Source organism: Streptomyces sp. CA-142005 (assembly GCF_050942335.1).
Classification (GTDB): Bacteria; Actinomycetota; Actinomycetes; order Streptomycetales; family Streptomycetaceae; genus Streptomyces.
Window position 1 is genome coordinate 9956280 of sequence record NZ_CP192078.1, and the last position, 52817, is coordinate 10009096.

The 52817-nt window shown below is 69.4% G+C and carries 55 protein-coding genes and 9 pseudogenes (1 of these 64 only partly in view); 32 read left to right on the top strand and 32 right to left on the bottom strand.

The window, feature by feature from the left end; genetic code table 11:
* The 6 genes and pseudogenes from ACQPXS_RS46215 to ACQPXS_RS46240 form a co-directional block, all read left to right on the top strand.
* Window positions 1–518: the 3' portion of a P-loop NTPase fold protein gene (locus ACQPXS_RS46215; protein WP_433455540.1), read on the top strand. Its footprint begins 2212 nt before the window's first position; only the last 518 of its 2730 coding nucleotides appear in the window; its start codon lies off the left edge, out of view; its stop codon occupies window positions 516–518.
* A 246-nt stretch (window positions 519–764) separates the two neighbouring features.
* Window positions 765–1223 (top strand): annotated as a pseudogene (locus ACQPXS_RS46220) (transposase); the annotation flags it as partial.
* Window positions 1224–1409: 186 nt separating this feature from the next.
* Window positions 1410–1706 (top strand): annotated as a pseudogene (locus tag ACQPXS_RS46225) (group II intron maturase-specific domain-containing protein); the annotation flags it as partial.
* 134 nt (window positions 1707–1840) lie between these two features.
* Window positions 1841–2236 (top strand): annotated as a pseudogene (locus ACQPXS_RS46230) (transposase); the annotation flags it as partial.
* Between the two features lie 147 nt (window positions 2237–2383).
* A pseudogene (locus ACQPXS_RS46235) lies at window positions 2384–2729 on the top strand (dihydrofolate reductase family protein).
* Window positions 2726–3139 carry a VOC family protein gene (locus ACQPXS_RS46240; protein ID WP_433455542.1) on the top strand — a complete coding sequence of 138 codons (414 nt, stop codon included), beginning with the start codon at window positions 2726–2728 and terminating at the stop codon, window positions 3137–3139. The pseudogene ACQPXS_RS46235 and the gene ACQPXS_RS46240 overlap by 4 nt, the downstream one beginning before the upstream one ends.
* Before the next feature lie 92 nt (window positions 3140–3231).
* Here the strand turns inward: ACQPXS_RS46240 and ACQPXS_RS46245 are convergent, their stop codons facing one another.
* From ACQPXS_RS46245 to ACQPXS_RS46290, 10 genes are read right to left on the bottom strand one after another with little or no spacing between them, the layout of a single operon-like run.
* Entirely contained in the window at window positions 3232–3660 is a 429-nt protein-coding gene (locus tag ACQPXS_RS46245; protein ID WP_433455544.1) for a replication-relaxation family protein, read from the bottom strand.
* 21 nt (window positions 3661–3681) lie between these two features.
* Window positions 3682–6309 (bottom strand): ATP/GTP-binding protein, encoded by a 2628-nt coding sequence (locus tag ACQPXS_RS46250; protein ID WP_433455546.1) that lies wholly within the window; start codon window positions 6307–6309, stop codon window positions 3682–3684.
* Window positions 6285–6929 (bottom strand): hypothetical protein, encoded by a 645-nt coding sequence (locus tag ACQPXS_RS46255; RefSeq protein WP_433456253.1) that lies wholly within the window; start codon window positions 6927–6929, stop codon window positions 6285–6287. Before ACQPXS_RS46255 ends, ACQPXS_RS46250 begins: the two co-directional genes overlap by 25 nt.
* Window positions 6926–8038, bottom strand: coding sequence for a C40 family peptidase (locus ACQPXS_RS46260; protein WP_433455548.1), 1113 nt, complete (start codon window positions 8036–8038; stop codon window positions 6926–6928). Before ACQPXS_RS46260 ends, ACQPXS_RS46255 begins: the two co-directional genes overlap by 4 nt.
* A gap of 35 nt (window positions 8039–8073) precedes the next feature.
* Complete coding sequence (locus ACQPXS_RS46265) at window positions 8074–10860, bottom strand: hypothetical protein (protein ID WP_433455550.1); 2787 nt, start codon at window positions 10858–10860, stop codon at window positions 8074–8076.
* Window position 10861: 1 nt separating this feature from the next.
* Window positions 10862–11218 carry a hypothetical protein gene (locus tag ACQPXS_RS46270; protein ID WP_433455552.1) on the bottom strand — a complete coding sequence of 119 codons (357 nt, stop codon included), beginning with the start codon at window positions 11216–11218 and terminating at the stop codon, window positions 10862–10864.
* Window positions 11215–13878, bottom strand: a complete 2664-nt coding sequence (locus tag ACQPXS_RS46275; RefSeq protein WP_433455554.1) for an ATP-binding protein — start codon at window positions 13876–13878, stop codon at window positions 11215–11217. The genes ACQPXS_RS46270 and ACQPXS_RS46275 overlap by 4 nt, the downstream gene beginning before the upstream one ends.
* Complete coding sequence (locus ACQPXS_RS46280; RefSeq protein WP_433455556.1) at window positions 13875–14453, bottom strand: hypothetical protein; 579 nt, start codon at window positions 14451–14453, stop codon at window positions 13875–13877. Before ACQPXS_RS46280 ends, ACQPXS_RS46275 begins: the two co-directional genes overlap by 4 nt.
* Complete coding sequence (locus ACQPXS_RS46285) at window positions 14450–14791, bottom strand: hypothetical protein (RefSeq protein WP_433446128.1); 342 nt, start codon at window positions 14789–14791, stop codon at window positions 14450–14452. Before ACQPXS_RS46285 ends, ACQPXS_RS46280 begins: the two co-directional genes overlap by 4 nt.
* A complete protein-coding gene (locus ACQPXS_RS46290) occupies window positions 14788–15717 on the bottom strand; it encodes a conjugal transfer protein (RefSeq protein ID WP_433455558.1) in 930 nt (309 codons plus the stop codon). Before ACQPXS_RS46290 ends, ACQPXS_RS46285 begins: the two co-directional genes overlap by 4 nt.
* 718 nt (window positions 15718–16435) lie before the next feature.
* On the opposite strand from ACQPXS_RS46290, the gene ACQPXS_RS46295 reads away from it, so the two are divergent.
* From ACQPXS_RS46295 to ACQPXS_RS46305, 3 genes are all read left to right on the top strand, one after another.
* A complete protein-coding gene (locus tag ACQPXS_RS46295) occupies window positions 16436–17896 on the top strand; it encodes a hypothetical protein (protein WP_433456255.1) in 1461 nt (486 codons plus the stop codon).
* Window positions 17893–18474 carry a hypothetical protein gene (locus ACQPXS_RS46300; RefSeq protein ID WP_433455560.1) on the top strand — a complete coding sequence of 194 codons (582 nt, stop codon included), beginning with the start codon at window positions 17893–17895 and terminating at the stop codon, window positions 18472–18474. Before ACQPXS_RS46295 ends, ACQPXS_RS46300 begins: the two co-directional genes overlap by 4 nt.
* Window positions 18475–19202: 728 nt before the next feature.
* Window positions 19203–19850, top strand: a complete 648-nt coding sequence (locus tag ACQPXS_RS46305; protein WP_433455562.1) for a restriction endonuclease — start codon at window positions 19203–19205, stop codon at window positions 19848–19850.
* A gap of 247 nt (window positions 19851–20097) precedes the next feature.
* Here ACQPXS_RS46305 and ACQPXS_RS46310 read toward each other — a convergent pair whose 3' ends face one another.
* The 4 genes and pseudogenes from ACQPXS_RS46310 to ACQPXS_RS46325 form a co-directional block, all read right to left on the bottom strand.
* Complete coding sequence (locus ACQPXS_RS46310; protein ID WP_433456257.1) at window positions 20098–20421, bottom strand: DUF6193 family natural product biosynthesis protein; 324 nt, start codon at window positions 20419–20421, stop codon at window positions 20098–20100.
* Between the two features lie 10 nt (window positions 20422–20431).
* Window positions 20432–20605 (bottom strand): annotated as a pseudogene (locus ACQPXS_RS46315) (transposase); the annotation flags it as partial.
* Window positions 20606–20693: 88 nt separating this feature from the next.
* Window positions 20694–21697 (bottom strand): annotated as a pseudogene (locus tag ACQPXS_RS46320) (IS5 family transposase).
* Between the two features lie 235 nt (window positions 21698–21932).
* Window positions 21933–22853 carry an alpha/beta hydrolase gene (locus ACQPXS_RS46325; protein ID WP_433455564.1) on the bottom strand — a complete coding sequence of 307 codons (921 nt, stop codon included), beginning with the start codon at window positions 22851–22853 and terminating at the stop codon, window positions 21933–21935.
* 176 nt (window positions 22854–23029) lie between these two features.
* Here ACQPXS_RS46325 and ACQPXS_RS46330 point away from each other — a divergent pair, with 176 nt between their 5' ends.
* Window positions 23030–23896: a helix-turn-helix domain-containing protein gene (locus tag ACQPXS_RS46330; protein WP_433455566.1), complete on the top strand. Its 867-nt coding sequence runs from the start codon at window positions 23030–23032 to the stop codon at window positions 23894–23896.
* Complete coding sequence (locus ACQPXS_RS46335; protein WP_433455568.1) at window positions 23893–24285, top strand: DUF2255 family protein; 393 nt, start codon at window positions 23893–23895, stop codon at window positions 24283–24285. The genes ACQPXS_RS46330 and ACQPXS_RS46335 overlap by 4 nt, the downstream gene beginning before the upstream one ends.
* A gap of 270 nt (window positions 24286–24555) precedes the next feature.
* On the opposite strand, the gene ACQPXS_RS46340 is transcribed toward ACQPXS_RS46335, so the two are convergent.
* Both ACQPXS_RS46340 and ACQPXS_RS46345 read right to left on the bottom strand, forming a co-directional pair.
* Complete coding sequence (locus ACQPXS_RS46340; RefSeq protein WP_433455570.1) at window positions 24556–24828, bottom strand: hypothetical protein; 273 nt, start codon at window positions 24826–24828, stop codon at window positions 24556–24558.
* 91 nt (window positions 24829–24919) lie between these two features.
* Window positions 24920–25852: an aldo/keto reductase gene (locus tag ACQPXS_RS46345; RefSeq protein ID WP_433455572.1), complete on the bottom strand. Its 933-nt coding sequence runs from the start codon at window positions 25850–25852 to the stop codon at window positions 24920–24922.
* A gap of 150 nt (window positions 25853–26002) precedes the next feature.
* Between ACQPXS_RS46345 and ACQPXS_RS46350 the strand changes: the two genes are divergently transcribed.
* On the top strand, window positions 26003–26212 hold the full coding sequence (locus ACQPXS_RS46350) for a hypothetical protein (protein WP_433455574.1): 210 nt from the start codon (window positions 26003–26005) through the stop codon (window positions 26210–26212).
* A 15-nt stretch (window positions 26213–26227) separates the two neighbouring features.
* Here ACQPXS_RS46350 and ACQPXS_RS46355 read toward each other — a convergent pair whose 3' ends face one another.
* From ACQPXS_RS46355 to ACQPXS_RS46365, 3 genes and pseudogenes are all read right to left on the bottom strand, one after another.
* The gene (locus ACQPXS_RS46355) at window positions 26228–26395 is read right to left on the bottom strand and encodes a hypothetical protein (RefSeq protein ID WP_433455576.1); all 168 of its coding nucleotides are present in this window, start codon (window positions 26393–26395) and stop codon (window positions 26228–26230) included.
* A gap of 652 nt (window positions 26396–27047) precedes the next feature.
* A complete protein-coding gene (locus ACQPXS_RS46360; RefSeq protein ID WP_433456299.1) occupies window positions 27048–27212 on the bottom strand; it encodes a hypothetical protein in 165 nt (54 codons plus the stop codon).
* Between the two features lie 8 nt (window positions 27213–27220).
* Window positions 27221–27459, bottom strand: a pseudogene (locus tag ACQPXS_RS46365) (transposase); the annotation flags it as partial.
* A gap of 510 nt (window positions 27460–27969) precedes the next feature.
* On the opposite strand from ACQPXS_RS46365, the gene ACQPXS_RS46370 reads away from it, so the two are divergent.
* The 5 genes from ACQPXS_RS46370 (at window position 27970) to ACQPXS_RS46390 (ending at window position 31792) form a co-directional block, all read left to right on the top strand.
* Window positions 27970–28182, top strand: coding sequence for a hypothetical protein (locus ACQPXS_RS46370; RefSeq protein WP_433455578.1), 213 nt, complete (start codon window positions 27970–27972; stop codon window positions 28180–28182).
* Complete coding sequence (locus ACQPXS_RS46375; RefSeq protein WP_433455580.1) at window positions 28179–28565, top strand: hypothetical protein; 387 nt, start codon at window positions 28179–28181, stop codon at window positions 28563–28565. The genes ACQPXS_RS46370 and ACQPXS_RS46375 overlap by 4 nt, the downstream gene beginning before the upstream one ends.
* 547 nt (window positions 28566–29112) lie before the next feature.
* The gene (locus ACQPXS_RS46380; RefSeq protein ID WP_433455582.1) at window positions 29113–30183 is read left to right on the top strand and encodes a hypothetical protein; all 1071 of its coding nucleotides are present in this window, start codon (window positions 29113–29115) and stop codon (window positions 30181–30183) included.
* An 89-nt stretch (window positions 30184–30272) separates the two neighbouring features.
* Window positions 30273–31487 (top strand): hypothetical protein, encoded by a 1215-nt coding sequence (locus tag ACQPXS_RS46385; protein WP_433455584.1) that lies wholly within the window; start codon window positions 30273–30275, stop codon window positions 31485–31487.
* Entirely contained in the window at window positions 31484–31792 is a 309-nt protein-coding gene (locus tag ACQPXS_RS46390; RefSeq protein WP_433455586.1) for a calcium-binding protein, read from the top strand. The genes ACQPXS_RS46385 and ACQPXS_RS46390 overlap by 4 nt, the downstream gene beginning before the upstream one ends.
* Window positions 31793–32189: 397 nt before the next feature.
* Here the strand turns inward: ACQPXS_RS46390 and ACQPXS_RS46395 are convergent, their stop codons facing one another.
* Window positions 32190–32753 carry a hypothetical protein gene (locus ACQPXS_RS46395; protein WP_433455588.1) on the bottom strand — a complete coding sequence of 188 codons (564 nt, stop codon included), beginning with the start codon at window positions 32751–32753 and terminating at the stop codon, window positions 32190–32192.
* A gap of 389 nt (window positions 32754–33142) precedes the next feature.
* On the opposite strand from ACQPXS_RS46395, the gene ACQPXS_RS46400 reads away from it, so the two are divergent.
* Complete coding sequence (locus ACQPXS_RS46400; RefSeq protein ID WP_433455590.1) at window positions 33143–33625, top strand: carboxymuconolactone decarboxylase family protein; 483 nt, start codon at window positions 33143–33145, stop codon at window positions 33623–33625.
* A 257-nt stretch (window positions 33626–33882) separates the two neighbouring features.
* On the opposite strand, the gene ACQPXS_RS46405 is transcribed toward ACQPXS_RS46400, so the two are convergent.
* From ACQPXS_RS46405 to ACQPXS_RS46415, 3 genes and pseudogenes are all read right to left on the bottom strand, one after another.
* Window positions 33883–33975, bottom strand: coding sequence for a DUF6233 domain-containing protein (locus ACQPXS_RS46405; RefSeq protein WP_433455592.1), 93 nt, complete (start codon window positions 33973–33975; stop codon window positions 33883–33885).
* Window positions 33972–34205: a hypothetical protein gene (locus ACQPXS_RS46410; RefSeq protein WP_433455594.1), complete on the bottom strand. Its 234-nt coding sequence runs from the start codon at window positions 34203–34205 to the stop codon at window positions 33972–33974. The genes ACQPXS_RS46405 and ACQPXS_RS46410 overlap by 4 nt, the downstream gene beginning before the upstream one ends.
* Window positions 34177–34484 (bottom strand): annotated as a pseudogene (locus tag ACQPXS_RS46415) (DUF6420 family protein). Before ACQPXS_RS46415 ends, ACQPXS_RS46410 begins: the two are co-directional and overlap by 29 nt.
* Window positions 34485–34906: 422 nt before the next feature.
* On the opposite strand from ACQPXS_RS46415, the gene ACQPXS_RS46420 reads away from it, so the two are divergent.
* The 3 genes from ACQPXS_RS46420 to ACQPXS_RS46430 all read left to right on the top strand — a co-directional run bounded on the left by ACQPXS_RS46420 (window position 34907) and on the right by ACQPXS_RS46430 (window position 35958).
* On the top strand, window positions 34907–35155 hold the full coding sequence (locus ACQPXS_RS46420) for an antitoxin MazE7 (protein ID WP_433455596.1): 249 nt from the start codon (window positions 34907–34909) through the stop codon (window positions 35153–35155).
* Between the two features lie 3 nt (window positions 35156–35158).
* Window positions 35159–35542 carry a toxin Doc gene (locus tag ACQPXS_RS46425; RefSeq protein WP_433455598.1) on the top strand — a complete coding sequence of 128 codons (384 nt, stop codon included), beginning with the start codon at window positions 35159–35161 and terminating at the stop codon, window positions 35540–35542.
* Between the two features lie 239 nt (window positions 35543–35781).
* Window positions 35782–35958, top strand: a complete 177-nt coding sequence (locus ACQPXS_RS46430; RefSeq protein ID WP_433455600.1) for a hypothetical protein — start codon at window positions 35782–35784, stop codon at window positions 35956–35958.
* Between the two features lie 139 nt (window positions 35959–36097).
* On the opposite strand, the gene ACQPXS_RS46435 is transcribed toward ACQPXS_RS46430, so the two are convergent.
* From ACQPXS_RS46435 to ACQPXS_RS46470, 8 genes are all read right to left on the bottom strand, one after another.
* A complete protein-coding gene (locus ACQPXS_RS46435; RefSeq protein ID WP_310770174.1) occupies window positions 36098–36748 on the bottom strand; it encodes a CoA transferase subunit B in 651 nt (216 codons plus the stop codon).
* A complete protein-coding gene (locus ACQPXS_RS46440) occupies window positions 36748–37503 on the bottom strand; it encodes a CoA transferase subunit A (protein WP_310770172.1) in 756 nt (251 codons plus the stop codon). The genes ACQPXS_RS46435 and ACQPXS_RS46440 overlap by 1 nt, the downstream gene beginning before the upstream one ends.
* Window positions 37504–37550: 47 nt before the next feature.
* Window positions 37551–38534 (bottom strand): fumarylacetoacetate hydrolase family protein, encoded by a 984-nt coding sequence (locus ACQPXS_RS46445; protein WP_433455603.1) that lies wholly within the window; start codon window positions 38532–38534, stop codon window positions 37551–37553.
* Window positions 38535–38557: 23 nt separating this feature from the next.
* Window positions 38558–39535, bottom strand: a complete 978-nt coding sequence (locus ACQPXS_RS46450; RefSeq protein ID WP_433455605.1) for a cyclase family protein — start codon at window positions 39533–39535, stop codon at window positions 38558–38560.
* Window positions 39532–40551 (bottom strand): dihydrodipicolinate synthase family protein, encoded by a 1020-nt coding sequence (locus ACQPXS_RS46455; RefSeq protein WP_433455607.1) that lies wholly within the window; start codon window positions 40549–40551, stop codon window positions 39532–39534. Before ACQPXS_RS46455 ends, ACQPXS_RS46450 begins: the two co-directional genes overlap by 4 nt.
* 107 nt (window positions 40552–40658) lie before the next feature.
* Entirely contained in the window at window positions 40659–42137 is a 1479-nt protein-coding gene (locus ACQPXS_RS46460) for an NAD-dependent succinate-semialdehyde dehydrogenase (RefSeq protein ID WP_433456259.1), read from the bottom strand.
* 16 nt (window positions 42138–42153) lie between these two features.
* Window positions 42154–43128 carry an ornithine cyclodeaminase family protein gene (locus ACQPXS_RS46465; protein WP_433455609.1) on the bottom strand — a complete coding sequence of 325 codons (975 nt, stop codon included), beginning with the start codon at window positions 43126–43128 and terminating at the stop codon, window positions 42154–42156.
* 31 nt (window positions 43129–43159) lie between these two features.
* Window positions 43160–44092, bottom strand: coding sequence for a VOC family protein (locus ACQPXS_RS46470; RefSeq protein WP_433455611.1), 933 nt, complete (start codon window positions 44090–44092; stop codon window positions 43160–43162).
* On the opposite strand from ACQPXS_RS46470, the gene ACQPXS_RS46475 reads away from it, so the two are divergent.
* The 8 genes from ACQPXS_RS46475 to ACQPXS_RS46510 all read left to right on the top strand — a co-directional run bounded on the left by ACQPXS_RS46475 (window position 44054) and on the right by ACQPXS_RS46510 (window position 50807).
* Entirely contained in the window at window positions 44054–45256 is a 1203-nt protein-coding gene (locus ACQPXS_RS46475) for a LysR family transcriptional regulator (protein WP_433455613.1), read from the top strand. The two genes, ACQPXS_RS46470 and ACQPXS_RS46475, sit on opposite strands and share 39 nt — an antisense overlap.
* 179 nt (window positions 45257–45435) lie before the next feature.
* The gene (locus tag ACQPXS_RS46480; RefSeq protein ID WP_310770158.1) at window positions 45436–46812 is read left to right on the top strand and encodes an aromatic ring-hydroxylating oxygenase subunit alpha; all 1377 of its coding nucleotides are present in this window, start codon (window positions 45436–45438) and stop codon (window positions 46810–46812) included.
* 2 nt (window positions 46813–46814) lie between these two features.
* Window positions 46815–47354, top strand: a complete 540-nt coding sequence (locus tag ACQPXS_RS46485; RefSeq protein WP_310770156.1) for an aromatic-ring-hydroxylating dioxygenase subunit beta — start codon at window positions 46815–46817, stop codon at window positions 47352–47354.
* Window positions 47351–47569 (top strand): ferredoxin, encoded by a 219-nt coding sequence (locus ACQPXS_RS46490; RefSeq protein ID WP_433455616.1) that lies wholly within the window; start codon window positions 47351–47353, stop codon window positions 47567–47569. Before ACQPXS_RS46485 ends, ACQPXS_RS46490 begins: the two co-directional genes overlap by 4 nt.
* On the top strand, window positions 47566–48837 hold the full coding sequence (locus tag ACQPXS_RS46495) for an NAD(P)/FAD-dependent oxidoreductase (RefSeq protein ID WP_433455618.1): 1272 nt from the start codon (window positions 47566–47568) through the stop codon (window positions 48835–48837). Before ACQPXS_RS46490 ends, ACQPXS_RS46495 begins: the two co-directional genes overlap by 4 nt.
* Window positions 48824–49657 carry an SDR family oxidoreductase gene (locus tag ACQPXS_RS46500; RefSeq protein WP_433455620.1) on the top strand — a complete coding sequence of 278 codons (834 nt, stop codon included), beginning with the start codon at window positions 48824–48826 and terminating at the stop codon, window positions 49655–49657. Before ACQPXS_RS46495 ends, ACQPXS_RS46500 begins: the two co-directional genes overlap by 14 nt.
* Window positions 49658–49986: 329 nt before the next feature.
* Window positions 49987–50283 carry a helix-turn-helix domain-containing protein gene (locus ACQPXS_RS46505; RefSeq protein ID WP_386275963.1) on the top strand — a complete coding sequence of 99 codons (297 nt, stop codon included), beginning with the start codon at window positions 49987–49989 and terminating at the stop codon, window positions 50281–50283.
* 260 nt (window positions 50284–50543) lie between these two features.
* Window positions 50544–50807 (top strand): hypothetical protein, encoded by a 264-nt coding sequence (locus ACQPXS_RS46510; protein ID WP_433455622.1) that lies wholly within the window; start codon window positions 50544–50546, stop codon window positions 50805–50807.
* A gap of 117 nt (window positions 50808–50924) precedes the next feature.
* On the opposite strand, the gene ACQPXS_RS46515 is transcribed toward ACQPXS_RS46510, so the two are convergent.
* Window positions 50925–51329 carry a hypothetical protein gene (locus tag ACQPXS_RS46515; protein WP_433455624.1) on the bottom strand — a complete coding sequence of 135 codons (405 nt, stop codon included), beginning with the start codon at window positions 51327–51329 and terminating at the stop codon, window positions 50925–50927.
* 252 nt (window positions 51330–51581) lie between these two features.
* Here ACQPXS_RS46515 and ACQPXS_RS46520 point away from each other — a divergent pair.
* The 3 genes and pseudogenes from ACQPXS_RS46520 to ACQPXS_RS46530 form a co-directional block, all read left to right on the top strand.
* Window positions 51582–51903 (top strand): annotated as a pseudogene (locus tag ACQPXS_RS46520) (ATP-binding protein); the annotation flags it as partial.
* Window positions 51904–52063: 160 nt separating this feature from the next.
* Window positions 52064–52342, top strand: a complete 279-nt coding sequence (locus tag ACQPXS_RS46525) for a hypothetical protein (RefSeq protein WP_433455626.1) — start codon at window positions 52064–52066, stop codon at window positions 52340–52342.
* The gene (locus ACQPXS_RS46530) at window positions 52318–52710 is read left to right on the top strand and encodes an aldehyde dehydrogenase family protein (RefSeq protein ID WP_433455628.1); all 393 of its coding nucleotides are present in this window, start codon (window positions 52318–52320) and stop codon (window positions 52708–52710) included. Before ACQPXS_RS46525 ends, ACQPXS_RS46530 begins: the two co-directional genes overlap by 25 nt.
* Window positions 52711–52817: the final 107 nt, after the last annotated feature.

The window sequence follows — 52817 nt, forward strand, 5'->3', positions numbered from 1 at the left end:
CTGGCTCGCTGCTGTCCGATGTGCAACGGCCTCCGGTGGCGGTTCCGGAGCTGCGGGATCTGCGTCCCGACACACTTCAACTCCACGATGCCGAGAGCGACTTCATGGCCCTCCTCGGGGCACTGCTGCCGACCCCCCGCGCTGCCAAGAAGCTGGTCAACCTGTACCGACTGATCAGGATCAGTATCCCGGCCGGGGATCTCGACACATTCGTCGCCACGGAGCACCGAGCACTCCAAATACTTCTGGCGGTGCTTGTCGGGTCACCAGCCGCGTCCCAGCAGATATTCATCGCTCTCGCGAGGGCAGCCGAAGATGCGGACATACGCGACGTATTGAGAGCCGTTGCCGAGAGCGACAACACTGGCATTACAAGTGTCACTTGCTCGAACATCGTTGCCGTACTGGATCGGATCGCGCTCAGGACGAGTATGGCGACCGCGGCCAAGAGCTTCCATCCGTGGATCCCGCTCGTGGCGCGGTTCAGCTTCCACTCCAAAGCCTGGGCGAGTAGCTAGGACGGATCAATCTCTGGTAGGAACCCTGCACCGCCCGCGGCGGCTTGTCTCTGTGTGGTGCTGCACCACGTCGATGAGCAGCGGCCGCTGTCCGACAGGGTCGCTTCCGACACCGCGCTTGCCTAGAGCAATGCTCATGACTTGTGGATCGGCCTCGGGTAGACGCGAAGCGCGTACCTTCCCGAGTGATCGACTTCTGGTCATCGAGTGGGCCGACGTTGCACCGTCGGCCGGGAAGGCACGACCGTGCTGAGCGTAGTGAATGCCGATGGATCGACCGAGGTCGGCTCCTTGATCGACGACATCGTCCGTGAGGGTGCGAGACGGATGCTGGCTGCAGCTCTGGAGGCTGAAGTCAACGCGTATATAGCCGAGTTGGTCGATCAGCGTGACGATCGCGAGCGCCGTCCGGTTGACCGCAACGGCTACCACCAGCCGCGATCGGTCACCACCGCGGCCGGGGCGGTTGAGGTGAAGGCGCCTCGGGTGAACGACAAGCGCGTCGACGAGGCGACCGGTGAGCGCAAGCGGCTCTCCTCGGCGACCCTGCCGCCGAGCAAGCGGCGGCGGCACGGGATGGCCAACTACCGCCTTGTGCGGTACGCGGACGACTTCCTCGTGCTGGTCTCCGGCACCCGGGAACACGCCGAACAGATGCGCGGCGAGGTTGCTGAGGTGCTGGCCCCGATGGGCCTACGCCTGTCGGAGGAGAAGACGCTGATCACCCACATCGACAACGGCCTCGATTTCCTCGGATGGCACATCCAGCGCCACCGGAAACGGGGAACCAACCGGCACTACGTCTACACCTATCCGTCGCGCAAAGCCGTGAAGGCTGCGATGGACAAGGTCCGCGCGAGGTGCCGGGAATGGGACACCAACCAACCGCTCGACGCCCTGTTGCTCCAGCTCAATCGGCTGCTGCGGGGCTGGTGCGCGTACTTCCGCCCCGGGGTCTCGCACGCTGCCTTCCAGTACCTGGGCCACTACACGTGGGAACGGGTCATCGGATGGCTGCGACGCAAGCACCCCAAAACCACCTGGAAGAACCTCCGCCGCCGCTACTGCGGCGGACGGTGGTGGCCACGCGGCCAAGAGCGCGAGCTGTTCGACCCGGCAAAGGTACGCACCACGCGCTACCGCTACCGCGGGACCGTCATCCCGACGCCATGGCCGACAGCAGCATGAACGGAACATCAGGCCCGGTCACGGGACTTGCGGAGAGCCCGTTGCGTTGCAAGGCGCACGGCGGGTTCGGAGAGCGGCCTGGAGAAACGGACTGGCGACAACGCCAGCACCGCGCTCCAGGCCGACTCAACCGCGAGCACGCCGTGAAGGCGATCGCGGCGTTCGAGAAGACGTACGGCGCAAAGTTCCCCAAGGCCGTCAAGAAGATCACCGACGACGTCGACGAGCTGCTGGCGTTCTACGACTTCCCCGCCGAGCACTGGATTCATCTGCGGACCACGAATCCGATTGAGTCGACCTTCGCCACCGTCCGGCTGCGGACGAAGGTCACCCGGGGCGCCGGCAGCGCGGCCGCCGCCCTGGCCATGGTGTTCAAGCTCGTCGAGTCCGCCCAGCAGCGGTGGCGGGCCGTGAACGCACCACACCTCGTCGCCCTGGCCCGTGCCGCAGCCCGCTTCGAACGCGGCCACCTCGTCGAAGCTCCGCGAGCCACGCGGCCTGAACGACCGCAGCTGATCCACGGGTCATGACTCCTGCCCTCTCAGCCCGGCAGTAGGCCGACGCGTCGGGCCGATGAGTTTGCCGGTCGCCTGAAGTCTTCCCTGGGACAAGCCAGCCCCGTCGGCAGATCAGGAAACGCCGGATCCCGGTGTCATGGAGGAGAGATGGAGGCCAGGATGACCAATCCGATTCGGCTGTACATGTCCATGTCGCTCGACGGCTATATCGCCGGCCCGGACGATCGGCCGGGGCAGGAGCGAGGACTGCGCCCGTCAGGCTCGCGCAGCCGCAGGGGACCGGCCGGTCATGGTCCATGGGGCGGGGGCAGCCCAAGCGCTCCTCCGAGCAGGGCAAGTGGACGAGATGGAGATCCACCTGGTTCCGGTCCTCCTCGGGGACGGTCGACGGCTGTTCGACCACCTGGGTGGCGATCACATCGAACTCGACCTCGTCCGACGGCTCGAGGATCGAGACGTCACGCATCTCCGCTACCGGGTGCGCCGACCCGAGGTGGCACGGTGAAGACGCTATTCGTCTCCTACCGCGTCACCGACCTGGACCGCTCGCTCGATTTCTACACTGCCTTGGGCTACGCCGAACTGGGCAGGGTCGAGGGTGGCGACGGGAGCCGTCTCGTGATCCTCAAGTTCCCCGAGGAACCAACGGCCTCGCTCGAACTGGTCCACCGCCCCGGCGACGGACCGGTCGACGTGGGCAGCGGCTTCGACCACCTCGCGATCCAGGTGGAAACGCTGGCCACCACCCTGGAGACACTGACCGAAGCTGGCCTGGAACCGGGCCCTGTCCAGTATCCGGGCGGCCCTCACGGCCCGAAGACATCGTGGCTCACGGACCCGGATGGTTACCGGATCGAGTTGGTGGAGTGGCCGTCCGGACATCCCGACGGCATCACCGCAGCAGACTTCTCCTGAGGCGGTCACGGTGAGTGGAGTGACGAAGCTCCCCCTCGGTGCGGCCGCGGCGCAACGTGGGGCAGCATCCCCCCATCCGCAGGTCTTGACGATTACTCGTGGGACACCTCGGGTGTCCAGTCCAGGTGGTCGTGTTCGTCGCCTGGCCTGCGGGCGTCAGCGACGAACGCCAGGTGGGTGCGTAGGACGGTGAGGGTGTGCGGGGTCTTCAATGAGGCGGCCGTCGCCGAGGTGATCGGATACGGGGGGCGGTCGCGGAGCGCGGGCCGGTCCCTGGTGCGTCGGGCGCCCTTGGGCGTGAGGTACCAGATGCGGGTGCGATGGGACTGGGGCCACACGACGAAGGCGACCAGGTGCTCGCCGAGCAGATGGTTCAGGCGCTGGGAGACCGACTGGCGGGAGCGGTGGGCCGCAGCAGGAGGCGCAGTTGATGGGTGGAGGCCAGGCGGTGCTGGGCGAGTGCGCCAGGAGCTGATGTGCGAGGGATTCGGTGGGGCGTGGCGTGAAGCTGGCCGCCGCATGTTCTTTGGGCTGGGCGGTGGTCATCCGAACTCTTTCTCCTTCTGCAGGTGGACGGTTGAGTCGGCGGGGGAGTGTTCGGCGAGGAAGGCGGCGACGCGGCCGAGCTGTCCGGCGGCGCGTTCGGTGAGCTTCTTCAGCGGGAGTGCCTGGGCGTTCGCGAGGGCGGCCCTGTGCAGTGCACCGGCCTGCTGGGTGCGGGCCAGGGTGGTGAAGACGTCGTCGAGATGGGGCCCGCGTAGCTGGATGGGTCCGATGCGGCGGCCGTGGACGTTCATGGAGATGTAGTGCTCGAAGCGTTCCATGGTGGCGATGCGGTCGGGGCTGGGGTCATCGCCCCATTCGGCGGTGACCGGTGCGATCGCGGACTTCGATCCGGCGGTGGTGGCGAGGGTGGAGGCGTTTTGCAGTAGGGACTGCCGCACCGGTGTGGGGAGGCGGGACAGCAGTTGGGTCATGCCGTGGATGTGGCACTTGTATTTGCGTAGGTCCTCGAACATCGCGGCGATGGTCTCCGGGGCTGCGCCGGTCAGAGTTATCAGCTCGTCGAAGTACGGGCGGAACGGGACCCGTTTTTCTGGCGGGGTGTCGCGTCTGGAGCGTGCGGCCCGTAGCAGATCCCGGGCGAGCAGCGCGGTCAGGAGGCGGTCGGTGGGTCCGTTGCCGCCCGGGCATACCCACACGACCATGCGGGAGTCCATGGCTGCGCGGATGTTGTATACGCCGGCGGGCTGGCCGAGGAAGGCGCGGGTGAGGGGGTTGGCGGCGAGTCGGGTGATCGGGTTGAGGACCACGGCGAACGCGTCGGTCGGCAGGGTGGGGAACACGGCCTGCCACCATGCGCGGGTCTCCTCATCCAGGCGGTCCGCCACCGCGGTGAGCGCTGCTGTGCGGAAGGCGGTGTCGGTGAGCAGTGCCCGGATGTGGAAGAGGGTGGCCTGGTCCTGGGGCCGGCTGGCCTGGCAGGCGGCCTCGTTGACGGCGATCAGGACGGTGAGTGCGGCGGTGAGGATGGTCAGCGCGCGCGGGGCGGTTGTGTCGTCCCAGGCCAGCGCGGAGGCGTAGGCGTCGGCGATGGCCTCGACGACCTCGTGCGCGGCCTGCCCGTGGTGCATGCCGAGCGGATTCCACGAGCTCACTTGCGGGTGGGGGCCGAGACCGCCGAGGTCGATCAGCGCGATCCGCGGCATCAGCGTCTCGTGGGCCAGGAACGGCAGCGCGCGCGGCCAGGAGTCGCGGTGGGGGTCGACGAAGACGAGCCCGCCGCCGGCGTGTGCCCAGCCGATCGCCTGGGCCAGGGCCCTCTCAGTCTTGCCGCCGCCTGCCTTGCCGACCCCGACTTCGAAGAGGGTTTCCTCGGCGTAGGTAGCGACCAGCCGCTGCCGGCCGTCCGGGCTTCGGTAGATGCCCTGCAGCAGCAGCTCGGGCTTGCCGAGGGAGAAGGTCGGCAGGTCGCTGGCGAGTACCGGGAGACGGCAGTGTGTGGTGGGCGGCTTGAGCAGGCCGGTCAGCTCCTCCAGCCTCACCCAGTTCGAGCGGGGCGGCCGGCAGTGGCCGAGGTTCCAGCGGCGTTCGAAGCCGAGCCGGGTGGGCCAGTGGTCGGCGCCGATCCGCCACGGTCCCAGCCGCCAGCCGCGCATGGCCCACCGTGAGCGGCCGCCGAAGACATCGAGGGCGGCCTGGAGTTGGGCGAGCCGTGCCTGGGCGCGGCCGGCGGTGTTGGAGGCGCACATCGCCAGCAGCTGGACGCGGATGAGGTGGTCGTCCTCGGCGAGCTTGCCTAGTGCTTCGGCCGGCTCGACGCGCCGGGGAACGGGCGGCATCACCAGGCGGCGGCCGGAGCCCGGGCTGGGGTGATCGCTGAGGAGTTGCTGCAGCTGCCAGCCCCACGAGTCTTCGATGCCGCCGGCGTCCTGGCGCAGCCAGCGTGCGGAGCGCTGGGCCTCGCGGCGCTCGGACCGGCGTGCGGCGCCCATCAGTTGCAGACGGCGCGCCCGCAGGGCCCACTTCGGAGCGCGCTGGATGTCGAGCCGGATTTCGGCGAGGTCGCCGAGCTCGGCGCGCAGGTCGGCCACGGCGTCGACGAGCGGCTGGAGCGGGTCGGGGGTGAGCGGCACCTCACGCAAGGGCTCGGTGGGTTTGCCGCGTAGGAGGAACTCCGCCCGCACCACGTGGTCGCGGGGCTTGTCGAGGATCGGCCGGGCCCGCTCTACGGTGACGTCGGGCCCGAACGGGGTGATGGACAAAAGCCGTTCTCCGCCCGCTGGGCCCTCGATGCGGTAGCGCAGCGGCGTGCTGCCGTCCGCGCGCAGCCGGATCTGCACGGCCTTCGCCCGGCGGGGGGCCCACCAGGGCATGGCCGTGGAGGCGCGGGCGAGTTGGACACCGCGGCGGAAGATCTCCTCCAGACTGGGGTCGAAGTGCTGGGTGGGGACGAGCTCGAGGGCCATCCGCTGGGCCGAGGCGTTGGCCGCGAGCCGGCGGACGAGCAGCTCGCCCCCGCCCCAGCACACGGCGATGGCCAGGGTGAGCAGATACCAGTGGTCGTAGAGCCAGTCGGCGGCGTTGACCAGGCCGCTGATCGGGCCGAGTACCTGACCGGGAGCCGTCGGATCGGCTCGGTTGGTCAGGTACGGGGCTGCGGCATCCACGTCGCTGCTCCCTTCTTGATCGTGCGGGTGAAGTGCCAGTCGGTGATGCGCAGGTCGGTGAAGGTGCCGCCGCGGTCTGTGCCCGCCCACACCAGGTGGACCACCGCCTTGTTGGGGCTGTGGTCGCGGCGGGCGATCGCGGCCTGGATGCGAAAACGAGCGGTGGCGAACGCCGGAGCCACCTGGCGTGAGTCGGGGAAGAGGCCCGGCCAGTTTGTGCGGCCGATTCCGGTGGCGTCCGCGCGCAGCAGCGCGCGGCCGTCGGTGCACAACGTTCGTTCATCGGTGGCGGGAAGGTCGGCGGGCCACGCCGCCTGAAGCGACCGCTGGATCACCTCATCGCCGGCCGCGCCCTCGCCGTGCGGCGCCAGAGCGGGCTGGAGGGCCGACGGCGCCGATGCGGCAGGCACTGCGGATGCACCCCTGCCGAGGGGCAGCTGGGCAGGCGCAGCAGCCGCAGACGGCGAGGATGATGAACCTGCACTCGTGCGTGAGGCCGGGGACGCCGTCGGGGCCGCTGGCTGCTGACCCTGCGGCACGCCCAGCAGGGCGATGCCGGCGACGGCGAGCAGGATGGTGCTCAATAACAGCAGACGCGGTGAGCGTGGGGTGGTGGTCACCACAGCCGTGCTCCTCCCGCAAAGCCGGACATGGCGCCTACCGCGTCCAGCCGGACGGCGGTGCCCGGGCGGGCGGCGTTGATCATCCGGCCGCCGCCGACGTAGATCCCGACGTGGTAGATCGTTAAATCGCGTCCGGGGGCGTAGGCGTAGAAGACGAGGTCGCCCGGCTTGAGGGCGCCGGTGCCGAGGCTGGCGGGGATCCGCTGGCCGCGGCCTGCTTGCGCGGCCGCGGTGCGCGGCAGCCGGATGCCGGCCCTGGCATAGGCGTACGTTGTCAGGCCCGAGCAGTCGAAGCCCTTGATGTTCGCGCCGCTCTTGCCGCTGGGCGAGCAGCAGACCCCGTACGACGGGCCGCTCGCGTTGCCGCCGCCCCAGGAGTAGGGCACCCCCCGTTGGGCGAGCGCCGCCTCGAGCACGGTGCGGGCCTTGCCGGAGACGTTCTTCAGGCCGGGGTCTTGGGCGGCCACCGTGTACTGGTCGATCCAGCCGGTCACATAGGCGACGTATTCGTTGGAGTGGTTGTACTGCCAGATCGCGGCCCTCAGCTGCGAGCGCTGCGTCAGGTCGCGGCCGCCTCCGCACAGGTAGACGGCCGCTCCCAGCGCGGCGTCGTCGGCGTTGTGCGGGTCGACGACATGATCGCCGTTGCCGTCCTTGCCGATCGACTTCCACGTGGAGGGCAGGAACTGGAAGGGGCCGACGGCCCGCTCACCGGTTGCGGTGCCGTCCCATTTGCCGCCGTCGCTGTCCGGGACCGCGGTGGTGTTGCCGCCTTGGCCGGAGCCGTCGAGGAGTACTCCGTAGATCTTCGGGCGGATGTCGCCGTTGGTTGCGATGGTGTGGCCGATGGCGTGGTTGGATTCGACCTTGGCGATCCCGGCGAGGATTGGCCAGCGCATGCCCTGACACGTCGGCACGTACGTCCCGACCTGCTTAACGGCCTTGTTGTAGGCGGTCATCATCCGGGGAGGGATGTCTGCGGGGCTGCCGCCCTCGGCGATTCCTCCGTCGTCCTGCGCGCCTGTCTTCAGTGCGAGGTATGCGCTGATGGCGTTGCCGACCGGTGCGGCACAGCACACGGCGGCGAACATCAGCAGCGCCGCCACGCATCCCCACCGCCTGATGCGGCGTCCCGGCGGCCTCACTCCTCTTCACCGTCCGCCTTCCGCCGCCGGGCCTGCTCCCGGTGCCGGCGTTCGGCCTCGGGCGCGGTGCGCCGCATCAGCTCCTGCATCCGGGCCCGCGCCTCCTCACGCGCCGGGTTGCGCGCGCTCCGGCCCCCGGGAAGAACGGGCCCGCCGCGAGCGGGCCGAGGCCGCGGCGCAGGGCCGTCGATGGGTCGGAGCGGTGCCGGGGGCGGAGTGGCCGCAGGACCGCCTCTGGGCCGAGGGGGCGGTGTGGGGGCAGGGGTCGGACCGCCCGGGGGACGGCCGGAGGGCGCAGGGCTCGCAGGGGCAGCCGGGCGGGGGGCTGCGGACGGTGCGGCTGCGGTCGGTAGGCGGCGGCCGGCGAACGGGCCGGGTCCGCCGCTGTCGTCGCCGTACTCGCGCATGACATCGGCCACGTGACGTCCCGTGTCCGACCAGGCCCGGGCGTCCTCGCGGATGGTGTTGCCCCATACCCGCACCTGCTGGCGGGCGTCCTGGGAGTAGCGCGAGCCGCCCGACCGCGCCCGGCGGACATGGGCGGGTAGACCGACGGTCGCCCCGTAGGCGGCCCGGCCGCCGCGGTTAAGGATGCGGTAGCCGCGGAAGCGGACGAGCCGGTTGTGGGCGCGGGTGGACAGCAGGATGCGGTTGCTGTTGTGGTCGTGCAGGACCTGGCCGGTGGTGCGGTCGACGACTTGTCCCTGCTCGTTGCGGTACCGGTCGGGCGGGCCTGAAGGCCGGCGCGGCCCTGCGCCGCCGCCTGTACCACCGTTCCCGCCGTCCGACGGACCTCCCCCGTTCGGGTCCCCGTCGGCGGTGGGCTTTTGCCACTTGGCCAACTGCTCCTTGTCCGGCCTGCGTCCGATCAGCAGCCCGTGCGCACCCTGGGCGCCGAGCCGTGCCCCCAGCGCGCCTATGGCCGCGGCCGCGGTCAGCGGGGCCAGCCCGCGCCCGGCCTCGGCGGTGGCGTCGGCGAGGACACGGCCGGTGTCCACCGGCATGCCCGCGCCGTCGAACAGGGAGGTGAGCGCGCCCATCAGGTGCTGCCGGGTGCCGAGCATCCCGAACCGTCCGCCACCTTGGCCGGTGAGGGCGCGTAACCCTGCGCCGTATCCGCCCAGTGCGGCGGGGGAGTTCATGGCGAGCGCGGCGCCGAGCTCGGAGGTGTCGCCGGGCATGTGGGTGCCGCCGACCTTGGCGTAGCGCATCCGCATGGCCATGCGCCGGCCGAAGGAGGTGAGGGACGCCAGCAGCCTGCGGTGCCCGGCTGCGCCGGCGATGGCGAGGACGTCGATGAGTAGGATCCGCTCCACCATCAGGTCGGGCCCGTCGGTGATGGTGGCGTCGACGGCGATCCCGAAGAACGGGATGAACGCGCAGATGGCGACCACGGCCAGGACCGCGATGCCCCACAGGGACAGCCACTTCCACACGCTCTGGCGTGCGGGGCCGGGCAGCATGCCGGCGACGAAGGTGACGCCGCCCGCGGCCGCGGCCGCCACGCAGACGCCCTGGGTGCCCAGCAGCACGATGGCGCTGGAGAGCAGCATGCCGCAGATGAACAGCACCGCGATGAGCAGCAGGGCGGCACCGCCGAGGCGCCACCAGGTCGGTTTCTCCGCGTAGGCGGCGCAGGATTTTCCGACCGGCCCGGCTCTCTTCATGTCGGTGAGGAAGGCCGCGAACTGCCGGTCTTCGTCGGTGACGATCGCGTTGGAGGCGTTCAGCAGGTCGTCGCCTGAGGTCAGGGACGGCAGGGTGTCCGTGTCGGGCAGGCCTTGGTCGCGTTCGCAGTACTTCTTGGCGGCCCCGTGGATGAGACTGCAGGTGTCCTTGGCGTCCTTCCTCTGCTCGCAGGTGTCCCGCATGGGCGGCGCGAGCGTGTCGCAGTTGCTCGTGCCGGCGTCGGCTTGGTACCAGCCGGTGATCCATTTCAGGTGGACGGCGTAGGCCTTGGCATCGGAGGGCTTGGACGGGTCGAGGATGCGCCCGTACTCCAGCAGCATGTACGGCTTGACGATCAGCGCGTTGGTGATCGAGTCCTGCAGAGGCCGGGCCACCTCCTCGGCGGTGACCGGTGCCTCGTCTTCCTGTTGCAGGCATTTGAGCTCGGCATTCCCGCTCATCTGCTCGCAGGGGTCCTTGGCTGCGATCTTGCCGCCCCAGTGGTAGGAGTTGACGCTCTGCTGGGCGACGTTGGCGGCGACCTGCTGGCCCTGGCCGAGCGGCCCGTCTGCCGCGAGCAGGTAGTCGGGGCGGACGAATGCCGACGCGGCAAACGCCGCGATGAGCAGCGTCAGGAAGATCTCGCCCAGACCGCGGCCGACACGACCCCGCACGATCATGAAACCGGCGAACACGAACGCCCAGGCCAGCAGCAGGCCCTTCAGCCCCAGCGTGTCGACGACCACGCTGTCGTAGGTGTCGGCGACCTGCTCGGCCGGACGGGTCAGGATCTTCAGCAGCGGGAAGCGCAAGGCCATCTCGATGGACCACCCGGCCAGCCCGACCAGCAGCCGGATCAGCGTGAACAGCCCCGACATGGCGAACGCCAGGGCTTGGGACTTGAAGGCGACGATGGAGCCGCCTGAGGCGTCCAGCTCGTAGGAGTTGATCGGCACCCCCTCGGAGGAGGTGATGTTCAGCGGAGCGAGCAGGTCGCCACTCTCGCTGTTGCTGTCCGCCGCGTACACGACCTGGGTGTTCACCAGGAGGAAGATGCCGGTGAGCAGGACGACGAAGCCGGCCGAGCGGAGCGTGCCGCGGTCTGGACGCACCATCTCAATGCCGCCTTTGCCCGGCGCTCTTGCGGCGTCGCCAGATCACGAGGGCGGCCAGGCCCGCGCCGGCCGACACGAGCCTGAACACCGCTCCGGCGGTGCTGCGGTGCCCGGTGGAGGCGGAGTATGTGGCGCCGCGCTTGCAGTACGCCTTGGCCCGTCCCACGATCACGGCACACGGGTCGTGGTGTGGCGCGTGGGCGTCGGTGGCGAAGGCCCGCCCGGTGTGCGGCCAGCGGGGTTCCGGCACGCTCATCGACAGGACCAGGAGTAGCACGGCGACGGCGACGGCGATTACCGTGAGGATGGTCGCGGCCACGGCGATGCGCCGGGAGCGGGCGGGGGAGAAAGAGGTCACCAGAGGTGCTCCTTCGGGCGATGACCAGTGCCCTGACCAGCAGGGTCGCGGTGTCCCGGCGTGGTGGTGATGGAGGTGGTGATCCGCGGGAGGCGGGGGATGACGGCTTTGACGCGGCCGGTGTTCTGCCGGGGGCAGGTGAGCAGGAACTCACCCTCGCGGCCTTTGTGCCCGACCGGGGACAGACCGGTCGTCACCAGCCTCACCAGCTCTTCGTTGGTGGAGTCGAGCCCGATGAACTCCAGGCCGCGACGAGCACGTTCGCGGTCGGCGGTGCGGGCGAGCGCGCGGTAGGCCATCAGCCCGCGGTCGGGGCCGAGTTCTTCGGCGTCGTGGCTGCCGGCCAACAGGCCGGCGCCGTGCTTGCGTCCGTCGTGGAGGATCTCGTGGACCAGGGCGGTGCCCTCGGCGGAGGAGGTCAGCCAGTACAGCTCGTCCAGCACGACGGCGGTGAACCGCTCGGGGTCCTCGAACGCGGTTTGCCGGGCGATCGCGGCGATCAGGTAGAGCACCGCACGCCCGATCAGCGCTTCCAGCGGCTGCTGGTGCAGCACTTCGGGCTTGTCGAACGCGGCCTTTGGCGGCAGCTTCAGCCCGGTCGTGGTGATCACGATCATGTCGCAGGTGCTGGAGGCGTCCAGCCTGACCGGCGGCAGCGCCGGGTCGAACACCATCGCCGCCAACGGGTTGGTGGCGACGACACGGATCAGCCCGGCGAGGGTGGAGGCCGCGTCCTGCCGCTTGCCCGCCTTGCTTGTGGCCATCTCCTTCAGGACCTCAAGGACGCGGTGCATGGACGGCTGCGGTCCGGCGGCGGCCTGCGCGACGGCGTGGTGCAGTATTTCGCCGCTGGTGCTCATGGGGCCGATGCCGAGCTGCAGGGTGAGGTAGGACAGGGCGTAGTGGCGGCCCTCGGGGCCGTCGAACATGCGCAGGGGGTCGATGGACACCTCGGCCTGCGCGGCGTCGACGATCTGGACGCGGCCTTGGGCCGCGGTGCGGGCGAAGGTGGCCCACTCGCGGACCGGGGTGCGGTCGATGCAGATCGCGCAGCCGCCCCGCGCCCATGTCGCCTCCGCGATCAGCTTTTGCAGCACGCTTTTGCCCGCGCCGAGATCCCCGACGATCCCCATCGACGCCGACGCGTCGACCTTGGGGGCGTCCGCCACGTTGATCATCACGGGGCGGGTGGTGCCGCTGTCCAGGTCGATGCCGAGGAACATGCCGTTTGGGTCGCCGACCTCCGCAGTGGTGAAGGCGCCGGAAAGCGCCCAGTCCTCGCTGATCTGGTGCTGGGTGAACTCCCGCACCACGCCGGGCCGCACCGTGCCGGGCAGGCCCAGGGAGAACAGGGCCTGTTGCAGGCCGGCCGGGCGCACCGCGCGGTAGTCGGCGCCGCCGAGCAGGGCGGCCAGGGCGCGGGCGCGTGCGTCGCAGACGGCGGCGGTCGGCCCCCACACCGTCAGCACCGTCACCGACTGCACCTCGACCTCCACGCTGGTGCGGGACAGACGCGCATCCAGCTCGCCCAGATCGCGGGCGGCCTCGGTCAGCGAGGCGGGCATGCCGGTGGGGCGGGCGTCGTACTGGTCGGCCTGGTCGATGAGTTCGTTCTTCTTGCGCCGCACCTGATCCCGCGCCTTCTCCGCGGGCACGAGCGTGAGGTCGACGGTGTAGTCGACGGGGAAGTCGAGCGTCTCCAGCTGGGCGAACAGATCCGCGGCGTCCTGGCTGACCGCGGGCGGGCACTCGGCCAGCGCCAACTGTGCCTGATACCCGATCCCGGCATCGGTTTCGACCTGCAGCCAGCGCCGCCCGAGCGGCGAGCCAGTCCTCAGCCGCCACCAGGCCGTGCGCCCCGAACGCGTGATGCGGCCGGCGTTCTTGAGCTCGCCCGTGTCGTCGAGTTCGGGGTCGATGCCGCCTTCCTGCAGGCGGACCTGGCCGAGATCGGCGTAGCTGGGGGAGCGCAGCACCCCGTCACGGATCTGCCCGCCGTACATCTCGCTGGTCTCGGCCTCGGCCAGCAACGGTTCCGCCAGGCCGCGGTGGAGGACGTGCTGGATCATCCACACGATCTCCGCCGGGCGGGCGGGGCGGAAGGCGATGCCGCCGGCGAGCGCGGCCTGAACCCGCAACGCCTGCTCGCGGTAGGCGCTCACCTCGCGCCGGGCCACGGGCGCCGGGCGCATGCCCAGCAGCGGCGCGATCTCGGCCCACGCCGCGCCGAGGGACGCCGACACCTGCAGGCCGCCTGTCTCGGTCTTAAGGGGCACGGCCAGCCACAGGGTGCGGCGGTGCATCTCCTGGCCGTCGAGCAGCTCCAGGGTGGCCTCGACGTTCTCCACCCACGGGTGCCGGCCCGCACCGGGGGCCTGCTCGGCCGGCTCGATGCCCTCGATCATCTTCAGGGCGATCTCACCCGGGTCGACCTGCGCGCACAGACCGAACAACCTGGGTGCCCCGGACATCGAGCGCACCACGTGTGTGGTCTTGGCGAGCTGTTCGTCGCGGACCGCGGAAGGCACGTACGCGCCCTGGACACTCTCCTCACGCTGGCCGTGCGCATCCGGGCCGGGGTGCAGGCGGTAGACGGCCCACACGCCACCGTGCGTCGACCACACCAGGTGCCCGGCGATGTGACGGATCGGAACTCTCACCGCGCACCCCCCTGTTGGGCGAGCGCGAGCAGCTGCTGCACACCCGACACCGGCCCCGCCGCCACCGCGGGTGCAGCCGACCGTGGGCGGCGGGGCGCGGACGAGCGGCCGGCGGCCGGCCGCGCCAGCGGCGCCCGAGGGGCACCCTGCCCAGCCGCACAGGAGGGTGTGGCCTTCGCAGCGGGGCCCGGCGCGGGCAAGCGCTCGATGGTGAAGCCGCCCAGCAGCCACCGGGCAGCGCGGTCGCGGGCGGCCCGACCGCCGATCCGCCCGCCCCTCGGCTGCCAGCCCAGCAGCACCCAGCCCCACGCGGCCTGCACCGGCGCACGGCCGGCGATCTTCGGCCGGCGCACCACCCAGATCGCCACAACCCACGCGACCATGGGGACCGGCCCCATCCACGACCACCAGCTGACGGTCTTGACCAGGAGGAAGCCGCCACCGACCGCGAGAGCGATCTGCGCGGGGGTGTAGGGGCCGAGGGGGATCTTCCAGTCGGCGACTTTGCCCAGCACCCACGGGTGGCGGCGGGCGGCGGTGTAGAAGCGGCCCACCCGCGCTACGGCCGGGGTCACAGCCGGCCTCCTATGGTCGGCGTGTGGTCGCGGGAGGGCGGGAGTTCGGATTGGACGATGCCGGGGTGGGCGGGTGCGCCCTTGGACGGGTTCTTCACCTCGTCCTCGAACATGTGCGCCAGACTGTCGCGAGAGTTGTACAAGCCGAGCGCGATCACCATCAGCAGCAGGGCGCCGATGCCCGCCTTGAGGCTGAACTTCTGGATCATGATGGTGACGACAAGGACGAGGAGTCCGGCTTGGAGGCCCTTGGTCGCCCAGTTCTTGAACATGGTGATCCAGCTGTTGCCGAGGTCGTCCAACTGCCCGGCGAGCACCAGGCTGTGCACCGTGTTCATCGCACGCCCCCCTCCTGGGCCGTGCCGGGCTGAAGGCCTGCGACTTCCCACCGACCCGAGCGGGCCTTGAGGACGAGTTCGTAGGCGAGCGGCCACCGGCCGCCGGCATCCCGGGCCTCCACCCGGGCCAGGACACGCGCCCTCGTGCCGTCGGCAGGGACGTGTTCGGCGGCCGCTGCCTGTTCGACGGCCGACACCTGCTGGACCAGGACCGCCGTGTACGGGGCGGGGGAGATTGGTGCCAGGCTCACGCCGGGCGCGAGGTAGCGGCTCACCTCGCCGGTACCGGTCAGGTAGGCGGCGAGGAACTCCCCGACGGCCAAGGACAGATCACCGTCGGGGACGCTCACTCGGTACGGCGACTTCGCCGCCTCGGCCCGGGCCGGGCCGGCCACCACGCCGGGCGCACCGGTCACCGTGAACGAGGCGCCCGCCCGGTCGGCGACCACCGGCACCGTGTAGTAGCGCAACCGGCCGTCGGCGTACTGCGCAGCCACCGTCACCGACCACGCGCCGTCCGCACGGTGCGCAGTGCGCACCGCGGTCACGGACTCCGGCTTCGACTGCGCACCCGCTGCCGGGCTGGGCAGTTCGACGTCCGGGGCCATCGACTGCGCAAGCCGCGCCTGTGCACTGGTCGCGTCGTCGGCGCTGCTGCGCAGCCACGCGCTGAGGAACAGCTGCGCACAGCCGGCCGGGTCGGCGGCCGCCGAGGTGCGCACGGCGGCCGGTTTGGTTGCCGTGGCCGCCTGGACCGTGGTCGGGGTGGAGGCGACGGCGACGCACAGGGCGACGGGGCCGGCCGCGAGGGCGGTCCAGACCGCCAGGCGTGAGAAGCGTACGCGGCGGCGCATCGCCTCCAGCCGGGCGCCGGCTGCCATCGGAGCAGCGGCCTCGGTCTGTGAGGCCGGCTTGCCAGGAGACATGGTCAAACTCCCAGGTCAATTGCGGATGTTGCTGACCTTGAGAAAACCCGGCGGCCCCGACCCGACCACCGACCATGAACCCCCGACCATGGTCACGATGGGGACACGAAGTCCGTGGTGAGGGTCGTGGTCGGGCCCGACCACGACCCCGACCACGGGCCTGGCCGTGAGACGAGGCCAGGACATCGCGTCCGGTTCACGGTGCCGGGCCACGGGACTGCTGGGCGACCAGGTGACGCTCGGCCGGCGGGCCCGTCGTCGATGCGCAACGGCGGTCGCCTCTGCCCTCGACGGGTGCCTGCGCAGTGCCCCACCCGGTCCTGCGCAGCGGAAGATCAGGAATCCTCGGGCCGGCTGCGCAGTTGTACCGCGTGACGCGACTGCGCGGGGTCCTCGGTTGGTTGCGCATCCCGATTGCGCATCGCCCATCCAGCGCTGCGTGCCGGTTGCGCAGTCGCGTTGCGCAACGTGCGCACGGGGGGAAGGGGGCGTGGTCGACCCCAGACCATGAGCCCGACCACGGCAGCTAGCGGGCTGCGTTGCCGGATCGTGACAGGTGGTCGGGGCTCATGGCCGTCAGCTTGGTCGGGGGTGCCGGGTGAGCTGACGGCATGGATCGCGCGCACGCCTCCTTGACTCGGCGCCCCCGGCCACTGCACGCCCGCCTGCTCGCCCCAGGCCTCAGGGGCGGTTCGCTCATGGTGTGCGAGGGATCGCGGTGAGCGGCTTCGAGGCGGGGGTCCGGCGCGGGGTGATGGCGGCGGACCGGTTCACGCAGATCGCCAACGGCTTGTTCCGGGATACCCGGTTGTCCTTCAAAGCGAAGGGCTTGTTCGGCTACATCAGCACCCACGCCACCGGCTGGCAGGTGACGGTCGCCGACCTCGTGAGGGCCGGGCCCGACGGGCGGGACGCCGTACGCGCCGGCCTGAGCGAACTGCAAAGGCACGGATACCTCCTTCGCGAACAGCTCCGGCACGATGACGGGACGCTCGCAGAGATCGTCTACTCGATCACGGACCGACCGCTGGCCATGGACGCCGGCCTCGTGCGGGCGGCCGGTGTGGCGTTCGCCTCCGTTCCGGCCGGCGGGGCGGTGCGCGGCTTGGGGGCGGGGATCCGGCGCGGGGTGATGGGGGCGGACCGGTTCACCCAGATCGCCAACGGCCTGTTCCGGGACTCGAGGTTGTCGTTGAAGGCGAAGGGGCTGTTCGGACTCATCAGCACGCACCGGGACGGCTGGCGGATGACCGTCACCGACCTGGCGCGCCGCGGCCGCGACGGCGAGGCCGCCGTGAAGAGCGGGCTCAAGGAGCTTCAGAAGCACGGCTTCCTGCTGAGGGAGCGCGAGCGCAACCCCGATGGCACCCTCGGTGCGGCCGCGTACGTCATCACCGACCTGCCCAGCCTGCCAAGCAGCAGGTCGCAACCGATGTCGGGTTTTCCACCGGTGGATAACCCGACGTCGGTTCATCGGCCCCCTAAGAACACCAACACAAAGAAGACCACCAAGCAGAACACCAGACCCCTCCGTCCGTGCGACCGCGGCGACCTTGCGCGGACACGCGCAGGGACGCAAGCGCCGGAGCAACAACCAGCGTCCTCGGCGGCCGCGTCCCGGACGGACGACCTGCATCCGGGGATCCGGCTGCTGCTCGAGATCGGGGCGAGCCGTCCCGAACTGCTGCTGACCGGGAAGACCCTGACCGACCAGGGCCGTGTGGCCACCGTGATGCTGGAGGCCGACTGGAGCGCCGATCAGCTGCGCCACGTCATCACCGATCGGCCCTTGCCGAGCCCGGTGCGTACCTCGGTCGGGGCGATCATCGCCGCCCGCCTGCGCGCCGCCCAGGCCTACCCGCCACCCCCTGCCGCGGCTGGCCACCCAAAGGCGGCTTTTAGCGACGAGCCGCGGACGCTCACGGCCACCTGCCGGTCGACGACGGCGGCCGCCCGCACCGTGAGCGAGGCCCTGACCTACCGGGCCCTCGTGGAATGCGCCGGCTGCGGCGTTCCCTCCACCGCGCCCGGCGAGGACCTCTGCCCGGCCTGCCTCGGCTGGCCGCTGTGCCGCGCCTGCCCCGGCCCCACTCCCCGCCGCGCCCGCCCCGGCGGCGACGGCCGCTGCACCACGTGCACCACCGCATCGAAGCGACCTGCGGAAGGAAGCAACCCATGAACGAGCCGAGCAAGCCCTCGCTCCCGGCAGAGCACGAGCGCGTGCCAGACGGCCACCAGCCGGCGGGCATGCCCCCGTACCGGCTGTTCGCGCACGAACCGTACTACCCGCTGCCCGCCCGGGAGATCAACACCTCCGTGGTCGCCGCGGCCTGCCTGCTCCACCCTCACATCACGCAGCCCGACGGGATGCGCATCCACCGGAAGCTGGTCCGGGGCCGCCGGCCGGGCGAGATCGTGCCGCTGGCCACACTCACCGAAGAACTGGGCGGCGGCGCCCACTGGGGCGAGGTCGGCGACTGGGAAGCGGTGGTGGCCGACATCGTCCGGCTCATCCGCAACCAGGGCTGCGACGCACTCAGCCTGGGCCTTGCACCCATCGAGCGGGCCCTGCTGTGCAGCGGCCCCGACAGCACCGTCCGCGTCGTCGACCCGGCCACCCACGAATGCACCTCCTACGGCCCACCAGAGCGCGCAGCAGTCCTTAACCAGGTACGCCACCACCTCACCTGGGCCGAGGCAGCCTGTTGCTTATGGCCCGGCGACCACCTGCTCAGCCCGCCGGGCACCAGGCCGTGAAACAGCGCAGGGATCTTGGCGCAGCCCCGCTCCACAGCCCGAAACGGCCCATGCACCGCCACAACCGGCACCTCGGCCTGGCTTACCGGGCCCGCCCAACAGCCTCTGATCGGCCGGGTGTCGAACACGCCGTTCTTTTGGGCCAAAGCTGCTGTGGCGGCAGAGGAACAGGGGAGGGCCTGCGGCGCCAGTGCGCGGCCTCTTGCACCCGGTTGCGGGCGGCAGCCTGCTGCCGACCGCAACCCGGTGCGCAGGAAGCGCAGGTGGAGGGGGGCGCCGGCCGGGTGGATTCGAACACCGTGCCCGCAAGGCAGGTCAGGCGGCGCGATAGTGCCGCCGCACGGGACGCCGGTCTGATCATTCCGGTGGTTTTGTCAGTGGCCGCTGCTACATCCATTCCCACAGCGCAGGCCGCAGCGGGCGGCCCGCCGCGATCGCTGCAAGGAGTTGGCGGTGGCGAAGGTACCTGAGGGATACCACGTGGTGCGTCGGCACATCCGGCGCAATCCGCGCCCCAGCGGAAAGAAGCTCAGCGGCTGGACGGTCGCCGGACTGATTGCGGGGGTGTGGTTATGGAGCCAGCTGTTTGGGTTCGGTGAAGCGTCCACCCCCCACACGCCTCCCACTCCCAGCCCGTCGGTGTCGGCTTCTGCGGGCCGTTGATGGGACGGCCGCGACTGAAACTGCGTGCCCCGCGGGGGCGTGGCGAACAACTGGCGGCGGCCGCGGTGGTGGCCGCCGCGGGATGGATGCTGCTGAGGACGACCGCCGTGCTGGGGCACGCGGCCCTGCGTGCCTGGCCGCTGACGGCCACCGTCCTGGCCACCGCCTTGGCCTATGGGATGTGGCGGATGGCGCGCTCTGCCGCCAGGCGGCGGACGAGGGCGGTGCTGCTGGCCCGGTTGCGGATCACGCTGGAGGAGTTCGATGCCATGGACGACCGGCATTTCGAGTACGCGCTGCGGGACCTGCTGATCAGAGACGGCTTCCATGCGCGACAGGTCGGCCGCGCCGGCGACCAGGGCGCCGACGTCATCGCCGAGCACCCTCGCCTGGGCCGCCTGGTCATCCAGGCCAAACACACCGCGGTCGCCGCCCGCGTCGGATCCCACGTGATGTACCAGGTGAAAGGAACCGCCGGCCCCGTCCACCGCGCCGACATCGCCGTCGTCGTCACCAACGGCCACCTCACCCGCGATGCCAAAACCTGGGGCCAGCGTCACCACATCTACTGGGTCGACCGGGACCGGCTCGGCCAGTGGGCCCAAGACGGCATCCCGCTGCAACAACTGCTGCGGCTACCGGCCAGACGGCGACGCAGGAAATCCACCCGCCTGGCCCGACGCGCGTCGTCCCTCCCGTCCGCGACGAGCTGAGCGCATGGGGCAGCTGGGGCGGCCTTTCGAAGCCCGGCGAACTGCGCGAGCATCATCCCGGCTGACTCGGCACTTGTGCTGCGCTCCAGCCGCCTGCAGATCGGGGCTGCCCGGGGGCGCCGGCGGCCAGCAGCGGGGCCAGGGCATGCCCTTGGCGGGCGTCGGTCTGCTTGTCGGTGGAATGCCGGGGGTAGATGCGGTCGGCCATGACCGATCGTTTCCCTTTCCCGGGTCGCCGGTGTCGCTCTCAGGAGTCTTGTGCAGGGTTCTCAGAAGACCTCTGGAGCAGGTCGGCAGGGATCCGGCCGACGGCGATGGCGATCGCTTCGGCGGCTGTGGTGACGTGGTGCAGGGCGGGGTCGTTCCACCATTCTCTGATGGTGTAGTCGCCGGTTCCCCGGGGTGAGTCGATCGAGGCGAAGGACGGGGAGAACGGGTAGTCGGGCGTGTTGGAGAAGCTCAGTGCCCAGTGGCTCGTGAAGGGGTAGAGCCTGCGGAGCTTCGGTTCGGCGTGGGCGGACTCGATGAGCGCCCGGTACTGCGGCCAGTCGGCGTCATCGGCATCCTTCAGTAGCCACTGCCTCCCCGAACCGGGCGGCCATCGGCTCGACCGACTTTCGTTGCCCGTCGGTCAGCAGCCCCCGCAAGTAGACCTGCCCCCACCGGCGCTGGTCCTTGCGCGCGAATGGCTCGAACACCTCCGCCGCGAACGTCTCCAACTCGCCACGCACCACGGCAATCTCGTCCGGAGTCACACACACTCAACGCCACACCGGGCCCGTAGGACACGCACCACTACAACCGACCTGACCAAGGCCTACTAGGGCCTGTGTGATGTTGTGATCATCCAGTTGTCTTCAGGAGGTCGTTGATCCAGATCATCGACGCGCGGAGGTGGAGGCCGGCGAGGTAGCTCTCGGGCGTCTTGTCGTACCGAGTGGCGATACCCCGCCAGGCCTTCAACTTGTTGATGAGCCGCTCTACGGTGTTCCGCTCCTTGTAAAGATCGCCGTCGTGGCATGTGGGGCGGCCGCCCCGGCGGCCTTTCTTCTTCCGGTTGGCGGTCTGGTCCTTCTTCTCCGGGATGACTGCCTTGATGTTGCGTTTCCGCAGGTAAGAGCGGTTAGCGCGGGACGAGTAGGCCTTGTCGGCGGCGACAGCGTCGGGCCGGCTCCGGGGCCGACCAACGGGAAGACGGATGCGCACCTTCTGCAGCACGGGGACGAACTGCGGGCTATCGGCGGCCTGTCCTGCGGTCAGTACGAGGGACAGCGGACGGCACTTGCGGTCGGCGGCGAGATGGATCTTGCTCGTCAGTCCACCACGGGATCTGCCGAGCAGGGCCTGGGTCAAGCGGAGCTTGCGCCGCCGCCTGATCCGCCGTCGCTCTTCCTGCTCGGGGTCGTCCCTGCCGTCCTGTCCGTTCTGTTCTGGCGGGCCGCCCCCTTTTGCCGGGCCCGCTCCTGCTCGGCGGCGGCTTCCTCAAGGGCGTCCATGACGTCCTTGCCGATGCGCATCCCGGCCGCGTCGTGGTGAGCGCGGGCAGTGGTGGAGTCCACGCTGACCAGGGATAAGTCCGTCTCTCCCCGGCGGGCGGCCTCGGCGATCATGCCTTCCAGAAGAGCGGAGAAGACCCCGGCGTCCCGCCACACGCGAAAGCGCCCGTAAACGGTCGCCCACGGTCCGAACTCGGAGGGCATCTCGCGCCACTGAGCGCTGGACCGGAACCGCCAGATCACCCCCTCGAACTGCTCCCGCAGCCGCTCGGGGTACGGACCGTACTCGCCTATCGGCAGGTACGGCTCGATGAACTCCCACTGCTCGTCGGTGAGTTGCCTACGTGTCACACCCAGCGTCCTACCAGGTCCCGTCCCCACACGGGACGAGAACCCGAGATTGATCACGACCTCACACAGGCCCTAGGTGTGGCTGGGGGCAGGCACCTCGTGAGGATCCGCGCGCACTACATACACCCCCGGCCCGATCCTGTCCGAAGCGCGCCGGATACGGGGGACCGCTCGACCTGCTGCGCGCCTGAGGGCCGGAGGAGTAGCTCCTGCAGGCGAAGTGACCCGCCGTGGGTTACTTAGCGAGGTGGGTGGTGAAGAAGTCGGTGAGCTTGTCCACGGCGGGGTCGATGTACTCCTGCTTGTCGTAGAGGTCGACGTGGCTGGCTCCGGGGATGCGGTGGAGCTCCTTGGGGCCGGTGGCGGCCTGGTGGACCTCGATCGCCATCCAGGCGGTCACCGCTCGCTCCCCGATGATCTGCAGGATCGGACGAGGGCCGATGAGAGGGACCGAGCGGAAGACGTCACTGGAGGCCATCTTGTCGACGCTCTCCCAGGTGAGGAACTTCGCGGAGCGCTCGTGATACCCGCGGGCGCCGCAGTAGTACTCCCAGCCCTCGACGCCGTGCTCGCCGCCCAGGGCGCCCGCCTCCTCGGCGGTCTCGGGGAACATCGTCAGCACGCCGGGGTCCTCGCCGCGGGCGGCACGGGAGCGGGCCTGGGCAGCGGCGTCCAGCAGGGCCTGGAAGACCGCCGGGTCCTGGGAGCCGTCGGCGCCGAAGCGGAACTGCCGGGCCGGTTCCGCGGTGCTCACGGTGGCCACGGCCTTGACGCGGTGTTCGCCACCGGTAGCCGCCAGCGAGTAGCCGCCGGAGGCGCAGACGCCCAGCAGGCCGATCCGCTCGGCGTCGACCTCCTCGCGGGTGGTCAGATACGACACGGCCGCCTTGAAGTCCTCGATGCGCTGGGCCGGGTCCTCCAGGCCGCGCGGCAGACCGCCCGACTCACCCTGGTAGGCGGCGTCGAAAGCGAGGGTGACAAAGCCGCGCTCGGCCATCAGCCACGCGTAGGTGCCGGAGGTCTGCTCCTTCACCCCGGTACCGGGGTGGCCGACCACCAGCGCCGGACGGGGGCCGACGGCCGGGAGGTCGGGGGTGTAGAGGTGTGCGGCGATCTCGATACCGGCACTGTCGAAGCTGATACGGGTCCTGGCCATGGAAAACACTCCGGAAGGTCCGTGCCGAACTGGGTGGGTGGGCCCGGTCTGCGCCAGGCACGCCTTCACCATCCGCTGCCTGTCCGGTCCGCGGGAGAGGCGGGTTTCTGCCTGGGAAAGAACCTGCCCCCGCACACCTGTGCCGCGCCCGCGGCGGCCGCAGGACACTGGACAGCATGAAACCGACACCCGATTCCCACCTCGGTGCCTTTCTGCGGGCCCGCCGGGCGCAACTGGACCCTGAGGAGTGCGGTCTACCGGCGACGGACTCCGCCCGCCGGGTCAAGGGACTGCGCCGGGAGGAGGTCGCCACCCTCGCCGCGATCAGCGTGGACTACTACACCCGCCTCGAACAGGGCCGCGTCCGCGCCTCGGCCGCTGTCCTGGCCACCCTGGCCCGCGCCCTGCGCCTCGACGACGACCAGCAGCGCTATCTCTACGAACTGGCCGGCCGCACCGACGAGCAGCCACGCCGCCGCCGGGCACCCCAACGCCTGCGCCCCGCCATGCGCCGCCTGCTGGACCAGCTCACCCACACTCCCGCCCTCGTTCTCGGCAAACGTCTCGACATCCTGGCCTGGAACCAGGCCGCCGCAGCCCTCTACACCGATTTCGCCGCGGTACCGGCCGACCGCCGCAACTACCTGCGCCTGCTTTTCACCGACACGGCGATCCAAGAGCTGCACCTGGACTGGGAACACGACGCCCGCGATGCGGTGGCTGCCCTGCGCCTGGAGGCCGCGGCCGATGCGGGTGACCCGGAACTGGCCCGCCTGGTCGGCGAACTGTCCGTCCGGAACGACGACTTCCGCACCTGGTGGGCCGAACACCGCGTGAACAGCGCCGCCTACGGCACCAAGCACTACCGCCACCCTCTGGTGGGCGACCTCACGCTGGACTGCGACACCTGGGCCAGCCCCGATGGCTCCGGACAGCGCCTGATGGTCCTGACCGCCGAGCCGGGCAGCCCTTCCGACGACGCCCTGCGCATCCTCGTCTCCTGGACCACGGAGGAGGCCGACACCGAGGATCTGAAGCGATGACCGCCTGGACGGCCGAAGACCAGTCCCTGTTCGCCGAGACCTCCTCACTCGTCCTGGTCGCCGGGGACGCCGATCGCCCCGGGGTGGAGATCGGCATGGTCGTCGTTGACGGTGAGTTGTACGTCCGCGCGTACCGCGGCGTCCGCTCCCGCTGGTACCGGGCGGCGCGCGAACACGGTCGCGGAACGATCCGAGTGGGCCCCGTCAGCCGCGATGTGCTGCTCACGACCGGCAGCCTCGGACTGCCCGCCGGGCTCGACGCCGCCTTCAGCAGCAAGTACGGCCCGATGGCCGACGCCCTGGTCGCGAGCCCGCAGGCCCGGGAGGCGACGATCCGCATCGATCCGGCACCCGTCGCGGCCCCCCGACGGGGCAGGAACCGGAACTGAGCCGGCACGCCGGGGGGAGGCGTACCGGCTCAGGGACCATGGGAAAGACGGGGGCCGCAGCCCAAGGCCTGCCATGTCCACCGGCTGCACCTGGCAGCCGAGTCAGGGGGGCGTTCCGGCTGCCGGACGCGACACCTCCAGCATTCCGCGCACGGTGCCCGGAAGCGATCAGGCAGGCCCCACAGTGCCTGCTCGTCCGGCTGTAGGGACAGCCCGAGGCTCACACGTACGCATTGCCGACACCTGACCTCTGCCGTCGGTCGGTGTCGGTCAAATGCGCGACGAAAGCGTCCATGCGCCCCTTCGCTCACTGGCTCCCACCCCTTTGTCGGGCTGGATGTGGTGGTCGCCGGCCAGCCACAGGTACCCGCCGGAGCGCGAACCCTGCTGCGACAACGTTGACTCAGGCGCCGCCGCGGCGGCCTGGCCCGCGCCGCCGAGCACGCCACCCGCCGCCAGGCCGGCCCCGAGCAGACCGGTGCGGCGCAACATGGAACGGCGCGAGAGCTGGCTGGGGGGCAGTTCCTCGTCCGGGACCGACATGTCCAGGGCCGGAGCAGGGCCGAGGCGTCCCCGACACCACACGCCCCATGACGCTTCAGCAACGATCGAGCACGCCCGAGCCCGAGCGGGCTTACGGCACGGTGTAACCGGCGGCGCGGAAGAGTTCGTACCACTCGGCGCGGGTGAGCGGCAGATCCGAGCCCTGTGCCGCGGCGGCCACGCGCTCGGGCGTGGTGGTGCCGAGCACGACCTGCATCTGTGCGGGATGGCGGGTGATCCACGCGACGGCGATCGCTTCGGCCGGGACGCCGTACTGGTTTGCCAGGCGGTCGACAATGGCGTTCAGCTCCGGATAGCGGTCCGAACCGAGGAAGGGACCGTCGAAGAACCCGGCCTGGAAGGGCGACCAGGCCTGGATCGTGATGTCGTGCAGACGGCAGTAGTCCACGATCCCGTCATCCCGCACGACCGACTGGTCCAGCCCCTGCATGTTGGCCGCGACTCCCTGCGCGATCATCGGCGCGTGCGTGATCGACAGCTGCAGCTGGTTCGCGACGATCGGCTGAGTGACGTACCGGCGCAGCAGGTCGAGCTGGCGCGGGGTTTGGTTGGACACGCCGAACGCGCGCACCTTGCCGGCCGCCGACAACTCATCGAAGGCGCGGGCGACTTCTTCCGGTTCCACGAGCGCGTCAGGCCGGTGCAGCAGAAGGATGTCGAGGTAGTCCGTGCCCAGGGCCGCGAGCGACCCGTTCACCGACTCGACGATGTGTTGGTACGAGAAGTCAAAATACGGCCCGTCCGGGACGATGCCCGCCTTCGACTGGATGACGAACTGCTCGCGCTCGGACGAGGTCAGCTTCAACGCCTCGGCGAAACGCCGCTCGCAGCCATGCAGGCTCGACCCGTACACGTCGGCGTGGTCGAGAAAGGTGATGCCGCAATCTCGGGCGGTGCTCACGAGCGTGCGCACCTCGTCGTCGCTCTTGTCCTGGATCCGCATGAGTCCGAGGACGATGTTCGGCACCACCATGTCGGTGCCGGGCAGAGTGAAGGTCTTCACGGTTTCCTCCAGGTCGGATCAGACGGACAGACGGGCGACTTGGTCGGCCGTGAGCACCAAGGTCGGCGCCGCCCGTTCACTGTAGAAATCAATGATCTAGGAGTCCAACAACTGTCAATTGTCGGATTCAGAAACTGAAGTGGTGAATTCATGCCGCAGCAGACGGGATACCGCGCCTGCCCGAAGCATCTGCGCAGAGGAGTCAGCGGAGCCGCCGGGAGGGCGAGCGCGGAGCGCTCGCATGGGGCCGCCGCGTATGGGCGGCGCGTCGTGCCTGCGGAGTGGCTCGCTCCCGCCCTCCAACACCTGCTCGCCCTCGAAGCCGGCTTCCTCCCGGGCTCGAGCGCCCGGGAGGAGTGACGGCGGGGAAAGCACTCAGTCCTTCAGCAGCCCGTCGCGCACCGGAATCCAGTCCAGGGCGGAGCGGATGCCGTCCTTTAGGGACAGCTTCGGCGTCCACCCCAGCGGCTCGGCCGCCCGGTCGCTTTTGGTGTAGCCGCCGGCCACGTCACCGGGCCGCGGGTCGGCGTCGATGGTGGCCAAGGGGGGTGCTGACAACGTTGTTGAACGCCTCGCACAGCTCCCGGACCGTGGCGCCGGAGCCGGTGCCCAAGTTGATCGCGATCGAGCGCTTCGACCCCGTGAGGACGGAGTCGAAGCGCTCCATGGCCGGGATTGGGCCGCGGCGAGATCCCAGACGTGCACGTAGTCCCGGATGTCCGAGCCGTCGCGCGTCGGGTAGTTCGTCCCCGTGATCGGGAACGGACGGCCTTCCTGCTGCGCCTGGATAAGTACGCCCAGGGCGTGGCTGGGTCGCTTGAGCTGAAGCCCGGTGCGCAGCTTCGGGTCGGCCCCGACCGGGTTGACGTACCGCAGCGACGGCACGCGCGGCTGACGGTGTCCGGCGAGAGCATGATCGACGCGGCGATCTGTGTCCGGTGTCCTCCGGCCGCCAGCTGGCCAACGGGGCCGTCAATGCTCCCGTGCGACTTCGTGATCTGGTTCGACCAGCGCGGGAGGGCCGGAGAGGATCCGCCGAGCCGGCATCCGGGGGCGTCCCTGCCGGTGGCCAGGTCGTGCACGCCGGCCGCGTCGTGCGGGCCCGCACGACCAGTCCACCCAGTGCCGTGCTGGGCGGCCGCCTGCACGTTGCCCATGGCGGGCATGGTGTCAGCAGCAGCCTGCTGACGGACAGTCATCCGCGCTTGCGGAAGGCCGCGTTGCCCGTAACGATGCGGGCGTGGTCGAGGAGGCGGTCCTCGATGTCTTGGGCGGTCGCGCTGCCGACCAGAAGGTCCATCGCGTAGCCGTCCTCAAGGGCCACGAAGGAGCGGACCAGGGTCCAGACGTCGCCGGCCACACTATCCGCAGGTCCGTCATGGCAAGGTGGATCACCGCTTCGGAGCGGGGGCGGCAAGGGTCTCGTAGTCGCGGGCCAGGCGGCGGTGGAACATCAGCCATCCGTAGGTCCGCTCCACGGTCCAGCGCTTGGGTAGCGGGGTGAATCCCCTCGCCCCGGGGGCGCGTTGGACGATTCCCATGTCAATGCCGAGGGCGGCGGCGTGCTCGACGAGGTGCTGGCGGTAGCCGCCGTCCACCCAGACTTTGCCGAGCATGGAGGGGGAGTGGCGGGCCCAGCCGCCCTGGTCGGCGATGGCGATGCCGTTGCGGCGGGCGGTGGAGGCCAGGCCGATGCGCAGAGAGTGCCCGGTCCAGGCGAGGGGCACCCCGGCCCGGCTGAACTCCTCGGTGTACCGCTTCGTGTACTTGCTTCCCACCTGGTGCTACTTCCTGTGGAACCTCAAGATCCCAGTCTCCAGGTGTCCACGATCAAGGGGAAGCTTCAAGCAGCGGCTGGCCCCAAAAGCCGACACAGCGGACTCAGCCTCTACCTGATGCTCGACGCCCTCCAGGACTTGCTGAGCTGCTTGACCGGCACCTGTATCACCTGCCACCAGCCCCTGCCCAGCAGAATCACACCGAGATCAAGACAGGCCTGACGGAATCCTGCAGGCGCCGCGGCGCTGACGCTCCAGGCGCGTATACATGGATGTATACTGTGAGGTATGTCTGACGCGATGATTCGTGTGCCTGCTGAAGTCCGTGACCGTCTCGCCGTGATTGCCGAATCCCGGGGAATTTCGATCCGCTCCCTGGTGCAGGAGTTCGCGGAGTCCACGCTGACCGAGGAAGAGCGTCGTGAGCGGGCCGAGCGGACCCGTGCCTACCTGGGTGAGCACTTCGGCGTCGAGGTGTCGGACGAGGAGAGCGCGGCCATGGGCCGCAGGCTTCGTGAGGCGTTCGCCCGGCAGCAGGGCGCCGCCGCGTGATCTTGCACCATCTCATTCTCGATGCACCGACGCTGGTGGCGCTCACGGGTAACCGCCAGGTCTCCGCGCTCATCCACCGGGCTCATTTCGAGACCGACACCCGCCTGTGGGCGCCGGTCCTATCGATCCTGGAAGCTGACCGCGAGTACCTGGGGATCGCCGAGCACATCGGGCAGCTGGAGGTCATCCACACCGTGGACCTGGACTACCCGGCGGTGCTGGAAGTGGCTCGACTGCACAGGGACGGCGTTCCCCTGGGCATTGGTGCCGCGATCCATGCCACCCGGCATCTGCCTGAGTGGGGTGCGGACGCCCTGGTCGCCACGGTGGCCCCGAAAGCATACGAAGGCCGCAATATCCGCGTTTTCGATCTCAACCGCTGAAGTGGCCCGACCCGGGCAGTTTTGATGACGTCGGCTCTGTGCAGGGCCGAGCGCAGGGCCCTGGTCCGGCCCGGCAAGACGGTCGAGGATGTGCTCTTTCCCAGGATCGATGTGCGAGTGGAGCGAGCCGACTCAACGGCAGCGGGGCGACTCTCACGGCTCGCGGTGGTCAGCTGCTGAATTTCCGCCTCCCACTCCAGATAGTGGACGGCCCGCGGCGAGGAGGGCTCGGGCCTGATCAGCTCACGCTCCCGGTGCCAGGAAGGCGGGGCGGCGAAGTCGGCCGCCGTCACCCTGGCGAGGGGTGTTCTCGAATTACTCGGTTCGCGTCGCGTGCTGTTCTGCCAGACTCGGGGGTGTGCCGGAGAGTCGTGGCGGCCGCACGTCGCGTGGTGGCAAGCAGTCAGTTCGCGGTTCGCTCAGCTCTGTGCGGGTGTCGGACCGTGTGCTGCGGCAGGCCCGATCGCTGCGTCTTGAAGATGCGGATGTCCTTGCCGTGGAGGCGTGGGCGAGTGGCTGCCTGGGCGAGGCGTGGTGGGGCGCGGGGGTGAGCGAACGTGAGCCGGAACTGGTGCTGTGCCGTGGGGTGGTGGGACGGGCTTTGACGAAGCCGTCCCCGTGTGGGCTGGCCGCGGTGGCCGCGTTTGAGCGAGTCGCCCTGCCCGCCTGCCATGCCGTGCTGCGGGAGGCGGTGGGGGTTTTGGCCGGTTCACAGCCGGTGCCGGCGTGGCATGCGGCCGGCCTGCCCCGTCCGGTGGGGGCCTGGTGCGCGGTGGATGTGTGGGACAGCGAGCGGGTGCTGTTCATCGACTGCGACGGCCCCATCTCGCACACGCTGATGGCGCACATCGGTGAGGTCGGCGGCACGCTGGCGCTGCTGGGGCCGCACGCGGCCTGCGCCTGGGAGGGGACGCGGGGCGGGGGCGAGGTGCCGATGCCGCTTCTCGAGCAGGACGCGGCCGGGGTGCTCGCGGATCTTGCTGCGGCGCTGCGGCTGACGGACATGACCTGGCCTCGGTGCGACGATGAGGATGTCGTCGGGTTGCGGGCCCTGGCCTGGGCGCGCTGCCGGGTCCACCTGCCCCACTGGCCCGCCCGCCAGCCGCTTGCCAAGGGCGAGCGGGCCCGTGTGCTGGATTGCTTCGCCCAGGTGGGTGCCCCTTGGGCGGAGGTAGCCGGCACCGCCCGGTCGCTGGCCGAGCTGTTCTTGGACTACGCGGAGAACTCTCGCAGCCGCGGGCCGCTGTGCTGGAGCCCCGGCCAGGTCGCCGTCTTCCTGGGGGACTGGCTGCCCCGCAAGACGGTACTCGATCAGGCACGCCGTGCTCTCCTGCCCGCTGTCTTGCAGCGGTGGGTGACCTTCGCGCTCACCGAAGGCGGCGTCCCCACGCCGTGGATCGCTCCCGTCGTCGCCGCCGTCGAGACGTATACGCCCGCCTTCCGCGCGGCCTTCGACGACGAGGAGGCGTGGGGCCCGGCCCAGCAGATCGCGGCCGCCCTCGCCGCGCGGGACGTCGACCTCGCCGACCGCGATGTTGTCGACGCCGCCGTGCGCGCCCCGAATGCCGAACGGCTCGCACAACAACTCATGGACCACACCCGGCCGCCCGGCCCCTGACGTCCAGCCACAAACCGCACCCGCCCCCCGGGGCGGCGGCTTGCGACAACGCAACCCCACACAGCAAGAACAGGCAGGAAGAAGCAGTAGTGGAACACGGAGATCCCCCCGCAGAGCTGCCCGACATCGCCCGGCTGGTGGCACGCAGCGGGGAGCTGAAGAGCGAGCTGGTGGCCTTCGCGCACAGTCCGCGTTTTGCCCGGCGGTTGGATGCCCGGATCGAGGAGGCAGCGGACCAGCTCGGCTTCCTTAACGAGGCGATGGTCATTGACACCATCGACCACTTCGTGCTGCAGCACCGGCTGGCGGACGGCTCGAGCGTTCTTCAGCGGTTTACGGCCCAGCGGAGGCCGCCGCTCGGCGAGGACGAGCGGGCGATGCTGCTCGGCTGGCACGACGTGTTGGAGGCAGTCTTCGAAGTACAGGGCCGCGAAGGGGATGCCGTCGTCCTGCACAACCTGCTCGACGACCTCTTCTACCGGGTCCACTCCAACCTGGGCCGGCGCGCCCTTGGCAAACTGCGCGCAGGGATGTTCGTGGCCGGCCGCATCGTGCCCGTCCACCCCGACACCGACGCCTGGCTGGTCAGCGGCAACCTCACCACCTACGCACCCGGCGACGGACCGCAGCTGGCCCAGGTTGCCGTCCAGACGCTCACCGCCCATCCGCGGCTGCTGCGCCGCAATCCCGACATGCTGCGCAGGGCCTGGCAGATGCAGGCCGAAGCCCGCGCCGACTTCATCGAGGTGTTCGGCACCGACCTGCTCGTCCTGAATGCCGGCGAGGCGCCCGTACGGATGCGGGAGTACCACCGTCACCGGCAGGACAAAGCCCTGGCCGAACTCGACGACGAAACCCCCGCGCAGACGATGAACGGCAGGCCCTCCCTCGACGAGCTCAGCAGTCTGCCCGAAGAATTCTGCGACGCGGACACCGTCGCCGTGATCTTCGACGAGACCGAAGGCCTGTGCTACTACGCCGACTTCGGCCACCTCGATGCGCTGTTCACCGATCCCGAGCTGGCCCGTGACCGCACCTACCTGAGCCGGCTCAGGCAGTACCTGAACGACGACTCCGTCTCTCCCATGGTCATCCGCCGCCTGGTCCAGCGGCATCCCGACAACGCCGACGCCGTCTTCCGCGCACTCCTGCGCAAGCCCAGCTTCGCCTGGGAGCGCGACGGGGAGGAGCTGCTGCGCCGCCGCAAGGCGAAGCACTTCGCCCATGAGCCCTTGCCCAGCATCACCCCGGTCGGCGCCCGCCTCGCGCAACTCCTGTGCACGCAAGGGAAGAAGAGGCGATGAGGCTGTCCACCGCCGCACTCGACGCCCTGGTCGAAGACGTGATCGTCGATGCCTACGACGAGCACGAACAGCTCGCCGCCTTCCAGGCGGTCATCGAGGACCGCCTGGCCCTGCCGTTCACCACCGTCGTGCTCGGCATCCCCGTGACCGTCACCGCACTCCAGGACCGGCCCGGCAGCGGCATCGCCGCCTGGTGCAGACACGGCCGGCACACCCAGGCGATCGGCATCCTCGACCGACCGCTGCCCAACCCCGAGCCTGGGGGATGGGCCTGCGTGGAGGCCTACCGGCACTGGGCATCCTAAAGCCGCCTACGCGCCGGGCCCTTCCTCGTGGCTGCCGCCCTGTGAGGAAGGCGACGGCAAGGGCCTGGTCACCGAGTCGGCTCCCGCCACGAACAGACGCATCCAAAAAGTTTTCCGGCGGTTCGCCGCGGCCATCGTCGTCGTCGTGCAGCACCGTGCAGCAGGCAGGCAGGCAGGCAGGCAGGCAGGCAGGCAGGCCCGGACCGCAGGCGGCGGGCTGGCGTTAACGGTCTGAACTGGCCCCACTTTTCCGGCCCAATGTGGCCCCGTGTCGTCGTGCTCGAGGTTGGAGTTCCGGCTTGACGCGGCCCCGGCTTCCGGTCTCGCGTGGCCCCAGCCGACGAGGGGCTGGCGATCTTCTTGATCCCTCGTCACGAGTGGCACCACGTAGGGTCGTTCACTGACCGTGGTGATACTCCTCGGAAGGCATCGAGTCCCATTCGGTATTCGCGCTGTCGCGCGTCACCATGAACAACGGACGCGAACGCAGGTCCTGCCCGACGACTTGCCCGCGCAGGACCACACCTCGGTCATCCGGTCCTGCATAGCCCTCGGGTGTGTAGCGATAGAACACGTCCATGGCCTCGGCATACGCGATCATGTCACTTTCCAGCTCCGGTAGGTCCCTCCCGACCAGTGGGACTCCGTCGTACTTGACCTGAGGACCGTTCACGGCGTCTGCAGCGATGCAGAACAGCCCCACGGCCTGACTCACGTAGGCCGTGACGGCAGGCAGACAAGGAGCTGCCCCGTGACAGTGGACCTCGATCTTCCACGTTGGCGAGAAGACTTTGTGGTGTGGAGCACAATCGCTGAACTTCGTCTGGCCGAGGACCTGAGCCGCCTCGACCACCTCGTCGACAGTCATACTGAACCGGAGCGGTCCGACGCCCACCGTCGGTGCATATGACCACTCGTCCCGATCGGCGACTCCGGAATCGGCTTCTGTCTTGAACGTCATAGTCGCCCCCTGGAGACACTGAGATCTTGCTGCCCCATCATGTCAATCGTCGACCAGCAGCCTGCCGGGGGTCGACGGGCGCGGGCTTCCTCAGCCCGGCAGGGACCGCAGTGATCTCTAGGTGATCGCTAGCAACCGCAGGTCAGGTCGGGTGTGGCTCACGAGGCGGAAGCCGCCGTTTCGCTTTCGCGTGTCGAGAACGACACATCGAGACGACACTGAAGCGACAATCCGTTCACAGAGATCCTGATCGCGTTCGCCGAGCCGCCCGACACCGCGACCGTGTGCCCCCGATCGTCCGGAACAGCGTTGTGTCATAGGTGACCGAACGGCTCGGGGCGGATCCCGGAAACGCGGGCGGGGGAATGACGAGCACCGAAAGGACCGAGATGACTGACAATATCCAGATCGCGAACCGCCGGCTCGACGCGAGCGGGAACGAGGCGCTGATGGGCATGGCTCGGATGGGCGCGGATGCGTTCGGATACAAAGCGGAGCTGCGGATCGACCGCGGCCTCGCCCAGCTCCTGCGCCTGCGGGTCTCGCAGCTCAACAACTGCACCTACTGCCTCAACCTGCACTACGTGGCGGCGCGCGAGGCGGGCATCCCCCGGGTCAAGATCGACACCCTGACCGCGTGGTGGGAGACCGAGCTTCACTCCGAGGCCGAGCAGGCGGCGCTCCGCTACGCCGAGGCGCTCACCCGCGCCGCCGACCCCGACCGCGACGCGCCGTTCCAGCGCCTCCACGATGCGCTCGCTGCGCACTTCAGCCCGGAGGAGATGCTCGAGATCGTCGCCGTCGTCGTCAATATGAACGTCTGGACGCGCATCAAGCTTGCCGAGGGCGCGATGCCGGGCCCGGCTAATTGAGCGGCTTGCGTAGCTCCCGGCCAAGCGCGAGGAGAGGCCGCTGCCCAAGGCGCCCGAGCCGGAACAGCCGGCCCAGGTGCTGGACCTGATGGCCGCGCTGCAGGAGTCGGTGTCGAAGGTGAAGGCGGCCCGCGGCGAGGCCGAGGTGCACGAGCTGCCGAAGCCGAAGAAGGTCGCCGCGAGAAGCAGCCCGCCAAGAAGGCCGCGGCGAAGAAGACGACCGCGAAGAAGACGACTGGCCGGCGACCACGCAGCGCCTAGTCGAGAACGCCCAGCTCGGTGTCGGGGCGGCAGTGCGGGCACGTCGGCACCTGCTGCCGGAGCGCTTCCACTGCCTGCTCCCGGCTCACAGCCCGGCACCGCCGCTCTTCTTCGCCGCCCGGCAGTCACCGACGTGCACGGCGTCCACGGTGGTCTTGCTGAGGCCGTACTGGATCAGCCAGTCCGCCGCCCGGACCTTCCGCGCCACGGCGGCTCGCTGCCCTGCCTCCCGCTGCTCCTCGTCCGGGATCCACCGGTCGATGAGGGCCAGTTCCCGGGTGGCCTGCTGCTCAACGACGCGGCGGACGAAACGCAGCATGTCGAGACGGGTCAGCGGACGCGTGGGCGCGCCTCTCGGGCGGCCGGATGGTGAGCCGTCCGTCGCCCGGCGTGACGTAGCGGCCGGTGTCACCGGGGCGTACGGATGGATCAGCGGCAGATCGGTATCCATCGCATGCAGCCCGGGCAGTCCGTCGTACTCGGTGTAGGGGCCTGCAATGCCGTTGTGCTCGGTTGTTATGCGGTCCTCGTTTCGGTTGCGGAGCGGGCGCCGGGCCCAGCGGCTGGCGAGTGTCGCTCGTAGCTCGCTCATGACCATCAATCACCGGTAGGAGGCCCAGATGGCCGAGACCACCACCCTCACGGAGCAGGCCAGCGTGGACGGACTGAAGCTGTCCGACGTCGACCTCGCGAGGGTCGCGCTGCATGCCGCTCGCGATGCCGCCCGCAAGCGCGGCGACACCGAGGCCCGGACCCCGCGCCGTCGGCCCGAACGACACGTCGTGAAGAGCGACGGCCGCGAGCCGAGTGGATTCGCCGCCGTGCTCAAGGGCGGCCAGAACGGGCCCTGGAGAGAGCCCGGTTCTCGTATAGCTACGGCGGACAGGTGGCGGAGAGTGGGGCGGGGGCCTCCACCTAGCATCCTGGACGTGATCTTTCGGTGCCGCCCCGGGGGAAGCGGGCGCGTGCACTCGCAAGCGGGGGTAGCGCGGAGCGTATACCGTGCGGGATACTAGGGGTATGGCTGAAACCACTGTCAAGGTCGACACGAGCACCAGGGACACTCTGCAGGGCCTCGCCGCTGCCGAAGGCCTGTCTGTGAAGGCTTACCTCGCCAAGGTGGCGGGGGAGAAGGAACAAGAGCGGGCGCTGCAGACGGCGACCGCCGCTTTCCGCCGGGTGATCAGCGAGCCCGGTGTCCTGGACGCCTTCGATGCCGAGTTTGGCGGGCTGCCGTCCGTCGCGCACGACACCTCGCGGGCGGCCTGACCTGTGCCTCCCGTCGTGTACGTCGACTACCGGTGGTTGCTCGAGCGCCAGGAGGAGATCCTCCGGGACGACCTGACCGTCAACGACTTCTCTGTGCTCGTCGGGATGGCCCAGCGCCACCGGGTCGACCCGCCCCGGCATGATCAGCACCATCCCGACGCCTTCTGGCGGGCTGCGGTCATGCTGGAGGAGTGCGTGCTGCTGCGCCCGCTCCCGGCCCGCAACGAGGTGTACGGATACGGCGTCGCCATCGCCTATCTCGAGGCATCCGGAGAACGCGTGGACACGAAGTTCGAGCTCTGGCGGGAACTGATCTACGACATTCGGGGGCTGCGGCTGGACTCGTACGGCATTGCCGAGAGGCTGCGTTCCTGGCGCCAAGCCTGATCCTCGGTCTACTTCGGGGCGCACCGGCTGCCCGATGTGCCTCCCTGCCTCTCGCTGCGGCCGCGCTCGCCTTGCTGGGCGTCGCCGCGGTGCTGCCCGGCACCGGCAGCCGCTGGAGGTCAGCGCGACGCCGCCACTTGCGCCGAGGCCCTGGGCCCGCACGTAGCGGCCTCCGCGCGACCACCGAAACCCAGACGCCGGCATCTGCGCGGCCGTCGCCCGTCATCGGCACCATCACCGTGTCCATCACCGAGACCGACCACGAGGTCATCGACGACGTCATCGAGATCCTCGACGAAGCCCAGGCCTACGCCCAGGACAACACCAGCGAATGCATCGACCGCGCCCTGACCCTTCTCGGCCCCCTTCTCGGACAGCGAGGCCGCAGCCGACCCTCGTCTCGCCGGCCGTCATGACCACGCGGTTGCTGCGCTCCGACACGCCGGAGAAGGACGCGGAAGCGGCTGCGGGTTTCACGGGAATGCCCTCCAGATTGCGGTGGGACCAATGTGGCCGGCAGGGCCCGCCGACCAGGCAACGTAAGCGAGACCTTGCTCAGCCCGCGGTGCGCACGCTGTCGAGCCGCAGAGGCGCGCCAGTGCGGGCCACGAGTTCTTCGGCCGTGATGCCCGGCGCCGCCTCGATCAGCTCCAGTCCCTCGCCGGTGACGTCGAACACCCCCAGATCGGTGATGACGCGGTGGACGCATCGCTCCCCGGTGAGGGGCAGTGTGCACTCCTTCAGCAGTTTCGGACTGCCGTCCCTGGCCGTGTGCTCCATGAGGACGATGACGCGCCGGGCGCCGTGGACAAGGTCCATCGCGCCGCCCATGCCCTTGACCATCTTGCCGGGGATCATCCAGTTGGCGAGGTCGCCGTGCTGTGAGACCTGCATGGCGCCGAGAACGGCGGTGTCTATGTGGCCGCCGCGGATCATGCCGAAGGAGAGGGCGGAATCGAAGAAGGAAGCCCCGGGCAGCACAGTGACCGTCTGTTTGCCCGCGTTGATCAGGTCGGCGTCGACCTCGGCCTCGGCCGGGAAAGGACCGGTGCCGAGAATGCCGTTCTCGGAGTGCAGCGTCACCGTAACCCCAGGCGGAAGGTACTCGGGTATCAGCGTGGGCAGTCCGATGCCCAGGTTGACGTAGGAGCCGTCGGTGAGCTCTGCGGCGGCGCGTGCCGCCATCTGTTCGCGGGTCCAGGCCATCAGCCGCGTACCGTCCTGTTCTCGATGTGCTTGTCGGCGGCCTCGGCGGCGGTCAGCGTCACGATCCTCTGCACGAAGATGCCCGGGACATGGATGTCCTCCGGCTGCAGTTCGCCGGGCTCGAGGAGTTCCTCGACCTCGGCCACGGTGACGCGTCCGGCCATGGCGGCGAGCGGATTGAAGTTGGCCGCTGCCCGACGGAACATCAAGTTGCCGTGGCGGTCGCCGCGCCAGGCACGTACCAGGGCGAAGTCCGTGGTGATGCCGGTTTCCAGGACATGCGGGCGGCCGGCGAACAGACGCGTCTCCTTGGGCGGAGAGGCGATGGCCACGGAACCGTCGGTCCCGTACCGCCAGGGCAGGCCGCCGGTTGCCACTTGGGTACCGACTCCCGCGGGTGTGTAGAAGGCCGGGATGCCAGAGCCGCCGGCGCGGAGGCGTTCGGCGAGGGTGCCCTGCGGAACGAGTTCCACTTCCAGCTCACCGGCGAGGTACTGGCGGGCGAATTCCTTGTTCTCTCCGACGTAGGAGCCGGTCACGCGGGCGATGCGGCCCTCGGCCAGGAGGATTCCGAGACCCCGTCCGTCCACTCCACAGTTGTTGGAGACCACCTCCAGACCGCGTGCGCCGTGTGCGTGGAGAGCCTGGATGAGCGCACTGGGAACACCGCTGAGGCCGAAGCCGCCGACGGCGATCGTCGCTCCGTCGGGGATGTCGGAGACGGCGTCCAGCGCGCTCGCCCGCACCTTGTCCATGAAGAGGCCTTTCTGTCTTTCCCGGTTCTGGCCTTCCTGGCCCTGGTTCAGGTCCTGTCGGAGGATGTCCGCTTGCGCAGGCGCGGCCGTCGGCGTGCAGCGGTGATCGGCGTGGGCTGCTCGCCCGGTACGACTCGGTTGCGGATCGAACCGATGCCCTCGACTGTCATTTCCACGATGTCTCCGGGTTCGAGCGGAGGCGGTGTCCGCGTCCCGCGGCGGCCCCACAACTCACCGAGGCAGCCGCCGTTGCCGCAGGTCCCGGAGCCGAGGACGTCACCGGCCTTCACCCAGGTGCCGCGGGATGCGTACGAGATGAGCTCCGCGAACGTCCAGCTCATGTTGCTCAACAGGTCCTGGCCAACCTCGGTGCCGTTGACCGACACCCGCATGTCCAGCTGCAGGAAGCCCTCGTCGTCGCGGTAAGCGTCCAGCTCGTCGGCGGTCACCAGCCACGGTCCCAGGGTGGTGGCGAAGTCCTTTCCCTTGGCGGGCCCGAGCCCCACCTTCATCTCGCGGCCTTGCAGGTCCCGCGCGGACCAGTCGTTGAGGACGGTGTAGCCGAACACGTGGTCCCGTGCTTCTTCGGGGGTGAGTGAGGCGCCGTCCTTGCCGATGACGGTGGCCACTTCGAGTTCGAAGTCCAGCACGTGTGAGCCCGGCGGGACCGGGACGTCGTCGTGCGCGCCGATCAACGCATAGGGGTTGGTGAAGTAGAAGGCCGGGGCCTCGTACCACTCCGGTACGACCACGCCGCCTCCGCTGACCGACCGCACGACACCCTCGACGTGCTCCTCGAATGCTGCGAAGTCCCGCACGGTCGGCGGTTCCAGCGGCGGCAGCAGCCGTACGGAATCGATCGGTGTCGGGGAGGAGTTGTCGAGGGCGGCGGCACCGGCCTCAAGGGCGGCCGGCAGTCCGGCCCGTACGAGGTCCAGGACCGTCGTCGTACCGGGGAGGGCGTGCAGCCCGTGCTCGCCGACGACCCCGGCGGAGGAACGGCCGGCGCTTTCCCAGGTGGCGAAGCGCATGGTGTGCGTCCTTTCCGGGGGCTCTACTTGATGGCGATGGGGTTGACCGGGGCTCCGACGGCACCGGTGACGGGGATGGGGGCGGCGGTGAGGAAGAAGTCGTAGATGCCGTCGGCAGCGCAGTCGGCCGCGAGGGCGTCGAGATCCCATATCTCGCCGATGAAGAGGCCCATGTGCGGGATGGCCACTTGGTGCAGCGGCTGGAAGGCCCGATCGAATTCGTTGGGCCGGACCTCGAAGCCCCAGGTGTCGGTGGCGATACCGGCGATCTCGCGGGTGTGCAGCCAGTCGGCGGTGGTGAACGAGAGGCCGGGTGCCGGCCCGCCCGCGTAGTCGCCCCAGCCGTCGCGACGCGTCCGCGCCATCTGTCCCGTACGGACCAGCAGCAGATCACCCCGGCCTACTCGGGAGGATTCGCCCTGTGCGGCGATCGTGGCTTCGAGGTGCTCGGCGGTGATGGCGAAGCCGTCCGGCAGTTCGCCGTTGGTGCCGATCGCTCGGCCGACGTCGAGCAGCACTCCTCGGCCTGCTATCCGGTCGGCCACGGTCTCGATACCCGTGAGCTGATCGCCTTCGCTGGTCACCACCGCGGACGCGCGTCGTCCGTTGTAGGCCATGCCGTGGTCGAAGACGTGTCCAAGGCCGTCCCACTGCGTCGACGCCTGCAACGGCATGAACACCACGTCGTCGGCACCGCCGATGCCGTGCGGGAACTCCGGCGGACCGAACTCGGCGTCCAGGCCCGAGGAGAGCATGGTGTGCACGGGATTGGTCCTGCGGCGCCAGCCTTTCTGCGGACCGTTCGCGTCGAAGCGCTGGGCGAGCGAGAAGGAGACCCCGCGCCGGATCAGGGCTGCACCCTCCCGCCGTTTGCCCTCGTCGAGGAAGTTGAGGGTGCCCAGTACGTCGTCCTGTCCCCAACGCCCCCAGTTGGAGCAGCGCTTGGCGGCATCGGCGATCGCGCCGGCGGGGTTGGCACGGTCCAGTTCGTTGGGGGTCACGCCGGGTTCCTTCCGATGAAGAACTCACGGAACGGGTCCATGCTGGGCTCGAGTCCGGCGTCGAGGAGTCCCTTGCGCAGGGCGTGCATCTGGGCGTCGTGGATGCGCTGGGTGGGCTGGCGCAGCGGTCCGCCGTTGTAGCCCTGGAGCCACCCCTGGAACTTCCATGCCTGCCGGTTGATGAAGGCACCGCCGTGCAGCACGGGAGCAAGGCCGCCCTTGATCTTGCGGGCCGGATGCAGCTGCCAGTAGATGTCGGTGGCGTCGTCGTACTTGCCCTCGCGCAGCAGCTGCATGACACGCGGGATCATGGGCCCGAAGTATTCGTGGTCGCTCGTGGCGGACAGCTGGACGGGCATGACCTGGGCCAGCGGGATGAGCTCGCCCTCGATGGGCACCGAGATGACGACCTCGTCGCCGAAGAGCCGGTGGCACTCGATAGCGCTCTGAATGCTGGGGAAGCCGCCCTCGGCCTTGATGACCGCGATGTTGGGGCAGTCGTCGATGAGCCGGCGGATGAGCCGCGTCGGGATGTCCGAGGGGTGCACCCGGGGACTGAACCCCCACAGGTACATCGGGAACAGGATGACCGCGAGGTTCGTGGCGTCGCAGACGGCCTTGGTGTAGTCGTAGATCTCCTGTTCCGACTCCGGGTAGAAGTTCGGCGGGTAGGACAGGAGCACCAGGTCGGCACCGGCCTCTTCGGCGCCGCGCACCGCCTCGATGTTCTGCTCCAGGGTGCTCCAACTGCCGTGGTGGACCACGACGAAGTCGTCACCCGCCTCATCACGGACGATGCGCAGGAAGTCGAGGTATTCGGGCAGGGTGATGCTGACCTCGGAGACGCCGAGGGTGCCGAGGAATCCGTGCTGCTTTGCCAGCCGGATGTCGTGCCTGATGCCCTGCTCGTTGATGCCTTGAAGGTCGGCGGTGAACGACGGGATCGTGCAGTTGACGGCTCCGACGAGCTTTTCGCGGGCCCAGTCCCGGGCCTCTGTGCGGGTGTATGCGGGCATGGTCGTCCTTGCCTCGGTGCGTGGGTGATGGGGGCGGTGACTCAGCGCCTGGCGGGTTGGTCTCGGCGCGACTCGTTCGTGCTGCGGTGTCCGGCGCGGCAGTCGGCTCAGGGCGCGCCGGCACCTTCCCAGGCCAGGTACTTCATCTCCAGGTACTCGTCGATGCCATAGACGGAGCCCTCCCGCCCCAGCCCCGACTGCTTGACGCCGCCGAAGGGGGCGACCTCGTTGGAGATCAGGCCGGTGTTGATGCCCACCATCCCCGCTTCCAGGGCGGCCGAGACGCGCCAGGTCCGCTCGGCGTCGCGGGTGAAGAGGTAGGCGGCCAGACCGTAGTCGGTGTCGTTGGCCATGCGGACGGCCTCGGCTTCGTCGGTGAAGCGGATGAGCGGGGTGAGCGGGCCGAAGGTCTCCTCGCGGGTGACGAGCATGCCGGGGGCCACGTCCGCCAACACGGTGGGCTGGAAGAAGAGCCCTCCACGCCGGTGCCGCGAACCGCCGCACAGGATCCTGGCACCCCGGTTCGTGGCGTCGGCGAGATGTTCCTCGACCTTCGCCACCGCTGCCTCGTCGATGAGCGGTCCCTGCTGCACGCCGTCGTCGAAGCCGTCTCCGACGACAAGGTCCTCGACCCTGCGGGTCAACGCCTCTGCGAAGCGGTCGTGGATTCCCGCCTGCACGTAGACACGGTTGGCGCTGATGCAGGCCTGGCCGGTGTTGCGGTACTTGGTGGCGACGACACCGGCGACGGCGGTCTCGACGTCGGCGTCGTCGAAGACGAGCACCGGCGCGTTGCCGCCCAGTTCCATAGAGGTCTTCTTCACCGTCTGGGCGGACTGGGCCAGGAGCAGCCTGCCGACCTCGGTGGAGCCGGTGAAGCTGACCTTGCGGACCAGCGGATTGCCGGTCAGCTCGGGCCCGATCTCGCGCGGGTCGCCGATCACCACGTTGAGGACCCCGGCCGGTACACCGGCCCGCTCGGCAAGCTCGGCGAGGGCCAGTGCCGTCAAGGGCGTCTGCTCGGCGGGCTTGACGACCATCGTGCAGCCCGCGGCCAGTGCCGGAGCGGCCTTACGGGTGATCATCGCGGCGGGGAAGTTCCACGGGGTGATGGCCACGCACACCCCCACCGGCTCCTTGAGCACCAGCACCCTGCGCGAGCCTTCCGGTGCCGCGAACACGTCGCCGCGGATCCGTTTGGCCTCCTCGGCGAACCACTCGATGAAGGAGGCGGCATAAGCGACTTCCCCGCGGGCCTCAGCGAGTGGCTTGCCCTCCTCCAGGACGATCAGCCGGGCCAGGTCCTCCGTGTGCTCGGTGACAAGGTCGAACCAGCGCCGCAGCACCTGTGCGCGCTGTTTGCCCGACCGCGCCCGCCACTCGGGCAGAGCACGATGAGCGGCGTCGACGGCCTGGGCGGTCTGCGCTCTGCCGAGTGCCGGCAGGTCCGCTATGAGTTCACCGGTCGACGGGTTGCGGACGGTGAGCCGACCGTCGTCGCCGGCTTCCAGCCACTTGCCCTCGACGTAGGCGGCCGTGCGCAGCAGCGTGGGGTCGGACAGACCGAGTGGAACGGTCGTCTCCATGGTCATGGCGGCTCTCTCACTTCTGCACGGGATGAATGGTGGCCGGCATCCGGGTTCCGAGTCCCAGCCGCTCGGCGTTGCGCACGCACATGCCGGCGACCGCCAGGTCCTGGGCCGCTGAGCCGACCGACTTGTACAGCGCGATCTGGTCGACGTGGGTGCGCCCGGGGATGCGCGCGCCGACGAGGTCGGCCAGCGAGCGGATCTCGCCCGCCACGTCGAGACCGGCGGCTCGCGCGGCGATCAGGTCCCCGGTGTCGTCGAGCACCTCCTCGACCATGTCCGCCACGATCACGTCGGCACGGGCAATCACCTCGGGGTCCACCTCACGCTGCTCGGGCAGGGTGGATCCGATGGACACGACGGTCATGCCGGGTTGGAGCCACTTGCCGAGCAGGGTGGGGGTCTCGTCGCGGGACCGGGCGGCGCAGACAACCAGCATGGCGCCCGCAACGGCCTCCTCGGCGCTGGCCGCCTGCGTGATCGGCAGGTCGGACAGTTCGGCGGCGAATCGGGCTCGGCTCTCCGGTCGTGGGCTGTACACCCGTACGGCCTTGAGGTCGCGTACGACGGCGAGGGCGCGCACATGGTTCTGCGCTTCGAAACCGGAGCCGATCACGGCGACGGTCAGGGCGCCGGGCGGCGACAGCAGGTCCGCTGCGACGGCCGAGGTGGCCGCCGTCCGGTAACCGGTGATGGAGTGGCCGTCGAGCAGGGCCACCAGCTCGGCCGTCCGCTGGTCGAACAGGGGGATGAGGTAGGAGGCGCGGCGCGTCTGCATCGCGGCCGCGATGATCTTCGCTCCCATCAGTTCGCGTCCGGCCGGTACGCCGGTGAGGGTGCGCAGCCAGCCGTGGTCTCCGCGGGCCATGCCGCGGGCCGGATAGCGTGCTCCGTCCACGCTCGTCGCGTATGCCTCGCGCACCGCCGAGGTTGCCAGCTCCCAGTCGAAGGCCGCCTGTACCGCTGCGTCATCAAGGAAAAGAGTCACTTCAGTGGCCTTTGCGGAGGAGGGGGAGGGATCAGATCGGCGAGGGGGTCCACAGACCGCCGTCCGTCTGCTTGAGCAGCACCGGCAGCATGGTCTCGGTCATCGACCCGCCGGTCCCCCACTGGTCCTGCGACTGAGGAGAGGTGCTGTCGAAGACGCGGGGCTCCCACGCCTCGTCGTCCTCGATCGTCTCCAGCTCCGTCGTGTACTCGACGACGTTCTCGTTCGGGTCGAGGAAGTAGGTGAAGGTGTTGTCTCCCGGGCCGTGCCGGCCTGGCCCCCACAGCGGGCGGTGACCGGCGCGCATCAGACGCCCGGACCCGCGCATGTACTCGTCGAGGCCGCGCATCTCGAAGGAGATGTGATTCAGCGAGACGCGCGGTGCTCGGGAGATGGCGAGGATGTGATGCTGGGTTCCGCTGCGCATGAAGCACATCAGGTCGCCGAGCCAGTCCGAGAGGCGGAAGCCGAGGTACGTCTCGTAGAACGCCTTGGTCGCGGCCACATCGGTGGAGTTGATCACCACGTGGCTGAGCTTCTTGGGGACGGATTCGCGTTCCTCGAGCTCCCGGAAGGGCTTCTGCGCGACCCCGGCGGACACCTCGACGAGCCGGCCGTCGGGGTCGAAGAACCGGACGCCGTATCCGCCGCCCGGGGTGTCCAGCTTGCCGGGCTCCCGGTCGAGCGTGATTCCGCCGACCGCCAGCCGACGGGCCAACTCGTCGACGTCTTCGGGAGAGTTCACACCGAAGGCGATGAGGTCCAGTCGCTTGTCCTGGTCCTGCCGGACGCGAAGGATGTACTGCTCCGGGTCCGCGGGAGTGGCGAAGAAGGTCACACCGCTGTCGTCGGCCACCGGCTGCAGTCCCCAGAGGTTCTTGTAGAACTCCAGAGCCTTGCCGTAGTCGGGCACACCGATACCCACATGCCTGAGATGGGTGATCGGACGGAAGGCTGCGGTCATCGTCGACTCCTGCTCTTCAGTGACGCCGAACAGGTCGTTCGCGTCGCTTTCCCGCTGCAAGACGCTAGACAGACGCACTCCTCGATACAAACAATCGATAGTGATGCGTTCGGATTGATGACATCAATCCGTGCTCGGAGTCGACCGTCGAGCCGCGGCAGCCGACTTCTGTCGGCATGCCTTCAGCACAGACGGGAATTCCGGTCGATGCCCACCACCAATGCGCCCCTGGATCTCAACCGGGTGGATCTGAACCTGCTCGTCGCCTTCGACGCCCTGATGGCGGAACGGAGCGTGACCGCGGCGGCGGCCCGGCTGGCCGTCGGACAGTCGGCCATGAGCTCCACGCTGGCTCGGCTCCGCAAGCTCCTGAACGATCCGATCCTCGTCAGGCAGGGGCGGACCATGGTTGCCACACCGGTTGCCGAGTCGCTGGTGCAGCCAGTGCAGAAGACGCTGACCGACATCAAGTCGCTGCTGTCACAGCGCGACAGCTTCGATCCCGCGACCGACCACAGGACGTACTCGGTGATGGCGAGCAGCTACGCGGCCGTCGCCGTACTGCATCCGCTGTTGGTGCAGCTGCCGGCCGAGGCTCCGAACGTGCGGTTGCGCATCCAGCCCTTCGCGGAGGAGTACGCGGAACAGCTGACCCGCCACCAGATCGACCTCGTCATCGTTCCGCGCGAGCTGGTGCCCAGCGGGCCGGACCTGTGCAGTGAGGCCGCGTACACCGACCGCTACGTGCTCGCGGTCGACCAGGAGCACCCCGATGTGGGCGAGAGCATCTCGGTCGAGCAGTTCAGCGAGCTGCCGTACCTCGCGACGAGCCCCGACCGGCGACCCTCCCTGGCCGAACTGAATCTCGACCTGCTCGGCATCCCGCGCCACGTCGAGGTCACCACGAGTTTCGAACTCGCCCCGTTCCTGATCCGCGGTACCCGGCTCATCACCTTGATCCCCGAAACGCTCGGGCGCCGCATCGCCCCGGCGACAGGCCTGCGGCTGCTCGAACCTCCCATGGAGCTGCAGCCGGGCACCGAAACGATGGTCTGGACGAAACGCATGGACGACGATCCGGGCCACGCCTGGCTGCGGCAGCGCATGCGCCATTTCGCAAATGCCTACATCCGGGACACGCCGCCCGCCCCGGCAGCCGGCTGAGACAGGACCGGTCAGCAGGCGCCTGGCCGCGTGCCATCGATTGGATCAATACCGACGCATCGACAGGAATTGCTTTTCACCATGTGATGACAGCCATAGCCTGACGTCTCGAGCCGCAGGCAGGGCCACGGAATTCCGCTGATCGCCCCTGCTGAGCACGACTGAGGCAAGGGAGCCCCATGACTGCCATCTCTCCAGAAACGGCCGATGCCGCTGCCATCCTGGACCGCGTAGAGGCCTCGCTGAAGAACGATCTCGTCCCGGTGGAAATCTTCAACGACGAAGCGGTGTTCCGCGCCGAAATCGAGCAGATATTCACCAAGTGCTGGGTGTTCGTCGCGCACGAGAGCGAGATCCCCAAGGCGGGTGACTTCGTGCAGCGCAGAATCGGCCTCGATCCGGTGATCGTCACGCGCGACGGCAAGGGCGGCATCAACGTGCTGTCGAACTACTGCCGTCACCGGGGCACCCAGGTGTGCCAGACCGATGCCGGCAACTCCCGGTTCTTCAAGTGTCCCTACCACGGGTGGACCTACAGCAACAACGGCGACCTGGTCGGCACCCCGCACATGCACGACGCCTACGGCGAGCGTCTCGACCCCAAGGCGTGGGGCCTGATACGCGCGCCCCGGGTGGCCACCCGGCAGGGCTTCGTCTTCGCCTCGCTGGACCCGGACGGACCGTCGCTGGACGAGTACCTGGGCGGGGCAGGGTGGATGCTCGACCTGATCGTCGGGCTGGCACCCGGCGGCATGCGGGTCGCCGGGCCTCCGGAGCGCTACCGGCTGCACGCCGACTGGAAGACGGCCGCCGAGAACTTCACCGGCGACGGTTACCACGTCGACACGCTGCACTGGAGCACGGAAGAGGTCGCGGTCTCCCAGGGGCTGCAGATGACGTGCGAGATCGCGCGCATCTACGAATTCGAGAACGGCCACGCCTTCGCCGGCCATGCCTGGACCAAGGCAGTCCATCCCGGCTACGTGCTCTGGGGCTACGCTCCGGAAATCACCCAGCACTTCAACCTGTCGGGCCTGGACGAGGCACAGCTCCACGTAGTCAACCACGAGCCGCCGACGGTCGGAACGATCTTCCCAAACCTCAGCTTCATCCGGCTGAACACCCCGTCCGTGCCGGGCGGTCCCATGTCGGTGATCACCAGCTTCCGGCAGTGGCAGCCGATCGGCCCCGGCGAGATCGAACTGTGGAACTGGCAGTTCGTCTGGGACTTCATGTCGGAGGACGAGGCCCGCGACTCCTACGTCAACGGCCAGTTCACCTTCGGCTCGGCAGGCATCTTCGAGCAGGACGACACCGTCGCCTGGGAAGGCGCACCGCGCGCCGCCCAAAGTCCGTGGATGCGCAAGGCCGGCATGGAGTTCCACTTCCAGCAGGGCAACAACAGTCAGGTCGACCAGTCGCACGACCCCTCGTGGACCGGCCCGGGCCGCAAGCGCAACACCGGCTACGGCGAGCACGCGCAGCTCCACTTTTACCGCCACTGGCTGAACGTGATGCGCGGGAACACCGGCGCCGGCACCGAGGGAGCTGAGTGAGCATGACCACGACCGACACACCCCGCATCGTCCCGCCCGTGAGCGCCAACCCCGAACTTCAGGCCTTGGCCACCCAGTTCCTGGCGCTGGAGGCCCGGCTGCTCGACGAGGGCCGCGAGGAGGAGTGGTACGGACTCCTTGACGACGAACTTCTCTACACCGTGCCGATCCGACAGGCAGCGGAACCGCGTTCCAAGGAGATTGACCGCAACGCCTTCCGGGTCCGGGACACCAAGGCCCACGTACGCACGCGCCTGGACCGGCTCAACACCGACCACGCGTACTCGGAGGTACCTCCGTCCCGCACCTTGCGCATCGTGGGCAGCGTCGAGGTCGAGGAGATCGACCGCCCCGACGTCATCAAGGTGTCGAGCGCCCTGCTGGTCTACCGCCAGCGCGGCATCGACCCGCACTTCGATCTCATCCCGTGCAGGCGCTACGACCAGCTCCGCCTCACACCGTCGGGCCCGCGCCTGCTGTCCCGCGAAATCGTGCTGACCGAAACGGCGCTGGCCACTCCGAACCTTGGAGTCTTCCTGTGAGCGACAACCTCTCCGTCTCCCTCGACGGCACCCGCTGCAAGTCCTACGGCATCTGCGTCAGCGTCATGCCCGACGTCTTCGACACCCCGCCCGGCAGCCCGACGGCTGTTCTCCTGCGCGACACCGTCGACGCCGACGAGCGGGAGGACCTCGAAGAGGCCGCCCGCGCCTGCCCCGCACAGGCCATCGCGCTCAACTCGGGACCCAGGCCGTGACCGGCGGCTTTGAGCGGGTCGTCGTGGTGGGAGCCTCCGCCGCCGGCCTCAGCGCCGCCGACGGCCTCCGGGAGGCCGGATTCACCGGCTCCATCACCGTCCTCGGCGCCGAGCTGCACCAGCCGTACGACCGGCCCACGATGTCGAAGGCCCTGCTTGTCGCCGAGGAGGACCCGCAACTCCTCGAACTCCGCTCTCCCGAACGCATCGAGGCGAACCGCCTCGACCTGCGTCTCGGGCACGCCGCGGCGGGGCTCGACGTCGACCGCCGCTATGTGGTGACCACGTACGGCGAGGCGCTTCCCTGGGACGCGGTGGTCATCGCCTGCGGCAGCCGCCCCCGCGAGATGAGGAGCCTCGCGGGCGAGGTACTGCCGGCCCTGCGCACCCCCGAGGACCTGCGGGTGCTGCGCGAGGCCGCGGCGCGATACGGCGAGATGACCATGATCGGCTCCGGCTTCATCGGACTGGAGGTCGCGGCCGGTCTCGTCGCGCGGGGCGTGGCGGTCACGGTCCTCGACGCGCTCCCGCTGCCGCTGGAGCCCGTACTGGGGACCGAGCTGGCCACCCATCTCCGCGACCTGCACACCGCACGCGGGGTCCGCTTCCGCAGTGCCGTCGCCGTGGCGTCGGTCACCGGACAACCAGGGGCGTACGAGGTCCGGCTCACGGACGGAAGTGTGCACCGGACCCCGTTCGTGCTCACGGGTATCGGCGCCGAACCCGCCGTCGACTGGCTGGCGGGCTCCGGGATCGAGGTGACCGGCGGGATCGTCACCGACGCCGCCGGCCGGACCAACGTGCCCGGCGTGTGGGCCGCCGGTGACGTGGCCGCGTTCCACCACCCGCTGCTGGGACAGCGCGTACGCGTGGAGCACTGGACCCATGCGGTCGAGCAGGGCCGGCACATCGGCTTGAACATCGCCCGCGGCGAGACCACGCCCTACCAGGGAGTGCCGTACTTCTGGACCGACCAGTACGGCATGCGGTTCCAGTGCTACGGCCGCCGCCGTGCGGGCGACCGCAGCCTCGTCGTCGAGGGTTCACTCGACGCGGGCGAGTTTCTCGTCCTGTTCGGCCACGCCGGCGAGTTCCACGCCGCGTTCGCCTGCGGGCGTGTCCGCTCGCTGCGCGACTACCGCAAGCTGCTCGCACGCGGCGGCACCTGGGACGAGGCACTCGCGCTCGCCCGCACGAACAATCCCGCCCTCGACACCACCGTGTCGTGCACCGACCGGAAGGAACGCACCACCCATGAAGCTGCTTGACGACCACGTCGTACTCATCACCGGCGGCGGCTCGGGCCTCGGTCTCGGCATCGCCCACCACTGTCTCGAACAGGGCGCGCAGCTCGCGATCCTCGAGTACGACCAGGCCAAGGTACTCGGGCTGAAGAAGGAGTTCGGCGACGACATCCTCGTCGTGCACGGCGACGTACGCAACATCGACGATCTTCGTGCCTGCCGATCCCAGATCGAGGACCGCTACGGCCGGCTCACCTCCCTCATCGGCGCGCAGGGCATCTTCGACGGTAACGTCCGGCTGACCGACATTCCCGTCGAGCGCGTCGGCGAACTGTTCGACGAGGTCTTCTCGATCAACGTCAAGGGCTACGCGCTGACCGCGCGGATCATGCACGACCTGCTGCAGGCCGAGGAAGGGGCGATCGTGCTCACCGCGTCCCAGGCGGCGTTCGCAGCCGACGGCGGCGGTGCGGCCTACACGGCCAGCAAGGGGGCGGTGCGCAGCCTGGTTAACCAGCTGTCGTTCGAGTTCGCCCCGCGGGTACGGGTCAACGCCGTCGCCCCTTCGGGCATCGCGGGCAGTCAGCTCCGCGGGCCCGGCGCTCTCGACCTGCACGAGTCCAAGCAGTCGGACATTCCTGCGGACGCCTTCCGCGCGATGTTCGAATGGTCCACGCCCCTTCAGCACCTGCCCGCCCCGGAGGAGTACGGGCCCTTCTACGCACTCCTCGCATCCCGGCACAACAAGGTGATGACAGGCCAGACCGTGATCGCCGACTCTGGCACCCTGAACCGGGCCCTCATGAGCATGGGCCAGCTTGTCAGCAGCTACCCGTCGGCCTGAGTGCTGCGCTTCTGCGCACCACACCGGGTCGCAGAGGCGCGCATGCCGTCTTCCTGCTGGACGTGCGTCAACCGTACGACCGTTGATGTGCGTGCTGTTGCCGCCTGGCTGGCCTGTCCCGAACCCCACACTCCGCTGCCGTCTCCCGCAAGCAGGTGCCGACAAATCAGCCGTACGAATAGCCAGCCCAAGGGGTGCTACATCAGTAGCACCCCTTGGGCTGGCGCGCATCAGGAGGGTGTCTCAGCCACACTTGTCGGGTGCCTGGAGGAACGAGACGTGCCCAAAAGCCGAGAGACTACGTGGTCAGCGGTGGCTGGCCGCATGCCATGATGCTGCCGCACTGCGGCGCCCTCGTCGCCCAGGCCATCGCGCGCAGGCTCGCCGAGGCCATGACGGATCAGCAGATGAGCGCGAACGCGCTGGCGCGCAAGAGCGGAGTCAATCGTCAGGTGATCGCGAACGTTCTCAACGGGACGGTGTGGCCGGACATGCTCACCGTGGTAGATCTGGAGGGCGCGCTGGGTGTCATGCTGTGGCCGGACCATCTGGAGTGGAAGATCCCCGTTACTGGTGCCGTGGCCGCCATGGGCGAACTGGTCATCGCAGCTGCACCTTCCTCGTAGATCTCGCGGCGAGGCGGCACAGCCTGGTGTTCGACAGGCCTGCAATAAGCTTCAGAGGCCGGCTGTCCCACGTTCGTGGACACGACAGTGCCGGCGTTTCTCATCGAGATCCGTGAGCGAGGTGATCATCAACGGCTCCAGGGCCTCGGGGGCGTGGACTTGTCTGATCAGCAGTGTCTGTCATCCCTTCGGGCGGATCCGCTCCAGCGCCTTCGTGCCTGATCAGTGGGGTGCTTGTTGTTCCGGGCAGGATGGCAGGCATGGGCCGCTGGGTGTACGAGTTCTCGGGTTGTCCCGACTCGGGGGGCTACCGGCAGATCGCGGATGATCAGGAGCCGGGCGATGTGGTGCTGTGTGAACGTCCGGGCGGTCTTGGCGTCGTGGCGGGGTTCGTGCGGGAGAGCGTTGACGACATGATGATGGTGGCGCGCTTGGGGTGGGTGGCTTGCGGAGACCCGTCGGTGGTGGCATCGGCGGTGCTGCAGGTATCCGGACGTCCTGTCCTCACATGGCGGGATGCGTGAGCGGTGGGTGCGGGCAGCGAGCTGGCTGCCGGCGAGTTTGCTTGAGGGGCGTGCCGAGCCTGCTTTCGAGACTGCCGTCGTGGCTGTGCGCGACGGTCGTCGCGCACAGCCGTTCTCCTACTCCTCTGTAGCGGGTTCTTCGGCTTCGGTTTCTTCGGCTGTGGTGGGGGTTGGTTCTTCGGTCTGGGTTTCTTCGGCTGGGGTGGGGGTTGGTTCTTCGGTCTGGGTTTCTTCGGCTGGGGTGGGGGTTGGTTCTTCGGCTTCGGTTTCCTCGGTTGTGGTGGGGGTTGGTTCTTCGGTCTCGGTTTCTTCGGTTGTGGTGGGGGTTGGTTCTTCGGCTTCGGTTTCTTCGGTTGGGGTGGGGGTTGGTTCTTCGGCTGTTGCTGTTTCCGTCTCCGCCGCCTGGGGGGTCGGCTCTTCGCCCTTTGCGGGGCCGGTCTCGGTCGTGGCCGGTGACTCCTTGGGGGTGGTTTCCGCTTCTGTTCCTTCGGTCGCAGTGGGTTCCTGCTCGGTGTCGCTCACGTGTTCACCGCCTTCCCGTGCTGACAGGCAGGAAGAGGCTCGGGTGTCGCCTGGTGGGACGAGCGTCATGACGCGGAATTCATTACTCATGATGTCACCGAATCCGCATGATTTGAGGGGTATTGCGAGGTTGTCAGGGATACTGCGAGCCGTGCCGTAGGCCGCTGTGATCGACCCCGACGGCGGGCGGCGGGGTCGGACGCGGTGACACGCGCGGTGAGTGTCGATGCTCGTGAGGGGCACGGAAAGGGGGAGCTCGTTAACGAGCTTGTCGAGGCCGTCGAGGAGAGGTAGTTGGCCAGGACCATCGCCCGCTACGGCCGCGTGGATCTCTTCGCGGTCGATTTGCTCGGTTCCATGGAAGTGGACCACGGCGGCGCCGAAGTGCTGTTGCAGGTCTTAACCGGGCGGGAGGGAGAGGCGTCCGTGGCCCGTCGTCTCCGGCGAATTGTTCGGAGGTTGGAGGAGGACCTTCACCGATCCGCGGCTGTGCGTAGCGGTCGTGGACCGGCTCGCCTTCGGCGGCACCGTCATCGAGACCGGTACCGGCTCCTGCCGCCTCGCCCGTCCCAGGATCCAGCAGGTCGGGGGCTTGAGCACCCTGGTCACAACCGCTGCACAGATGCAGCCGGCCGCTCCGGCGAGGGATCCGGGCCCGGCTCTGTCCAGTACTGCCGGCCGCCAGCGATCTTCCTGTCCCGGACCGTCCGGAGCGAGTGTTCTGCACTCCGGGCGTGCGTGACGGCTTCGTCGTCGTCTTGGCCATGGAGGCGGCCCGCTACCGCCCGGACGTCGGCGCCCCGATGGGCCCGGGGGTTATCGCGCAGCGGCTTGCCACGGTCGCCGCCGCCATGGAGCAGGCCCGGGTCGAGGGCGTGACCGTCGCCGAGGGCGGCGAGGTCCCCGAGGGGCTGATGCTCGCCCCGACTGTGCTCTGCGGCCTGGGTCAGGAGAGCGCGGTCGGGGCGCGAGGGGATCTTCGCCCCCGGTGGTCGCGGTGCTGTCCGTGGTGAACCTGGACGACGCGGTCGACTTGGTCGACGACTCCCGCTACGGCCTGGGCGCGGGCATCTGCGCCCGCGGCCTGGCCGCCGTCCAGCGTTTCGCCGCGGCTGTCCGCGTGGGGGTGGTCGAGGTCAGCCGGCCGGCCGCCGGCTTGGATCTCAATGTGCCGTTGGGCGGTGTCGGCGACTCTTCCGGTAACAGCTTCCGCGAGCGGGGCGCGGTCGCGGTGGACTTCTTCACCTGGTCCGCGTCGGCCTCCTCTTGGCTGGGAGAGCCGGCCGAGAGGGGGCCGTTGGATGTCTCACGGCCTCCTGCCTGGATCTCGTGGTGTTCCTTTGAAGCCGCCGGCGTGGTCGACCCGAGTGGCAGCCGTTGAAGGGCGTCGTGCCGGCCGCGGGGTGTGAGCGCCTGCCGGAGGACGTCATGCTGGCCGCGGTGTGTGAGCGGCTGCCGGAGGACGTCGTGCTGGCCGCGGTGTGTGAG

What these genes read in the sequence shown, in the direction of transcription:
- ACQPXS_RS46245 (WP_433455544.1), bottom strand. Translation starts at nt 3,660, where the DNA reads ATGCGGCGGCCAGCTTCACGCCACGCCCCACCGAATCCCTCGCACATC.
- ACQPXS_RS46265 (WP_433455550.1), bottom strand. Translation starts at nt 10,860, where the DNA reads ATGGTGCGTCCAGACCGCGGCACGCTCCGCTCGGCCGGCTTCGTCGTC.
- ACQPXS_RS46285 (WP_433446128.1), bottom strand. Translation starts at nt 14,791, where the DNA reads ATGAACACGGTGCACAGCCTGGTGCTCGCCGGGCAGTTGGACGACCTC.
- ACQPXS_RS46290 (WP_433455558.1), bottom strand. Translation starts at nt 15,717, where the DNA reads ATGTCTCCTGGCAAGCCGGCCTCACAGACCGAGGCCGCTGCTCCGATG.
- ACQPXS_RS46300 (WP_433455560.1), top strand. Translation starts at nt 17,893, where the DNA reads ATGAACGAGCCGAGCAAGCCCTCGCTCCCGGCAGAGCACGAGCGCGTG.
- ACQPXS_RS46325 (WP_433455564.1), bottom strand. Translation starts at nt 22,853, where the DNA reads ATGGCCAGGACCCGTATCAGCTTCGACAGTGCCGGTATCGAGATCGCC.
- ACQPXS_RS46330 (WP_433455566.1), top strand. Translation starts at nt 23,030, where the DNA reads ATGAAACCGACACCCGATTCCCACCTCGGTGCCTTTCTGCGGGCCCGC.
- ACQPXS_RS46335 (WP_433455568.1), top strand. Translation starts at nt 23,893, where the DNA reads ATGACCGCCTGGACGGCCGAAGACCAGTCCCTGTTCGCCGAGACCTCC.
- ACQPXS_RS46340 (WP_433455570.1), bottom strand. Translation starts at nt 24,828, where the DNA reads ATGTCGGTCCCGGACGAGGAACTGCCCCCCAGCCAGCTCTCGCGCCGT.
- ACQPXS_RS46350 (WP_433455574.1), top strand. Translation starts at nt 26,003, where the DNA reads ATGCCGCAGCAGACGGGATACCGCGCCTGCCCGAAGCATCTGCGCAGA.
- ACQPXS_RS46390 (WP_433455586.1), top strand. Translation starts at nt 31,484, where the DNA reads ATGAGGCTGTCCACCGCCGCACTCGACGCCCTGGTCGAAGACGTGATC.
- ACQPXS_RS46395 (WP_433455588.1), bottom strand. Translation starts at nt 32,753, where the DNA reads ATGACGTTCAAGACAGAAGCCGATTCCGGAGTCGCCGATCGGGACGAG.
- ACQPXS_RS46400 (WP_433455590.1), top strand. Translation starts at nt 33,143, where the DNA reads ATGACTGACAATATCCAGATCGCGAACCGCCGGCTCGACGCGAGCGGG.
- ACQPXS_RS46410 (WP_433455594.1), bottom strand. Translation starts at nt 34,205, where the DNA reads ATGCTGCGTTTCGTCCGCCGCGTCGTTGAGCAGCAGGCCACCCGGGAA.
- ACQPXS_RS46420 (WP_433455596.1), top strand. Translation starts at nt 34,907, where the DNA reads ATGGCTGAAACCACTGTCAAGGTCGACACGAGCACCAGGGACACTCTG.
- ACQPXS_RS46435 (WP_310770174.1), bottom strand. Translation starts at nt 36,748, where the DNA reads ATGGCCTGGACCCGCGAACAGATGGCGGCACGCGCCGCCGCAGAGCTC.
- ACQPXS_RS46440 (WP_310770172.1), bottom strand. Translation starts at nt 37,503, where the DNA reads ATGGACAAGGTGCGGGCGAGCGCGCTGGACGCCGTCTCCGACATCCCC.
- ACQPXS_RS46445 (WP_433455603.1), bottom strand. Translation starts at nt 38,534, where the DNA reads ATGCGCTTCGCCACCTGGGAAAGCGCCGGCCGTTCCTCCGCCGGGGTC.
- ACQPXS_RS46455 (WP_433455607.1), bottom strand. Translation starts at nt 40,551, where the DNA reads ATGCCCGCATACACCCGCACAGAGGCCCGGGACTGGGCCCGCGAAAAG.
- ACQPXS_RS46460 (WP_433456259.1), bottom strand. Translation starts at nt 42,137, where the DNA reads ATGGAGACGACCGTTCCACTCGGTCTGTCCGACCCCACGCTGCTGCGC.
- ACQPXS_RS46475 (WP_433455613.1), top strand. Translation starts at nt 44,054, where the DNA reads ATGCCTGAGATGGGTGATCGGACGGAAGGCTGCGGTCATCGTCGACTC.
- ACQPXS_RS46470 (WP_433455611.1), bottom strand. Translation starts at nt 44,092, where the DNA reads ATGACCGCAGCCTTCCGTCCGATCACCCATCTCAGGCATGTGGGTATC.
- ACQPXS_RS46480 (WP_310770158.1), top strand. Translation starts at nt 45,436, where the DNA reads ATGACTGCCATCTCTCCAGAAACGGCCGATGCCGCTGCCATCCTGGAC.
- ACQPXS_RS46485 (WP_310770156.1), top strand. Translation starts at nt 46,815, where the DNA reads ATGACCACGACCGACACACCCCGCATCGTCCCGCCCGTGAGCGCCAAC.
- ACQPXS_RS46500 (WP_433455620.1), top strand. Translation starts at nt 48,824, where the DNA reads ATGAAGCTGCTTGACGACCACGTCGTACTCATCACCGGCGGCGGCTCG.
- ACQPXS_RS46505 (WP_386275963.1), top strand. Translation starts at nt 49,987, where the DNA reads ATGATGCTGCCGCACTGCGGCGCCCTCGTCGCCCAGGCCATCGCGCGC.
- ACQPXS_RS46510 (WP_433455622.1), top strand. Translation starts at nt 50,544, where the DNA reads ATGGGCCGCTGGGTGTACGAGTTCTCGGGTTGTCCCGACTCGGGGGGC.